The following is a 57,671-nucleotide window of genomic DNA, read 5'->3' as shown; positions in this document are numbered from 1 at the left end:
GGCGGTATTCAACCCGGCACTGGGGCGGGTGCTGGTGGAAATCAACGAAGCCAGCGAAGCCCAGGTCGATGCCGCCGTGCGCGCCGCCGACAGCGCCTTCGAATCCTGGTCGCAAGTGGCGCCCAAGGACCGTTCGCTGTTGCTGCTCAAGTTGGCCGATGCCATCGAAGCCAATGGCGAGGAGCTGGCGAAACTGGAGTCGGACAACTGCGGCAAACCCTTCAGCGCTGCGCTGAATGACGAAATCCCGGCAATTGCCGACGTGTTCCGCTTCTTTGCCGGCGCCAGTCGCTGCATGAGCGGCTCGGCGGGCGGCGAATACCTGCCAGGGCACACCTCGATGATTCGCCGGGATCCGGTCGGCGTCATCGCCTCCATCGCACCGTGGAACTACCCGTTGATGATGGTTGCCTGGAAAATCGCCCCGGCTTTGGCCGCGGGAAACACGGTAGTGCTCAAGCCGTCGGAACAGACACCGCTGACTGCGTTGCGCCTGGCGGAACTGGCGTCGGAGATTTTCCCCGCCGGCGTGCTCAACGTGATCTTCGGCCGTGGGCAGACCGTGGGCAACCCGCTGGTCACCCATCAGAAAGTGCGCATGGTTTCGCTGACAGGATCCATCGCTACCGGTTCGAACATCATTTCCAGCACCGCCGACAGCGTCAAGCGCATGCACATGGAATTGGGTGGCAAAGCCCCGGTGATCATCTTCGACGACGCCGACATTGACGCGGCGGTGGAAGGTATCCGCACCTTCGGTTTCTACAACGCCGGCCAGGATTGCACCGCTGCTTGCCGTATCTATGCCCAACAAGGCATCTACGACAAATTCGTCGAGAAACTCGGCGCCGCCGTCGCCAGCATCAAGTACGGTATGCAGAACGAGCCCGACACCGAAATGGGCCCGCTGATCACCGCCCAGCACCGCGACCGGGTGGCCGCGTTCGTCGAGCGGGCCATCGCCCAGTCGCATATCCGCCTGGTCACCGGGGGCAAGGCGGTAGAGGGCAACGGCTTTTTCTTCGAACCGACGGTGCTGGCCGATGCCCAGCAGGATGACGAAATCGTACGCCGCGAAGTCTTCGGCCCGGTGGTGTCCGTCACGCCGTTCCTGGATGAAGCCCAAGTGCTGGCCTGGGCCAACGATTCGGACTACGGACTTGCCTCATCGGTCTGGACCGCCGACATCGGCCGAGCCCATCGCCTCTCGGCGCGACTGCAATACGGCTGCACCTGGGTAAATACCCACTTCATGCTTGTCAGCGAAATGCCCCATGGCGGTCAGAAACGGTCGGGCTACGGCAAGGACATGTCCATGTATGGACTGGAGGATTACACGGTGGTGCGGCATGTGATGTTCAAGCACTGACGACAAGACAATGTCGGCAACGCATGCCCACGCCTACCACGGGCTCGTCCTGCCAAGGTTTTCGTCGATCGGTGCACGCTCGCCGGTTGACGGAAATCCTGGCAGCACCTAGGGCGTCTACAACGTATACACCGGAGATAATCATGGCCTCGCCCGTTTTGTCCTTTCGTATGGAGGAAGGTCTGGCCCAACAGCTGGACTTGCTGGCTGCCGCCACCGACCGTGACCGTCAACATCACCTCAAGCGTGCATTGGTTCGATATGTAGAGGCCTAATCGTGGCGTCTGCAAGCGATCAACGAAGGCATAGCGGATGCCGATGCGCAGCCCCTTACCGACTCGTGCAGGGGCAATTTCAGGTCCTGCGGATACTGCACCAACGCACCGAGCGTCCTCCGGACTGGTCAGAGCAGTGAGGCCCGCCGGCCTTTCCCGATCCAACCGTCCATCAGTGCCGTATTCAAAACCGCGAAACACTGCGCATTGCATCCACCAGGTAACGCATGGCGATCCGGTCGTTCTCCGACAGCTCCCGGTAGCGCTCGATCAATCTCAATTCTTCCAGGCTGAGCCGGCGCCTCCTGCGCGCGTTGATCAGGCCCGGGAAGACTCCCAGGATTTCGGCAATGCCCTGTATTTTCGTCATGACCTGTCCTTCGTTACGTCAAGTTGACCCAATAGCGCTTAGTGAACCGGTTACATCGTCTATTAACCACAAGAATAGGAAGGATCCACCGGGTGAAAAGAGAGTTTTAGAGTAATTAGTCAAAAAATTCCGAATTTTTCACAAAAAAAGAAATAACTGTAAGAAAATTTGACCAGCTCACGCTTTCCTATCTCTCCCAGCCTGCATTTCCCCTATGATTTTGCGCCTCGGTGAACCGATCCAGCTCTCAGGTATCTGTTCTAACGTTCGTCGCGTTTGGCCAAAGGCATGTCCGAACTCATTTGCCAATCTTTGTTGCCAGGATCGGCTCGGGATTGTTTCGAGAAAGGTTGTATTTATGCACCGCAGGAACCTGCTCAAGGCCTCCATGGCCTTCGCCGCCTACACCGGACTATCGGCCTCCGGGCTCATGGCCGCGCGCGCCTGGGCCGCCGATCAGACTGCCGATGGCGAAGCCCGTCCCTTCGATTTCGAAGGTTTGAAGGACCAGGCCCGGCGGCTGGCCGAGAGCCGTTATGTCGACACCAAGCAAGTCCTGCCACCGACACTGGCCCAGATGTCGCCATTGCAATTCAACGCCATCAAGTACGATACCAACCACTCACTGTGGAATGAGCTGGACGGGCAACTGGACGCACAATTCTTCCATGTCGGCATGGGGTTCAAGCAACCCGTACGCATGTATAGCGTCGATCCGAAGACGCGCATGGCCCGGGAAGTGCACTTCCGTCCGGAGCTGTTCAACTATGAAAAGACCACGGTCAACACCTCTCAATTGACGGGTGACCTGGGCTTCGCCGGTTTCCGGGTATTCAAGGCACCGGAGCTGGACCGACACGACATCGTTTCATTCCTTGGGGCCAGCTATTTCCGTGCTGTCGATGCCAGCGGCCAGTACGGGCTATCGGCCCGTGGCCTGGCCATCGACACCTACGCCAAAAAGCGCGAGGAGTTTCCTGACTTCACCAAGTTCTGGTTCGAAACCCCGGACAAGAACAGCACCCGTTTCGTGGTCTATGCGCTGCTCGACTCGCCTAGCGCCACCGGCGCCTATCGTTTTGACATCGATTGCCAGCCGACCCGGGTCGTCATGGAAATCGATGCGCACATCAATGCCCGTACCGCCATCGAGCAACTGGGCATTGCACCAATGACCAGCATGTTCAGCTGCGGCACGGTCGAGCGCCGCATGTGCGACACCATTCACCCGCAAATCCATGACTCCGACCGGCTGGCCATGTGGCGTGGCAACGGCGAGTGGGTCTGCCGTCCGCTGAACAACCCCGCCACCCTGCAATTCAACGCGTACGCCGACAAGAACCCGAAAGGCTTCGGGCTGGTGCAGACCGACCATGACTTCGAGAGCTACCAGGACACCGTGGACTGGTACAGCAAACGCCCAAGCCTGTGGGTCGAGCCTACGACCGCTTGGGGGGAAGGCTCAGTCGATCTGTTGGAAATTCCTACAACCGGCGAAACCCTGGACAACATCGTCGCGTTCTGGACCCCGAAGAAACCGGTTGCCGCCGGCGATTCGCTGAACTATGGCTACAAGCTTTACTGGAGCGCCTTGCCACCGGTGAGCACCGACCTGGCGCGAGTCGATGCCACCCGTTCCGGCATGGGCGGTTTCATCGAAGGTTGGGCACCCGGCGAGCATTATCCGACCGTCTGGGCGCGGCGCTTTGCCGTGGACTTCACCGGAGGCGGTCTCGACCAGTTGCCAGCGGGCACGGGTATCGAACCGGTGGTGACGTGCTCCCATGGCGAGGTCAAGGACTTCAACGTGTTGGTGCTCGATGCAATCAAGGGCTACCGGATTACCTTCGACTGGTACCCGACCGATGATCGCGTGGACCCGGTAGCGATGCGGCTGTTTCTGCGCTCCAAGGACCGTACCTTGAGCGAGACCTGGCTGTACCAGTATTTCCCGCCAGCACCGGATCGGCGCAAGTATCCCTGAGCAAACCCAGGACACCCGATAAACAAAAAGCCCCGGCCAAGACGACCGGGGCTTTTTGTTCTATCGCCGATTCAGTCCCGCAAATCCGACTCGTGGATCGGCTGGTCCCGATGCGTCGCCCGCTGGTACTGCGCCGGCCAGGTGGCCTTGCGCCCGCCCAGGTCATCATCGGCATGCAGGGCCCAGTACGGATCACGCAACAACTCCCGGGCGAGGAAGATAATGTCGGCCTGGCAGGTGCGCAGGATATGCTCGGCCTGGGCCGGTTCGGTAATCATGCCCACGGTGCCGGTGGCAATCTCCGACTCCTTGCGTACCCGTTCGGCGAATCGTGTCTGATAGCCCGGGCCGGTGGGAATTTCCGCATTGGCGGCGGTCCCGCCCGACGACACGTCAATCAAGTCCACCCCCAACATCCGGAATCGCCGCGCCAGCTCTACGGTTTCATCCGGATTCCACCCGTCTTCGACCCAGTCGGTGGCGGAGACGCGGACAAATACCGGAAGTTCGTCAGGCCACACCGCCCTCACCGCCTCGGTCACCTGCAACACCAGCCGGATGCGATTTTCGAACGACCCGCCATATTGATCGCGACGCTGATTGCTCAAGGGTGAAAGGAACTGGTGCAACAGATAGCCGTGGGCCGCATGGACCTCGACCACCTTGAAACCGGCGGTCAGGGAACGCTTGGCCGCGTCGACGAATGCCTGGATAACGTCGGCGATCTGCCCCTCATCCAACTGCGTCGGCTGGGTATGCTGCGGGTCGAAGGCGATCGGCGATGGACCGACCGGAACCCAGCCACCGTCCTCGGGCTTGACGCTGCCATGCTTGCCCAGCCAGGGCCGCCAGGTACTTGCCTTGCGACCAGCATGAGCCAGCTGGATGCCCGGCACGGCCCCTTGGGCAGAAATGAAACGGGTAATACGTTGCAGCGCAGGGATCTGGTCATCGTTCCATAAGCCGAGGTCCTGGGCAGTGATACGACCATCCGCCGTGACCGCGGTGGCTTCGGTGAATACCAGCCCCGCGCCACCCACGGCGCGGCTGCCAAGGTGCACGAGGTGCCAGTCGTTGGCCAGGCCATCGACGCTCGAATACTGGCACATCGGCGAAACCGCGATGCGATTGGGCAGGGTCAATTGGCGAAGGGTATAGGGTTCCAGCAGCAGACTCATGGGGCACCTCTCGAATCAGTGGGCAGGCTCCAGGGTTCTGTTTGAAAAGTCGACGAGTGACAAAAGGTACAACACCCGCCCCCGCGGGCAAAGAAACGACAAGACGTCACAAGGGCTATCAAGCAGTGCTTAGAGACTAGTCGACAACCCGAGGGGAAGCAGGGTTCAGAACTTAAAAACTGGCCTGACAGATTCCAAGTCCACGTCGTGGCAAGGGAAGTTTCCCTCCCCCAGGCTATCGCGGCTCGATATGGGCAATCATCAGTTGCACCGTTTCCTGGCCACGAAATTCGTTAAGGTCGAGTTTGTAGGCCAGCTCCACCCAGCGCACCGTCGGGTTCGGCCAGATCTCGCGGTCGATGCCAAAGGCGATGCCGTCGAGCTTCACCGAGCCGCACTCGCTCTTGAGAACGACCTTCAGGTGTCGCTCGCCCACCACTCGCTGCTCGACCAACTGGAACACACCGTGGAACACCGGTTCCGGGAAATGCTGGCCCCACGGCCCGGCGTGGCGCAATGCCCTGGCCAATTCCAGATGGAACTCCTCTACCGCCAGGGTGCCGTCCGAGAGGAGTCGTCCGGTCAGGTCCTCTTCACGCAGTTGCCTACGCACTTCGGCGTCGAATGCCTCGGCAAACAACGGAAAATTCGCCTCGGGCAGCGTCAGCCCTGCCGCCATGGCGTGGCCGCCGTATTTGCTGATCAGCGTAGGGTGCTGTGCCGCGACGACGCTCAGGGCATCGCGAATATGAAAGCCTGGCACCGAGCGCCCGGACCCCTTCAGGAGACCATCCCCGGCATCGGCAAAAGCGATCGTCGGACGGAAATAACGTTCCTTCATGCGCGACGCCAGGATACCGATCACGCCCTGGTGCCATTGGGGGTCGAACAAGCACAAGCCGAACGGCATCGACTCTACCGGCAGGTCCTTGAGTTGAGCCAGGGCTTCACGCTGCATGCCCTGTTCGATGGACTTGCGATCCTGGTTCATGCCGTCCAGTTGCGCAGCCATCTCACGGGCAAGCGCCGGGTCGGCGGTGAGTAGGCATTCGATGCCCAGGCTCATGTCGTCAAGGCGTCCCGCCGCGTTCAGTCGCGGGCCGAGGATGAAGCCAAGGTCGGTGGAGGTAATGCGCGACGGGTCGCGCTTGGCCACCTCCAGGATGGCCTTGATTCCCGGACGGGCGCGGCCGGCGCGAATACGTTCGAGGCCCTGATGCACCAGGATCCGGTTGTTGGCATCCAGGGGCACCACGTCGGCCACACTGCCCAACGCCACCAAGTCCAGCAGCTCGCCAATGTTCGGCTGGGGTTTGCTGGCATACCAGCCCAGGCTGCGCAGGCGCGCCCGCAATGCCATCAATACGTAGAAAATCACCCCGACGCCCGCCAGCGCCTTGCTCGGGAACTCGCAACCCGGCTGGTTCGGGTTGACGATGGCATCGGCCTCCGGCAATTCCAATCCAGGCAAATGGTGATCGGTGACCAACACCTTCAGGCCGGCGGCCTTGGCCGCCGCCACGCCTTCGACGCTGGAAATCCCGTTGTCCACGGTGATCAACAGCTGCGGCTCGCGTGTGAGGGCGACCTCGACGATTTCCGGCGTCAGGCCGTAGCCATATTCGAAACGATTGGGCACCAGGTAATCGACATGGGCCGCGCCCAGCAGGCGCAGGCCCAGCACGCCAACCGTACTGGCCGTCGCACCATCGGCATCGAAATCACCGACGATCAGAATGCGCTGACGTTGTTCCAGCGCCGTCACCAGCAGGTCCACCGCGGCGTCGATTCCCTTGAGCTGTTGATAGGGAATCAAGCGAGCCAGGCTTTTATCCAGCTCAACCGCCGATTGCACGCCTCGGGCGGCGTACAGGCGGGTCAACAGCGGCGGCAGGTCACCGAGGAACGGCAGGGTGTCGGGTAACTGGCGGGGTTCTATGCGCATGGGGGAAGACGAAAACTTCTCTTAGAGTGGAAATCCTTGAGGCGAGGGAGCCTGCTCCCTCGCCACGGTGAATCTATGCAACATGGCCTATCAGCCACGCTCGCCGAGCAACCACTGCAACTGGACTTCATGTTGGCCACGGTCGTCGGTCACGAAGAGGGTCCCCTCGCTGATCATCACGTCCCACTTGATGACGCGGGGCATATCCTGGGCCAGGGTTTCGAGAACCTCCTGAGGCACGGCGGCAATATTCACGTTCTTCAGATTCTTCACAGCGGGAATCACCTTGCCTTCCCAGACTCGCAAGCTGCCATACGCCAGCAGGCTGGTGCGCTCGGTGCGGCGCGAACACCACGTCAGGCGCTCGGCATCCGGTTGACCCACTTCGATCCAGTGCAAGACGCGGTCGTCCAGGCTCTTTTCCCACAGGGCGGGTTCATCGACGTCTGACAGACCACGACCGAACGACAGCAGCTCGTTGTACCAGAACGCGTAGGCCAGCAGGCGCACCGTCATGCGCTCCTCGGTTTCCGAAGGATGGCGGGCGATGGTCTGCTTCACGTTCTCATACACATTGCGGTCGAGGTCGGTGAGGTTCAGTTCAAATTTGTAGGTCGTGGACGGCTGGGCCATGGACGGGCTTCTTGATACGAGGAAAGGCGGCAAGTCTAACCGATGAGACGGCCAATCCACGAATTGCCGACCATCAACCTGCGGCGAACGGCGTTGGCCTATGATAAAACGCTCTATTGGTTCTGCCTTTGTCCTACAGGATTCGTCATGTCGCTCACTGCCAAACCCCTTGCCGGCGTCAAGGTCATTGAACTCGGCACCCTGATCGCCGGCCCTTTCGCTTCGAGGATCTGCGGTGAATTCGGAGCCGAGGTGATCAAGGTCGAATCGCCCGACGGCGGCGATCCGCTGCGCAAATGGCGCAAACTCTATGAAGGTACATCCTTGTGGTGGTTCGTCCAGGCACGCAACAAAAAGTCCGTGACCCTGAACCTCAAGCACCCTGAAGGCTTGGCAATCCTCAAGCAGTTGATCGGCGAAGCGGACATCCTGATCGAGAATTTTCGTCCTGGCGTGCTGGAGAAGCTCGGGCTGGGATGGGACGTGTTGCACGCACTGAATCCGAAACTGGTCATGGTGCGGCTTTCCGGGTTCGGCCAGACCGGGCCGATGAAGGATCAGCCCGGATTTGGCGCCGTCGGCGAATCCATGGGCGGCCTGCGCTACATCACGGGTTTCGAGGACCGCCCGCCGGTGCGCACGGGAATTTCCATCGGCGACTCCATTGCCGCGCTCTGGGGTGTCATCGGCGCGCTGATGGCCTTGCGTCATCGCGAGGTGAACGGCGGGACTGGACAAGTGGTGGACGTGGCGCTGTATGAAGCGATATTCGCCATGATGGAGAGCATGGTGCCGGAATTCGATGTGTTCGGCTTCATCCGCGAGCGCACCGGCAACATCATGCCCGGCATCACGCCGTCGTCCATCCATACCAGCGCCGACGGCAAGCACGTGCAGATCGGCGCCAATGGCGACGCAATCTTCAAGCGCTTCATGCAAATCATCGGGCGCGACGACCTGGCCAACGACCCGCAGCTGGCCAGCAATGATGGGCGCGACAATCGCCGCGACGAGCTCTACGGCGTGATCGATCGCTGGGTCAATTCACTGCCACTGGACGCTGTCATCGAACAGCTGAACCAGGCCGGAGTGCCGGCCAGCCGGATCTTCAGCGCCGAAGACATGTTCAGCGACCCGCAGTTTCTCGCCCGGGAAATGTTCTTGCAGGCCAAGCTGCCGGACGGCAAGGCGTTCAAGATGCCTGGCATCGTGCCGAAACTGTCGGACACGCCGGGCACAGCCGAATGGGTCGGGCCGACGCTGGGTGAACACACGGATCAGGTACTCGGCGAGCTTGGCTATGATCCACAGCAAATTTCCAGGCTGCGCACCGATGGCGCCATTTGATACGTCCCGCGCAATGCCCGGGACCACAAATCCCAGGCAAAAAGAAACCCCGAGAAGTGGGGAGACAACTCGGGGTTAAACGTGACCATTCAAGGTCCGTGCAACAAGCGACAAGCACCGGAGCACAATGCTTGCTCTTGTTGGTAAAAGTTCTGACTCACTAGGATGTAGGAAGGTTCCCTCAGAACGCCGCTCAATTCGGGGCAGCCATGACCTTGTCACGTGCCAGATTACGCAAAGCCGCGATCACACAAGGCTCCAGGCGCCCCTCGGCGATCAGTACATCGCGGTGCAGCCCATCGACCACGTCGGTCAGCTGGCGCTTGTCGGCCAGTTGGGCCTGGTTGAACACCCGTTCAACCATGATGGCCCCCGCGGGATTCTTCAGTGTCACCAGGCATTCGCCCTTGGCACCGGAGGGAGTGAGCGTGACCTGATACGGGCTCAAGGCTTCATTCAGCAACAGGCTGATACTTTCCATTCGATCACCCTTCAATAGTCCGAAAAAACAACTGCACAATAAGTGACCGTGGGCCCTGGCTGAAAGTTCTGCCAGCGCAACGAACCGACACCTTCGCGGCCTGTTCAACCGAGCATGCGCGCCGAATATGACAGGCAGGCAACAGTCCCTGACGCGGTTGATCAAGCCAGCAACCGATTGCGATTCCATCGGCGCCTGACATCGATCCAGCCCCCCAGCAGACCGCGCAGCTGGCCATCGGCACCATAAAACGGCACTGACCAGTGATAGATATCCCGTAATCCACCGCTGAACATCAGTTGGCGGTCGACGAAACGTGGTTGACGGGTTTGCAACTGCTCCATCAATTCCCCATGCAACAATTCGGCGGTTGCCGCCGGAAACCCTGCAGAGTCAGTCAGGCGCGTGCCCCGCAGCTTCTCGAAGCGAGTCTCGAAATGATCCTCGTAGCTTTTGTTGCACATGATCAGGCGTCCCTCGAGGTCGCGAATGAAGATCGGATCGGGAATCGCATCCATCAAGGCCCGCTGGAACTTCAGTTGATCGTTGAGGACTGCCTCGACCCTGAGGCGCTGGTCGATCTGGACCTGCATGCGGCGGTGCCACAGCAGGGATATCAGGCAGAACAGCCCGAACACGACCACGCACCAATGCCCCCATTGGGGTACGTGCAGCCAGGAAGACGAGGCCTGATGAGGGGCAATGCCTGTCAGCCATTTGGAGCGCAGCGCACGCATGTCCTCGACGGGAAACGCTTCCAGGGCCTTGTTCAGAATACTCACCAATGGCCGCAGCTCTTGGCGCACAGCCAGATAGTCGGGTTCCCACTTGCCCTCGAGGTTGCTTCCTACCTGCAATTGCCCCGCAGGGTACAGGTGCGCACCGGTTTCATTTTCAATGGTGGCGTGGGCTTCGCGACTTTCCACCAGCGCCCTCGCCTCACCGTACGTCTTGACCGTGCGCAACTCGATGGCCGGATAGTTGCGCCGGATCTCCGTCTCCAGCGCATGCCGCGCCGGCAACACCAAGACCTTGCCTTCGAGTTGCTTCAGGGAACGAAGCACGGGCTCTGAACCACGTCCGACGAAAACCCAGCCAGAACCGCCGAATGCATGGCTGAAGTTCAAGAACTCCCTGCGCTCGTCGTTCATTGCCAGCGTGGTCGTCATGTCCGCCTCGCCATTTTCCAACATGGCGATCAACTGATCCGGAGAGAACGATTCCCGGTGAACGAATTCAAGTCCGGTCATGCGGCCGATACGCCGGAGAATATCGTCGTTCAGCCCGCTCCACTGCCCGTGTTCATTTTTGAACAGGTACAGCGGGAATTGCATCGAGGCAACGACGACACGAGGGTTCTCCCTGATCCATTCAAGTTCCTGGGCATCGAGCGCAAGCTGTCCGCCAGTTTCGAACGGTGGCTTGCCAGAAGCCGCCAACTGGGCCGCGCCGCCCCACTGCACCCAACACAACAGCATCAGGCCCATCATCCAGCTCATCGCTGGCTTGCATCGGATAAAGAACAACATCTGCATTTCCTTCGAGACTACCCGCCCGTCCCTCCAAGGGCGGAAACCCGGCCAGTTTGGCATGCAGAAACAAGAAAGCCCGTCAGGAGACGGGCTTCAAAATGTGACAACTGCGGGGCGTCAGAGAGGCTTGCCGCGGTTGCCATGCTGACTGACAAAGGCCTGCACGGCTTTCAAGTCGTTGGGCAACACTGTGCAACGCTCGTTTCGCTCAAACAAATCCGAAAGATGTGTAGGCAGCTCAAGCGCTTTTCCTACGCCAGCTTTCTCCACGGCTTCCGGAAACTTGACCGGATGAGCGGTGCCCAGGATGACCATCGGGATATCCAGGCTACGGCGGCACTCGCGCGCGGCCTTCACACCGATGGCAGTGTGCGGGTCGAGCAACTCACCGCTCTGTTCGAACACCTCGGCGATGGTTTCGCAGGTCTGCGCGTCATCCACCGCCAGGGAATCGAACAGTTTACGGGCTTCTGTCCAGCGCTCGGCTTCGACGCTGAAACCACCGCCCTGGCGGAAGCTGTCCATCAGGCCCGCAATCGCCGCGCCGTTGCGACCGTGCAGGTCGAACAGCAGGCGCTCGAAGTTCGACGACACCATGATATCCATCGACGGCGACAGCGTGGCGTGCAGGGTCTCCTTGACGTACTGGTTGCCACTCATGAAGCGGTGCAGGATGTCATTGCGGTTGGTGGCGACGATCAATTGATTGATCGGCAGCCCCATGTTGCGAGCCAGGTAACCGGCGAAGATATCGCCGAAGTTGCCGGTCGGCACCGAGAACGCCACCGAACGGGCCGGCCCACCCAACTGCAGGGCCGCGTGGAAGTAGTAGACGATCTGGGCCATGATCCGTGCCCAGTTGATCGAATTCACGGCCACCAGTCGCGTGCCCTTGAGGAAGCTCTGGTCGGCGAAGCTGGCCTTGACCATTTCCTGGCAATCATCGAAGTTGCCTTCGATGGCGATGTTATGGATGTTATCGCCGAAAATCGTCGTCATCTGCCGACGCTGCACTTCCGAGACACGGTTGTGCGGGTGCAGGATGAAAATGTCGACGTTCTCGCAATGCTTGCAGCCTTCGATGGCGGCCGAACCGGTGTCACCGGACGTTGCACCGACGATCACCACGCGCTCGCCACGCTTTTGCAACACGTAGTCCAGCAGGCGGCCGAGCAGTTGCAGGGCGAAGTCCTTGAACGCCAGGGTCGGGCCGTGGAACAGCTCCATGACCCATTCGTTACCGTTGAGCTGACGCAGCGGTGCGATGGCATTGTGGGAAAAGACGCCATAGGTCTCTTCCAGGATCTTCTTGAAATCAGCGTCCGGGATGCTGCCGGTGACGAATGGGCGCATCACTCGGAATGCCAGCTCGTGGTACGGCAGGCCTGCCCAGGAGGCGATTTCTTCCTGGGTGAAGCGCGGCAGGTTTTCCGGCACGTAGAGGCCGCCATCCGTGGCCAGGCCGGCCAGCAGGACATCTTCGAAATTCAGGGCCGGTGCCTGGCCGCGGGTACTGATATAGCGCATAGGGACAAACCTTCGGTTTGAGCTGTAGGCGGTAAGCTACGAGCTGCAAGTAAAAGCGGATCTGCCTTTACTTGGAGCTTGCAGCTTGCCGCTCACAACTGCTTCAGTTCAAGTGTTCGACGCGGATACGGACCACTGGGCCAACAACCCCCTGGAGCGCTTCCAACGCGGCGATCGCATCGTTGATGCGCTGCTCGACCACGCGGTGGGTCAGCAGGATCATCGGCACCAGGCCATCGTGTTCCTCGACTTCCTTCTGCATGATCGACTCGATGTTGATGCCACGCTCCGAAAGAATGCTCGCCACCTGGGCCAGCACACCGGGATGGTCCTTGGCCTGGATACGCAGGTAATAGGCACTTTCGCACGCGTCGATCGGAAGAATCGGATGGGCCGACAACGAATCCGGCTGGAAGGCCAGGTGTGGCACTCGGTTTTCCGGGTCGGAGGTCATGGCGCGAACCACGTCCACCAAGTCGGCGATGACCGACGATGCGGTCGGCTCCATGCCAGCGCCGGCGCCGTAGAACAGCGTCGAGCCCGAGGCGTCGCCATTGACCATGACCGCGTTCATCACACCGTTGACGTTGGCGATCAGGCGGTCGGCCGGGATCAGCGTCGGGTGCACGCGCAATTCGATGCCGCTGGCGGTGCTGCGCGCCACGCCCAGGTGCTTGATGCGATAGCCCAGGGCTTCGGCGTAGTTCACGTCCGCGGTGGTCAGCTTGGTGATGCCTTCGGTGTAGGCCTTGTCGAACTGCAATGGAATGCCGAACGCAATGGACGCCAGGATCGTCAGTTTGTGCGCCGCATCGATGCCCTCCACGTCGAAGGTCGGATCGGCCTCGGCATAACCCAGGGCCTGGGCTTCGGTGAGTACATCCTCGAAGGTGCGCCCTTTTTCGCGCATCTCGGTGAGGATGAAGTTACCGGTGCCGTTGATGATTCCCGCAACCCAGTTGATACGGTTGGCCGACAGGCCTTCGCGAATCGCCTTGATCACTGGGATGCCACCCGCCACGGCGGCTTCGAACGCCACGATCACGCCCTTCTCGCGCGCCTTGGCGAAAATCTCATTACCGTGAACGGCAATAAGCGCCTTGTTCGCGGTGACCACATGCTTGCCATTCTCGATGGCCTTGAGTACCAGCTCTCGGGCAACGGTATAGCCGCCCATCAGCTCTATCACGATGTCGATCTCAGGGTTCGTGGCCACTTCGAAGACATCGTTGGTAATCGCAATACCGGTCGTCTGGAACTGAGGCTTTGGCGTGCGCATGGCAATTTGTGCCACTTCGATCCCACGCCCGGCACGACGAGCAATTTCCTCGGCGTTGCGCTGAAGTACGTTGAAGGTGCCGCCACCGACGGTACCTAACCCACAGATGCCTACTTTGACCGGATTCACTCTTGACTCCCCATGAAACGGCCGACGCAAGGTCGGCCGTGAAATACAGCCGCGCAGCAACGCGACTTTGTGTTTAACGGCCCGGCGAACGCTTTCGCCGAGCCGTGATCTTCAAAAGCGGATCGACGCAGGTCATTTTGCGTCCAGGGCCAGTTTGGCGACTTGCGGCGCCGGCTGATAGCCCGGAATCACCTGGCCGTCGGCCAAAACGATGGCCGGCGTGCCGTTGACGCCGATGGACTGGCCGAGGGCGAACTGCTTGGAAACCGGGTTCTCGCACTTGGCGGCCTTGATTTCCTTGCCATCGACCATCTTGTCCATGGCCGCTTTCTTGTCCTTGGAGCACCACACCGCCTGCAACTGTTCATCGCCCGGCGAGCCCAGGCCCTGGCGCGGGAACGCCACATAACGCACTTCGATGCCGCGCTTGTTCAGCTCCGGCACTTCCGCGTGCAGCTTGTGGCAGTAAGGACAGGTGGTGTCGGTGAACACAGTGATGTGCGACTTGGTTTCGCCGATCGCCGGGTAAACCACGGTTTCAGCGACCGGGATGCCGTTGATCAATTTGGAGATGCCCTGGCGCTCGGTGATCTCGGTGAGGTTGACCGGCTTGCCATCCTTGAGTGCGAACAGGTTGCCCTGGACGATGTACTGACCGTCAGCGCTGGCATACAGCACGCGGCTGCCCTTGAGCTTGACTTCATAGAGCCCGGACATGGGGCTGGCAGAAATGGTTTCGATCGGCACTTCAAGCTCGAGGTTGGCCAGGCTCTTGCGGATAGCCTGGTCAGCCGCGTCGTCGGCGATGGCAAAGGTACTGGCCAACGCAATGGCGGCGGCGGTGAACATCTGGATCAAACGCATGGGGACTCCTGAGGCGAACAAATAGGCGGGGAACACCGACGCATGGATTCGGGTTCAAGCCGCCCACTGTGCAAACCGTAGAAGCCTACCACATAAGGCCCGCGTGGCCGAATGCCGGTGATACAAGGCATTGGTAGATGCTCTTCTGAATGTGGAGCCCTGCAGCACGCTGTAGGTCGATTCCTCTTATAACGTAGGAATTATCTAATTGAGTATTCCTTGAAGATTCCTGCTGTCGAGCTGGCATAGCATCCCTTCGATACCGGATAGATAAGGAGACTCTGTTATTGGTCGCGGCATTCCATTTGTCGCAGCCGGCCTGGCTGTCTTCGACTTGGTCAGTATCGGCCTGTGCGCCTATGAGGCAAAAAATGGAAAGTAACCGGGCAGCCCTTACCGAGAAAGTTATTCAGCTATTCGTCGAAATAGTCGGCTTTATCGACCCTGACCAGGTGACGGAGCAAACCGATTTCATTCATGACTTCGAGATTATCGATGATGATCTAGCTTGCTTCGTCATGCAGGTGGAATGGCAATTGAACTGGGCTCCTCACAAAAAGATTGGGACTCCATTACAACAATAAGGCAGATTGTTGACCTCATCCTTCGTCAATCCAGGTAGCCCGATAATCACCCTGTAATTTCAGCCCCGCGGGTGATGCTTGGCATGTAAGTCTTGCAACCGTGCCCGAGCCACATGGGTGTAGATCTGAGTGGTGGACAGGTCGCTATGACCCAGCAGCATCTGCACCACCCGCAAGTCGGCGCCGTGATTGAGCAAGTGCGTGGCGAAGGCATGCCGCAAGGTGTGCGGGGACAGGGATTTATTGATCCCGGCCACCTTGGCCTGGTGCTTGATACGGTGCCAGAAAGTCTGGCGGGTCATTTGCTCGCCGCGCAGGCTCGGAAACAGTACATCACTGGGACGCCCGCCCAGCAGGTCATGGCGGGCATCACGCATGTAGCGCTCGACCCAGACGATCGCTTCCTCACCCATCGGCACCAATCGCTCCTTGCTGCCCTTGCCCATCACCCGCAGCACGCCCTGGCGCAGGTTCACTTGCTCCAGCGTCAAACTGATCAGTTCAGTTACCCGCAAACCACAGGCGTACAACACTTCGAGCATGGCCCGGTCGCGCTGGCCGATGGGATCGCTGAGGTCGGGGGCCGCCAGCAGCGCCTCCACATCCGCTTCCGACAAGGATTTTGGCAGCGGACGGCCCAGCTGCGGCATTTCCACGCGCAAGGTCGGGTCTACCGCGATTACCTTTTCCCGCAGTAAATAGCGATAGAACCCACGCAGACCGGAAAGAAATCGTGCGGTGGAGCGCGGTTTGTAGTTCTGTTCCAGGCGCCACGCCAGATGATCGAGGATCAGCTCCCGGCCGGCATTGGCCAACTCCAGGTTCTGTTCCTGTAACCAGCCGTTGAACAGGGCCAAATCGCTGCGATAGGCGCCACGGGTATTATCGGAGAGCCCCTTCTCCAGCCACAGGGCGTCGAGGAACTGGTCTATCAGCGGATGATCGATGGCTGGCATAAAGACTCATGAGCTAGCGAAGGCTGCATTGCTTGAAAATGACGAGAGAAGAGTGCTCAAAGCACAAATCGCAGGCAACAAAAAAGCAGCCCGCAGGCTGCTTTTTTTTGCATCGGAAGCTGGACTTAAGCCAGTTTTTCCTTGATGCGAGCTGCTTTACCCGACAGGTCACGCAGGTAGTACAGCTTGGCTTTACGCACGTCACCGCGACGCTTGACAGCCATGCTGTCGATTTGCGGGCTGTAGGTCTGGAAAGTACGCTCTACGCCAACGCCGTTGGAGATTTTACGAACGGTGAATGCACTGTTTACGCCGCGGTTACGCTTGGCGATAACAACGCCTTCGAACGCTTGCAGACGCGAACGGTCGCCTTCCTTCACTTTCACCTGGACGACAATGGTGTCGCCTGGGGCAAAGGTAGGGATCTCTTTGGTCATCTGCTCTGCTTCGAGTGCAAGGATGATTTTGTTAGTCATGCTGTGCTCCTAAGGCAAGTCAACGGACTTACCATCGATACGTTGTTAACTATCGTCCCGCTCGCGGATGTATTCCTCGAGCAGCTTCTTCTCTTCTCCAGAAAGCGAGCGGCTTTCCAGAAGATCGGCGCGTCGTTCATAGGTCCGACCAAGGGACTGCTGTAAACGCCAACGCCGGATGTGCGCGTGGTTGCCACTTAGCAACACGTCGGGAACACGCTGATCCGCATACACCTCCGGTCGGGTGTAGTGCGGGCAATCCAGCAGACCATCCGTAAAGGAATCTTCCTCGGCGGAATCCGCATGCCCTAAAGCTCCAGGCAGCAGTCGTGTAACCGCGTCGATCAGGACCATCGCCGGCAGCTCGCCGCCAGACAGTACATAGTCGCCAATCGACCACTCTTCATCGACATGAGCTTCAATGAAACGCTCGTCAATGCCTTCATAACGGCCGGCAATCAGGATCAATGCATCCGAATTCGCCAGCTCGCGTACCGCCGACTGAGTCAGCTGGCGGCCTTGGGGCGACAGGTAGATCACCTTCGCACCCTCCCCGGCTGCCGCCCTGGCCTGAACCAGTGCATCTTCCAGGGGCTTGATCTTCATCACCATGCCCGGACCACCGCCAAACGGGCGATCGTCCACAGTGTGATGCCGATCCGTGGTGTAGTCCCGCGGATTCCAACAGGTGAGCTGCAACAGCTCCTGTTTCACCGCGCGGCTGGTTATGCCGTATTCGCTGATGGCGGAAAACATCTCGGGAAACAGCGTGATCACTTCAACGCGCAAGTTAGCCACGTTTAGAAATCCGCATCCCATTCCACCTTCATCTCGCCAGCTTCAAGGTCGACGGCCAACACGCATTGCTCGGTATAGGGCAACAGGCGTTCGCGATCATCCAGGCTGCCGACGCAAGGCTTGACCACCATGACATCGTTCGAACCGGTCTCGAGCAGGTGATCGATTTTCCCGAGCAATTGCCCGAGGTGGTCGATGACCTTCAGACCCACCAGCTGGTACCAGTAGTACTCGCCGTCGGTCAGTTCAGGGAACAGGTTGCGCGGCACGCAGATCTCATAACCGGCCAGAAGACGCGCTTCTTCACGATCATCGAGACCCTTGAGCTTCGCGACCAGGAACTTATCGTTCCCGCGTCCGCTGACCAGCTCCACCTGTTTCACGCTACCTTCGCGCTTGAGCGTCCAGGTTTTGTAGTCCAACAGGTTCTTGATCGGATCAGTAAAGGAATACACCTTCACTTCGCCGCGAACGCCATGTACAGAATAGATCTTGCCGACAACGATCAAATCACCGGCATCATTTGGCGTCGCGTTCATACTGCTCAGGCCGCGGCCTTAGCCGATTCCTTCAACAACTGAGCAACGCGCTCAGAAGGTTGTGCACCAACGCTCAGCCAGTAGGCTACGCGCTCTTGGTTCACGGACAGACGAACTTCCTGACCACGGGCAACAGGGTTGAAGAAACCAACCTGTTCCTTGTGGGAACCGTCGCGCGGGTTGCGGCTGTCGGTTACGGTCAGGTGGTAAAACGGGCGCTTTTTGGAGCCGCCAAGGGCAAGACGGATTGTTAGCATGTGAACATCGTTCCTGTAGTCGGTGCTGCAAATCTAAATGCACAGCGGGCATAGGTGCCCGAAAGGCCGCATATTCTAAGGAATATCCGGACTTTTGCAAATGACTTTTTCCGGCGCCTGGCGCCGTGCGATCAAGATCTGCCATAGAGCCGTCATGAAAAACGGCAGGTCAGCTCCCGCGCAGTGCGGGTTTGCTGGAGATCCCCGCTTCCGTGCGGGGCAACGCCGACATGACAGCCGGCGCAGATTCTTTACATTTTCGGCATGCCGCCGCCGGGCAACATACCGCCCATGCCGCGCATCATCTTGGCCATCCCGCCCTTGGCGGAGAATTTCTTCATCATCTTCTGCATCTGCTTGTGCTGCTTGATCAAGCGACCGATGTCCTGCACCTGGGTGCCGGAACCCATGGCGATACGGCGCTTGCGCGAACCGCTTATCAGCTCAGGGTCGCGGCGCTCGGCCGGGGTCATGGAGTTGATGATGGCTTCCATCTGCTTGAACTGCTTTTCAGCCGCGCCCTGGGCGTTGCCCATTTGCGCCAGGTTCACGCCGCCGATGTTCGGCAGTTTGTCCATGAGGCCGCCGAGGCCGCCCATGTTCTTCATTTGTTGCAGCTGGTCGCGGAAGTCTTCAAGGTCGAAGCCCTTGCCCTTCTTCAGCTTCTTGGCCAGTTTGTCGGCCTTGTCCTTGTCTAGGGTCTGCTCGGCCTGCTCGATCAGGCTGAGCACGTCGCCCATGCCAAGGATACGCGAGGCGATACGCTCGGGGTGGAACGGCTCGAGCGCTTCGCTCTTCTCGCCCATGCCGATGAACTTGATCGGCTTGCCAGTGATGGCGCGGACCGACAACGCGGCACCGCCACGGGCGTCGCCGTCGACCTTGGTCAGGATCACGCCGGTCAGCGGCAGCGCATCACCAAACGCCTTGGCGGTGTTGGCCGCGTCCTGGCCGGTCATGGCATCGACGACGAAAAGGGTTTCCACCGGGTTGATCGCGGCATGCAACGCCTTGATCTCACCCATCATCTCTTCATCGATGTGCAGGCGACCGGCGGTATCGACGATGACCACGTCGATGAATTTCAGCTTTGCTTCTTTAATAGCCGCCTGGGCGATGTCCACCGGCTTCTGGCTCAGGTCGGACGGGAAAAACGTCACGCCGATGTCGTTGGCCAGGGTTTCCAACTGCTTGATCGCCGCCGGACGGTAGATGTCCGCCGACACCACCATCACCGACTTCTTCTTGCGCTCTTTAAGGAAGCGCGCCAGCTTGCCGGCTGTCGTGGTCTTGCCCGCGCCCTGCAGGCCGGCCATCAGCACTACCGCTGGCGGTACGGCGCTGAGATTGAGGTCTTCGTTAGCGGCGCCCATCAGGCTTTCGAGCTCGGCCTGGACGATCTTCACGAACGCCTGGCCCGGCGTCAGGCTGCGCGACACTTCGGTGCCGACGGCGCGTTCCTTCACCGAATTGACGAAGTCCTTGACCACCGGCAGGGCGACGTCGGCTTCGAGCAACGCCATGCGCACTTCGCGCAAGGTGTCTTTGATGTTGTCCTCGGTCAGTTTCGCCTTGCCGGTGACATGGCGCAGCGTCTGTGAGAGACGGTCGGTTAGGTTTTCAAACATGCGCGATCCTTTCAGGCCCAGATGAGACCGGGATAATGGCGGCCCAGACCGTGAAATATGTGCTCGGCGAGCCTGCGGCGTGGGCAGGTCGCGGATTATAGCGAAGAAGCGTGCGACGTACACCTCGCTGTCAGTTGCGGCGGTCTTTCGTGCGGTAGGGGTTCTATGCCAAACTCAGCGCCTTTCGGGCCTGCCTAACAGGATTTATGCTCCCCTTGTCACCCAGCTTGCTTGCTACCCTCGCCGCCGCTTGTCTTTATGCCGCTGCGACCTTCTATCAGGGCACCCGCCTGGCCTCCGGCGCCAAGGCGAACAAGCGCCTGCTGGTCACGCTCGGCGTGCTGGCGGTGCTCGGCCATGCGGTCAGCCTGTTCACCCACTTGATGACGCCGATCGGCCTGGGCCTGGATTTCTTCAACGCCGCCAGCCTGATCGCCGTGGCCGTGATCGCCCTGACGCTGCTGGCCTGCTCGCGCATCCCGGTGGAAAACCTGCTGGTGCTGCTGTTCCCGCTGGGGCTGGCCACAGTGTTGCTGGCGCAGTTCGCGCCCTCGGGCACCGTGCAGATCATCGACGAGGAGCCGGGCATCCTTGCTCATATCCTGCTGTCGATCCTCGCCTACGGCCTGTTCACCATCGCGGTGTTCCAGGCGCTGCTCCTGCTGGTGCAGGATCACCAGCTCAAGCACAAGCACCCGTCCGGGCTGATCCGCAACTTCCCGCCCCTGCAGACCATGGAAAGCCTGCTGTTCGGTTTCCTCTGGGCGGGCTGGACCCTGCTGTCACTGTCGCTGATCTCCGGCTGGCTGTTCGTCGAGAACCTGTTCGCCCAGCACCTTGTGCACAAGACCCTGCTGGCGTGCCTGGCATGGGTCGTGTTCAGCGTGCTGCTGTGGGGCCGCAACCGCCTCGGCTGGCGTGGCCACAAAGCCATCCGCTGGACCCTGGCAGGCTTCTGCCTGCTGATGCTGGCCTACTTCGGCAGCAAGCTGGTCCGCGAATACATCCTGCATGTCTAACGGACGACGCTGATGGATAGGCTGCCCCTGGGGCCATTGTTTGCGGTGATGGTCGTGCTGATCCTCTGGTCAGCCCTGTTCACGGCCATCGAAGCCGCCCAGCAACATCTGCTCGCCCAACGCAGGGCCTCGCGCGCCGGCGACAAGCCATTGGCGAAGCTGAATTTCCCGTTGGCCAGCCTGATCCTCTGCAACACCCTCTGTCGCGCCCTCGCCGTGGTCATCGGCACATGGCTGGCAATTTTCACCTGGCTGGAAAACGGCCCCTGGCTGGCTTGGCTTGGCACCAGTGCAGCCCTGCTGGTGTTCGCCGACTACCTGCCGCGCACCCTTGCCACCCGTTATCCCGATGCAGTGCTGGGCCTGGGCAACAGTTTGCTTGGCGTGCCATTGAAAATCCTTTATCCGGCGGCCTGGCTGCTCGATGGCCTTAGCCAATTGCTGCTGCGCCCCTTTGCCCACAAGCCCGGCGCGGTCCAGCAAAGCGACGATGAAATGCCCGCGGCGCCGCGCACCGAGCATGAGCAGGAACAGGGCAGCGGTCGGGTCCATCCGGTCTCCGGCATCCATGCGCTGGACAACATCACCGTCAACGACATCCTCGTGCCTCGCAGCGAGGTGGATGGAATCAACCTCGACGACCCCATCGGCGACATCATCGACCAGTTGCGCCTGAATCGGCGTACCCGCCTACCGGTGTTCCACAGCGATATCAACCAGGTCGAAGCGGTGCTCAATACCCGTCAGGTTCGTCATCTGCTGGCAGATGCGAGCCTGACCAAGGAAGCACTGCTGGCTGCCTGCCACGAACCTTACTTCGTCCCCGAAAGCACCCCGCTGCAGTTGCAGTTGCTCAACTTTCACAAGCAACAGCGGCGCCTGGGCATGGTGGTAGATGAATATGGTGAAGTGTTGGGTATCGTGACCCTGGAGGACATCCTCGAGGAAATCGTCGGCGAGTTCGAAAGCGAGCACAGCCTCGACAACCCCCACGTCCATCCCCAGCCCGACGGGCGCTTGATGATCGATGGCGCGGCATCGATCCGCGAGCTGAACAAGACACTCGGCTGGCATTTGCCTTGCGACGGGCCCAAGACCCTCAATGGCCTGGTGACCGAAGCACTGGAAACCATCCCGGAAAGCCCGGTGTGCCTGAAGATTGGCCGCTACCGGCTGGAAATCATCGAAACCGTTGATAACCGCGTCAGCCAGGTGTTGGTGTGGCATAACAGTACGGTGCCGACTTTTTCCTGAATCCCAGCAGCTCAAGGTAAATCCCCTCGCCACAAAAAGCTCATCGTCAGCCCTGATATTGTGTGCGGGCTCACTTGTTGATTCGTTAGCCTCCTTTTTATACTCAATTCGCTTACCCAGCCTTGCCCGAACCCGGTGCCTACCCTGCACCAAGACGGTTCCGGGCCGTTCACCGGCCATATCCGCTTCAGCCCTGCGACTGTTCCTACCCGAAACAGCGACAGCGCCCACCCCACATCCCTGGGGGTTCGACCATAATAATTCGCTCCAACGGAGCACATGACTGTCAGGGATAACCGCATGACAACCACTACCTGCAACGACGCCGTGCCTGTCGAGCCAACCAACTCCGCCACCCGAGTGGCGACCGCGAGCTTCATCGGCACCGCCATCGAATTCTATGACTTCTACGTCTACGCCACCGCCGCCGCGCTGGTGATCGGCCCGGTATTCTTCCCGCAGACCTCCGGCACGGCACAGATGCTGTCGTCCTTCCTGACCTTCGGCATCGCGTTTCTCGCCCGCCCACTGGGCTCGGCGCTGTTCGGCCATTTCGGCGACCGGATCGGGCGCAAGTCGACACTCGTGGCCTCGCTGCTGTTGATGGGCGTGTGCACCACGCTCATCGGTGTGCTGCCCGGCTACGCCAGCATTGGCGCCTGGGCTCCCATCCTGCTGTGCCTGCTGCGTTTCGGCCAAGGCCTGGGGCTCGGCGGAGAATGGGGTGGCGCCGCCTTGCTGGCCACCGAAAACGCGCCCAAAGGCAAGCGCGCCTGGTTCGGCATGTTTCCCCAACTGGGTCCTTCCATCGGCTTCCTGGCGGCGAACGGGTTGTTCCTGACCTTGGCCATGACCCTGGATGATGAGCAGTTCCGCTCCTGGGGCTGGCGAATTCCGTTCCTGCTCAGCGCCGTGTTGGTGATCGTCGGCCTCTACGTACGCCTCAAGCTCCACGAGACGCCGGTTTTCGCCAGCGCCATGGCCCGCCAGGAACGGGTGAAAATCCCTTTGGTCGAGCTGTTCAGCCAGTACTGGGCGCCGACACTGCTTGGCGCAGCCGCGATGGTGGTGTGCTACGCCCTGTTCTATATCTCCACGGTGTTTTCCCTGAGCTATGGCGTCGCGAGCCTGGGCTACAGCCGCGAGACCTTCCTCGGCCTGCTGTGCTTCGCGGTGCTGTTCATGGCCGCCGCCACGCCGCTGTCGGCCTGGGCGAGCGACCGGTTTGGCCGCAAGCCGGTGCTCATCGGTGGCGGCCTGCTGGCGGTGGCCTCGGGTTTTCTCATGGACCCCCTGCTGACCCAAGGGTCGACGGGAAGCGTGGCGCTGTTCCTGTGCATCGAGCTGTTTCTGATGGGCGTGACCTTTGCCCCCATGGGCGCGCTGCTGCCGGAGCTGTTCCCTACGCATGTGCGCTACACCGGTGCCTCGGCGGCGTACAACCTGGGCGGCATCGTCGGCGCCTCCGCAGCGCCGTTCTTCGCTCAGAAGTTGGTGGCGATGGGCGGCCTGAGCTACGTCGGCGGCTACGTCTCCGCTGCCGCAGTGCTGAGCGTAATCGCGGTGCTATGCCTGAAGGAAACGCGTCATAACGACTTGAACCGGATTTCCTGAAGTCTCCGTGGCGAGGGACCTAGCTCCCTCGCCACGCCAACCTGTCGCCGACCTGAACGGGAGGCAGTGAAATAACAGCTGACAATTCCCCCCATTGAAACCACCCCCCACCTGCCCCATCTAAGATCCATACTCCATTGCGCAGGTGCCCCATGAGCGACCAGCACTCTACTGAAGCGACGAACGAATACGCTGAATCCGAGCATATCGAACATACTTCCTCCGGCACCGGCCTGGCCCTGCCTGGCCAGAGCCTGCCGGACAAGGTCTATATCATTCCAATCCACAACCGTCCGTTCTTCCCGGCCCAGGTGCTGCCGGTCATCGTCAACGAAGAACCGTGGGCCGAAACCCTGGAATTGGTGGCCAAGTCCGAACATCATTCCCTGGCGCTGTTCTTCATGGACTCGCCCCAGGAAGACCCACGTCATTTCGACACCTCGAAGCTGCCGCTCTACGGCACGCTGGTGAAGGTGCACCACGCCAGCCGGGAAGCCGGCAAATTGCAGTTCGTCGCCCAGGGCCTCACCCGCGTACGCATCCGCACCTGGCTCAAGCACCATCGCCCGCCGTACCTGGTGGAAGTCGAGTATCCGCACCAGCCAAGCGAGCCGACCGACGAGGTCAAGGCCTATGGCATGGCGTTGATCAATGCGATCAAGGAACTGCTGCCGCTCAATCCGCTGTACAGCGAAGAGCTGAAGAACTACCTCAACCGCTTCAGCCCCAATGACCCATCGCCGCTGACCGATTTTGCCGCCGCCCTCACCTCCGCCACCGGCAGCGAGCTGCAGGAAGTGCTCGATTGCGTGCCGATGCTCAAGCGCATGGAGAAAGTCCTGCCGATGCTGCGCAAGGAAGTCGAGGTTGCGCGGTTGCAGAAGGAGATTTCCGCCGAGGTCAACAGCAAGATCGGCGAACATCAGCGCCAGTTCTTCCTCAAGGAACAACTCAAGGTCATCCAGCAGGAGCTGGGGCTGACGAAGGACGACCGCAGCGCCGACCTGGAGCAGTTCGAGCAACGCCTGGAGGGCAAGGTGCTGCCGGCCCAGGCCCAGAAGCGCATCGAAGAGGAGATGAACAAGCTCTCGATCCTGGAAACCGGCTCACCGGAATATGCCGTCACGCGCAATTACCTGGATTGGGCAACGTCAGTGCCGTGGGGCGTTTACGGCCAGGACAAGCTCGACCTCAAGCATGCACGCAAGATTCTCGACCAGCACCACGCTGGCCTGGACGACATCAAGGACCGCATCCTGGAATTCCTCGCCGTGGGCGCCTACAAGGGCGAGATCAGCGGCTCGATCGTCTTGCTGGTGGGCCCACCCGGCGTGGGCAAGACCAGCGTCGGCAAGTCCATCGCCGAATCCCTTGGACGGCCGTTCTACCGTTTCAGCGTCGGCGGCATGCGCGACGAAGCCGAGATCAAGGGGCATCGGCGCACCTACATCGGCGCCCAGCCGGGCAAGCTGGTGCAGGCGCTCAAGGACGTCGAAGTGATGAACCCGGTGATCATGCTCGACGAAATCGACAAGATGGGCCAGAGCTACCAGGGCGACCCGGCCTCCGCACTGCTGGAAACCCTCGACCCTGAGCAGAACGTCGAATTCCTCGACCATTACCTGGACATGCGCCTGGACCTGTCGAAAGTGCTCTTCGTGTGCACCGCCAACACCCTCGACTCGATCCCCGGCCCGCTGCTGGACCGTATGGAAGTGATTCGCCTGTCGGGCTACATCACCGAAGAAAAAGTCGCCATTGCCAAGCGCCATTTGTGGCCCAAGCAACTGGCCAAGGCCGGCGTCTCCAAGGGCAGCCTGAGCATCAACGACAACGCCCTCAAGGCCCTGATCGACGGCTATGCCCGTGAAGCCGGGGTGCGCCAGTTGGAAAAACAACTGGGCAAACTGGTGCGCAAGGCAGTAATGAAACTGATCGAGGAGCCAAAAGCGGTGATCAAGCTTGGGCCCAAAGATCTCGAGGCCTCCCTGGGCAAACCTGTGTTCCGCAACGAACAGGTCCTGTCCGGCGTCGGGGTGATTACCGGCCTGGCCTGGACCAGCATGGGCGGCGCGACCCTGCCGATCGAAGCGACGCGGATCCACACGCTCAATCGGGGCTTCAAAGTCACCGGGCAACTGGGCGAGGTGATGAAGGAGTCGGCGGAAATCGCCCACAGCTACGTCAGTTCACACCTGAAGCAATTCGGCGGCGATCCGAAGTTCTTCGACGAAGCCTTTGTCCACCTGCACGTACCGGAAGGCGCCACGCCCAAGGATGGCCCGAGCGCCGGCGTGACCATGGCCAGTGCCCTGCTGTCCCTTGCACGCAACCAGCCACCGAAGAAAGGCGTGGCCATGACGGGCGAACTGACCTTGACCGGGCATGTACTGCCGATTGGCGGTGTACGCGAGAAAGTCATCGCCGCGCGCCGGCAGAAGATCAATGAACTGATCCTGCCGGAAGCCAACCGGGGCAACTTCGAGGAATTGCCGGACTATCTGAAGGAAGGCGTCACGGTGCACTTTGCCAAGCGCTTTGCGGATGTGGCGAAGGTGTTGTTCTGAGCATGATCTAAAGACTGTATAGGCGCCATTCGCGAGCTTGCTCGCGGTGGGGCCCTTACAAACAACCTGTTCCTCCTGACACACCCAGTAGCATCTTCGGTTATGCTCGCCGTTCGTCGTAAACGCCGGAGCCGTTGCCCTTATGTCCCTCACTCGCCTGCTTGTCCCCGTCAGCCTCGCCCTGCTGAGCGCCTGCGCCACACAGCCGAAACACATCGTGACGGTGGAAAAACAGAGCCAATGCCCAGTGCAGCTCAAAAGCGGCCAGAATCTGATCCTGAGCCTGCCGAGCAACCCCACCACGGGCTATCGCTGGAGTATCCAGGACTCGGCCGGTGGCGTCCTCAAAGGCCTTGGCCCCGAGGTCTATCGCAACCCCGAGGACGCTGGCGTGGTCGGGGCCGCCGGGGTCTCGACCTGGCGCTTCCAGGCCTTTGCAGGCGGTACCGGGCGCTTGCGCCTGACGTATCAACAGCCTTGGGCACCGGAAGTGCCACCCGTGGAAACGTTTGACTGCGCCATTTCGGTGAATTGACTGTGGGCTGGCTGGTCCTCGCACTGATGGGTGCGGCCACCTTTATGTACGGCCTGAGCGTGCATGCCACGTTGCTGTGCCTACTGGTCAAGCCGATGCCGGTACTGGCCCTGCTCGGCTGGCTGCACGACGCGCCGCCAGGCGAATATCGACGCTGGATCAGTCTCGGGCTGATTTTTTCGTTAGGGGGCGATGTGTTGCTGGCTTGGCCGGGCGACTTGTTTGTGTTCGGGCTTGGCGCGTTTTTACTGGCGCACTTGGCCTACCTGAAAGCTTATCTCAGTGACTGCCGCCGCCCGGCGCTGGTGCCGTTGGCCGCTGCCTTGTTCATCGGCGCCTTGCTACTGGGAATACTGGTCTCGAATGGCCTCGGACCGTTGCTGGTGCCAGTGATCGTCTATGGCCTGGTAATCAGCGCAATGCTCTGGAGAGCCCTGGCGCGCTTGGGGACCGAGGTGCCGAAACGCTCGGCCCTGCTCGCGGCAGCCGGAGCGCTGGGGTTTGTCTTTTCCGACAGCCTGATCGGCATCAACCGGTTCGTGGCGCCGTTCCATGCCGCGCCTTATCTGATCATCATCAGTTACTGGCTGGGCCAGTGGGGAATCACCGCGTCAGCGTTTCCCCAAAAGCCGCACTAAAACAGCGTTTTTCTGGTTAAAATGCCGGCCTTTTAACCGCCCCAGCCGCTGGAACCGCCGTGAGCAAAGAGCCCGATCGCCTATTCGCCCAACCCTTGGCCCAGGTGCCCGACTTCGCCTTCAATGAAGACGTGGTGCGAGTGTTCCCGGACATGATCAAGCGTTCGGTGCCAGGCTACCCGACCATCGTCGAGAACCTCGGTGTGCTCGCGGCGCAATTCGCCCAGCCCAACAGCGTTCTCTATGACCTGGGCTCATCCCTCGGAGCCGTCACCCAGGCATTGCGCCGTCACGTACGCACCGACGGCTGCCGGGTGATTGCGGTGGATAATTCCTCGGCCATGGTCGAGCGCTGCCGCGAATACCTCAATGGCCAGGACTCGATGTTCCAGGAGCTGCTGCCCGTGGAGGTGATCGAGGGCGACATCCTGGCCCTGGCGTTCCAGCCGGCTTCGGTGGTGGCGTTGAATTTCACCCTGCAATTCATCGCGCCAGACCAGCGCACCGCCCTGCTGAGTCGCATCCATCAGGCGTTGCTGCCCGGCGGCGCGCTGATCCTTTCCGAAAAGCTGCGCTTCAACGATGCCGAAGAGCACGCACTGCTGACCGACCTGCACGTGGCGTTCAAGCGCGCCAACGGCTACAGCGAACTGGAAATCGCCCAGAAACGCAGCGCCATCGAAAACGTCATGAAGCCCGACAGCCTCGAAGAACACCGCGAACGCCTGCTGCAAGCCGGGTTCTCGAAAGTCGTGCCGTGGTTCCAGTGCCTTAACTTCGCCTCGTTGATTGCCCTGCCATGATTGATCTGTCTCCCCTCGCCCGCCATCTGGCCGGCACGCCCCTGGCCGATTGGGCCACGACGCTGCAAACGCAGCTCGACATCAAGATGGAAAAGGGCCACGGCGACCTGGAGCGTTGGCAAAGCGCCCTCGATGCGCTACCGGTCTTGCAGCCCACCACCGTAGACCTGCTGAACGGGCTGACGCTGGATGCCGATTGTTCCGCCGAAACCCGCGTCCAGATGCGTTCCGCGCTGATGGGTCTTTCGCCTTGGCGCAAAGGACCGTTCGATCTGTTTGGTGTGCACGTCGACACCGAATGGCGCTCGGACTGGAAGTGGTCGCGCGTGGCGCCGCACCTCGACCTCCAGGGCAAGCGCATCCTCGATGTGGGCTGCGGCAATGGCTACTACATGTGGCGCATGCTCGGTGCCGGGGCGGACACGGTGATCGGTGTCGATCCCAACTGGCTGTTTTTCTGTCAGTTCCAGGCGGTGCAGCGCTATCTGTCGCAGCCCAACGCCTGGCACCTGCCGTTCCCGTTCGAAGCCCTGCCGCCGGAGCTGGAAGGCTTCGACACGGTATTTTCCATGGGTGTGTTCTACCACCGCCGCTCGCCGATCGAGCATTTGCTCGCCTTGAAGGATTGCCTGGTCAAGGGCGGCGAACTGGTACTGGAAACCTTGGTGATCGAGGGCGATGAGCATCAGGTGCTGGTGCCCGAGGATCGCTACGCGCAGATGCGCAACGTCTGGTTCCTGCCGTCGGTCCCGGCCCTGGAGCGCTGGCTGCGCCGCGCCGGGTTCAGCGATGTGCGTTGCGTGGACGTGAGCCTGACGACCGTCGAGGAACAGCGCAGCACTGAATGGATGAAGTACCAATCACTGAGCGACTTCCTTGATCCTGCAGACCACAGCAAGACCATCGAAGGACTGCCGGCACCGATGCGGGCGGTGATTGTGGCGCGTAAGTAAATCGCCCAAGCCCCCCCATCCGAGGCCACAGGGTATGCGTTCAGCCTGAAGGCTTGGCTCGCCTGGCCTTGAAAAACTCACTGAGTACCGTACTGCACTCTTCAGCCAGCACCCCACCCTCGAATATCACCCGATGGTTCAGGAAGCCCTGGCTGAAAAACTGCCCCTGGCTCTGCACAATCCCAGCCTTGGGCTCCAGGGCGCCATAGACGACCCGGGCGATACGTGAATGAACGATCAGGCCCGCGCACATGCTGCACGGTTCCAACGTGACGTAGAGCGTGCTGCCCGGCAGGCGGTAGTTGCTCAGCGCCTGGGCGGCGGCACGGATCGCGACCATTTCCGCGTGGGCGCTGGGGTCGTGGCCGCTGATCGGGCAATTGAAGCCGCGGCCAATGATTTCGCCGTCCTGCACCAGCACCGCGCCCACCGGCACTTCGCCCAGGGCCGCACCCTGTTCGGCGAGGGCCAGGGCTTCGCGCATGAAGTCCTGGTCACGGCTGCGGTCGATGATCCTGGCAGGGCGAATCTGGCGCATCACGCGACCTCGATGGCGGCCATCAGGCCGGTTTCCATGTGGTCGATCACATGGCAGTGGAACATCCACACGCCTGGATTATCCGCCACCAGCGCCACCTGCGCCCGCTCGTTCTTGCCCAGCAAGTAGGTGTCGGTGAAGTACGGCACGACTTTGTGCCGGTTCGAGGCGATGACCTTGAAACTCATGCCGTGCAGATGGATCGGGTGCTGGTACTGGGTCATGTTCTTCAATTCGAAAATGTAGCTCTGGCCTTTTTTCAGCGTGGCGATCGGCCGGTCGGCGCAGGTCTTGTCGGTGATGTCCCAGGCCTTGCCGTTGATCTGCCACAGGCTCGGCGGCTTGCCATTGTCGACATTGACCGACACCGAGCCGACCCATTCGAAATTGAAGTTGAGTTTCTCGGCATTGGCCAGGTCCGGCTCGGCCACAGGGTTGGGCGGCAGCGCTGGCGGCCATGGGGTCGGCGCGTCATTGTTAGGCACCGAACGCAGCGTCCCCAGGCGCACCGGGCCGTTGCGCAGTGACAACTCTTCACCGGCCGGCGGTGCCTTGATCGCCAGGCAAATGCGCATGCCCGGGCCAAGCCAGTATTCCTTGCCCAGCGGGCGCGGTTCGATGGGATTGCCATCCAGCGCATAGATCTGCGCTTCAACGCCGGGGATGTTGATACGGTAAGTCAGGGTGTTATCGAGGTTAAGCAAGCGCACCCGAGTGATCTGCCCGGCCGGCAGGTCAATCACCGCTTGCGGCACACCGTTGATGGTCGACAGCCGTCCGGCCGTTCCACCACGCGCCGCCTCACGGGGAATGCTGAACGCGACAAACTCGCCCTGCTCATCGACGTGCCAGCTCTTGAGGCTCAGGGTCTGTTCGTACTTGAAACCCGTGGGCTCACGTTCTTCGATGATCAGTGGCCCCACCAGCCCACGCCCGAGCTCTTCACTGCTGTTGACATGGGGGTGATACCAATAGCTGCCGGCGTCCGGCACGCGGAATTTGTAATCGAAATACTCACCCGGCAATACCGGCAGTTGCGAGACGTACGGCACCCCGTCCATTTCCAGCGGCAAGCGGATGCCATGCCAGTGAATGGTGGTCGCGACCGGCAGGTGGTTGATGAAGCGTACCCGCAGCCATTCGCCCTGGCGCACCCGTAGTTCGGTACCCGGCGCCGAAGGGCCAAACGCCCAGGCTTGGGTCTTGTGCCCGGCCACCAACTCGACATCCAGAGGTGCTGCCATCAATTCGTAGTCGTGACCGGCCTCGGCGTCGGCCATCTTGCCCAACCAATACCGCGACGCGCCGCCTGCGCCCACACCAACGACAACAAGACCGGCCAGGCCACCGAGTATTTGGCGACGGGTAAAGGACATGAACGCGACTACCTCTGGATCTGCGACGGACCGGTAGGCCCGCAAAAGGCGAATACGATACACCCGCAGATGAGAAACGGTAAGGAAACCAAGATGAAAAAAAACGTGTGGTGGTTATTTCCCGACAGAAGAATGAATCGAGCGGTCAGCGCTTCGCGCCCAGCGGGAGCGGTGAGGCGAACCTTCCAAACTTCATTACCGCAAAACACCGAACGCCCCCCCAAGCCGAACCGCTCTTGTAGCGAAGGAGCTTGCTCCCCCCGCCGGGTTGCGCAGCAGCCCCCGACAATCAGCCCGGCAGGCCTGTAATCAGATGCACCACGCCGTTGTCCAGCGTCATCACTCCCGTCACACCGGCGCCGCTCAACCCGGCCCGATCAATCCGTGCCACATCCAGCAGCTCCACCCGCAGCCGCGTCAACGCCACGGGCTGATGGGACTTGAGATTGTCCGCGCCGCCCAACGCGGCAACGATGGCCGGCGCCAACCCTTCAACCGCCGCCGGCCGCTTGGGTTCTTCCGGTACCAGGTCCGGGGTCAAGGCTTTCCAGAACGCCCGTTGCAGTTTGTCGAACATGTTCAATGCTCCATGGCCAGGTTGGCCGGGTTGGCGGTGGATGAGTAAGTACGCAGGAGGTCACGCACCTGCTCCGCGCTGTCCTGGCCCAAGGCCTGTTGAGCGAGCGTGCGGCATTCCGTCAGATCCCAATCACGCACGCAGGCCTTAATCGCCGGAATCAGCGGCACACTGACCGATAACTCATCCACGCCCAACCCCAGCAACAGCGGCACCGCCAAGGGTTCCGAGGCCAGCGCGCCACATACTCCGACCCATTTACCATGGGCGCGAGCGGCCTCGGCTGTACGGGCGATCAGGCGCAACACCGAGGGGTGCAGGCTGTCGGCCTGGCTGGCCAGGCGCGGGTGGTCACGGTCCATGGCCAGGGTGTATTGGGTCAGGTCGTTGGTGCCGATGGAGAAGAAATCCACCTCTGGGGCAAACAAGTCGGCCATCAGCGCTGCCGCGGGCACTTCGATCATGACGCCCAGCTTTGGCGCCTGCTTGAGTCCCAGATGGCGAACCTCTTCGTCCAGCATCTGCCGCGCCAGGCGCAGCTCCGCCAGTTGCGTGACCATGGGCAGCATGATGTGCAGCCGCGCCAACCCCGAACAGGCCAGAATCGCCCGGAACTGTTCGCGCAACAACTGCGGTCGCTCCAAGCACAAGCGAATGCCGCGCATGCCGAGGAATGGGTTGGCTTCATGAGCCATTGGCACATAGGCCAGAGGCTTGTCCCCGCCCACATCCAGGGTGCGAACCACCAGGTTGCGCTCAGGCCCGAGAACCCGGGCAACGGCGCTGTACAGGGCCGCTTGCTCGTCGTGAGCCGGTGGGTCCGCGCGATCCAGGTAAAGCAGTTCGGAGCGCAACAGCCCCACACCTTCCCCTCCCAGGGTCATGGCTTGCTCCACGTCCCGCAGCGACCCGACATTGGCACTGACTTCGATTCGATGGCCGTCAAGGGTACGAGCCGCCAGGGCCGACTGTTCGAGGTCACGCTGGTGTCGCTGGCGCTGTTGCTCACCCGAGGCCTGGCGCTGCTCGATCAGGGCCTGATCCGGGTTCACGTGCAGTTCACCAGTGTCAGCGTCCAGCAACACCCGGGTGCCATTCTCCAAGGCCAGCACCGCTTGTGCCACGCCACACAACGAGGGCAGGCCCAGCGCACGGGCCAGGATCGCGACATGGCTGGTGGCGCCGCCGCCCACCGTAACAAAACCGGCGATGCGTGAGGTGTCGAGGCTGGCGGTCTGGGAGGGTGTCAGTTGCTCGGCCACCAGAATCGCCTGTTCGGGCAGGTTCCACGCGTTGTCCTGCACGCCCAGGATCAACTTGAGCACCCGTTGCCCGACATCGGCCAGGTCCGTTGCGCGCTCGGCCAGCAAAGCGCTGCCCAATTGCTGGAACAGCGCAGCGCTCGCCTCGGTGGCGGTTTTCCAGGCGAACGCCGCGCTCTTGCCCGCGGCGATCAAGGCTTGGGCCTGCTCCAGCAAGGTGGGGTCTTCCAGCAACTCTTGATGGGCACGAAAAATCTGTGCCTGGACACCGCCTGCCGCCTCGTCCTGTAATGCCTTCAAGGCTTGCGTCGCCAGCTCCAGCGCTTGATCCAGGGCCGCCTGCTCAGCCTCGATGCCGACGCCCGCCGCCTCGATGTCCAAGACCTGGGAAGCGATCTGGACCACTTCGCCAAACGCCGAGCCAGGCGATGCGCAGACACCCCGCAACCGGCCGGGCGTCGACGCTTCGATGGCGGTGATCGGCTCCAGAGTTAGCGGCGCCCGCACTGTTTCGCCGCACCCTGACAGCAGCAATTGTTCCAGCGCTTCGATGGCCTGCCCAGCCTGGGCACCGGCGGCGCTGATCTGCAGACTGTCACCCTTGGTCGTCTGCAACGCCATGATCGCCACCACGGATTTGGCGTTGGCGCTGGCTTGCTGCTTATGCAGTTGGATATGGGCATCGAAGCCCTTGGCGGCCTGGGCAAACACCGCGGCAGGACGGGCATGCAGGCCACTTTCATTGGGCACGACCAGCGGCCTGGAAAACAGCACGGAGCCCTGCTGCGCCTCATCGACCGCTCCCCCACCTGAGCGCACCTGCAACAATGGCACGCCGCTCTCGATGCAAGTGGCCTCGTCCACGAGCAGGCTGAAGGGTTCGCCACTGACCACCAGCATCAGCGTCAGCAGACTGCGCGCGTGCAAGGCGATGTAGTCGGCATCGAAATCGATCAGCGGCTGGCCGGCCTCGACCCGTTGCCCCATGGTCACCCGCGAGGTGAACCCCTTGCCCGCCAGGTTGACCGTGTCCAGGCCGATATGCATCAGCACCTGGACACCATTGTCAGCGGTGATACTGACCGCATGGGCGCTGTCCTGGAGCGTGCCGATGACACCGGACAGCGGCGCGCAAAGGGTTTGCGAGGTCGGATCGATACAAATGCCATCCCCCACCACACGGCTGGAGAAAACCGGATCCGGCACGCTGTCCAAAGGCATCAAGACCCCGGACAGCGGGGCGAGCAATTGCAAGGATTGCGTTGTTTTCATGACTTCACCTGCTGCTGTCTGTTCTTTTTCGCATCGCGGGCACGCCGATCAGCGACCCGCGCCTGCACGGGTCACTTCCACCAATATTCGACCTGCAGGCCCACATTGGAGCCATGTCGCGCCCCGCCAAACGCCCCGGTGTCGGACAGCGCCGAACCGGCCGCCAGCTCATTGGCTGCTCGCTGGGCCGCCGCGTTCCAACTGGCGTAGGTGTAATAGAGCCGTATTTCCGGGCGCGCCCAGAATTCCGGGCCCTTGGGCGACCAGGTGGGGGCAACGGTGAATTTGCTCAGCTTGCGTGTTCCATCGTTGGCCTGCACCTGGTCGTGGCCCAGTTCAGCCACCAATTTGAACTGGTCGGTGATGGCGTAGGCCGGGCGAACCCCCAACGACAGCCAGTCCTGGTCAGTGCCGTCGGGGCGGATGTCCTTCTGGTACACCGTCTGCACCTGCCCGCCGAAACGCGGCGTGACCTGCCAATCGAAAAACTCCACCAGACGATAGCTTTTGTTGCTGTCGTCCAGCCCGGTGTCGCCGGTATAACCCAGCCCAGTGCCGGGGCCCTCGCCGTATTGCAAGGCCAATTTGTTCTTGCCACCCAGGAAGTCCTGCTGCACATGCTGGGCGGTCAGGGCCCAACCACGATGGGCATCACGACGGTTCGCCCGGTCGATGAAACTCAGGCCCAACTCCAGCTCGCCGCCAGGGTTGGTCCTGAAACCGGCGACGTTGAAGTCATGCCGGTTGACCGGGTCTTTCTGGTAGAGGTTGTCCTTGCGCGAGAAGGCGTAGCTGTATTTCAGCCCACCGATCAGCACGTCCTCGATCCCGCCACCCGTGGCGCTCTGGTTCCAGTAGTAGAAATCCGAAATATGGATGTCGTTGCGTTTGTAATACCGCCGACCGGCCCACAACGACCCGCCGTTCAGGCTGGGCATGTTCGACCATTGGGCATACATCTGCGGCATGCGCGCCGCGCCGTTTTCACCCTGAAAGGTCGGCGTGCGGTCGTAGCGGTTGTACAGCGACGCCATGCCATCCACGCTCAACACCGAGCCATCGTCGAGGGTGAACAGATCCTGGCGCAGCTCCAACTCCCCGTACTGCTCGCACTCGTTGCCCAACCGATATTTAGTCTGCGCCCCAGGCAACTGGAAACAGGATTGGGAACGGCCATTGATCGCGCTGCCGACGCCACTGCGCAGATAACCGGAAAACTCCAGCGCCTGAACCGGAAACGGCAGCGCCAGGCAGATACAGGACGCGGCCAGGCCACGGTTTATTATTGTTTTCATACGCCTCTCCATTGTTTCTTATTGTTGTTTGCTCCATGACTCCCCCCTTGTTTGCCGTTTGGCTGACGACAAGGGACCCACGATGCGTGCGGCGCAACGTGTTCGCTGTCAGGCATTGCCTGGGCGGGGGAAGTTTTTTATTCAGTCGCTCAGGTGCAGCACGAACGACTCGTAGGGCCGCAGGCGCAGCCGTCGGTATCGGTGTTCGCCCGCTTCGTAGTTGCCAATCACCCAGCGTTGCTTCGTGTCATGGGTGAGGATCCCTTCGGGCAGTTCCACCTCGCAGTCGCCCCCATAAAAATGGCTGACCACCAGCAGGCGCTCGCCCTGCCCTTCGCGCAGGTACGCCCATACGTGCGGATGTTCGGGCAATAGCAAGCGATAGACGCCATCCTGGATCAAGGCTTCGCTGCGGCGCAGGGCGATCAGCTCGCGGTAGTAGTGCAGCACCGAGGTCGGGTCTTTTTGTTGTTGCTCGACATTGATGAAAGCGGCGTTGGCAGGCACGCCAATCCAGGGTTCGACCCGACTGAAACCCGCGTTCGGCCCTGCACTCCATTGCATCGGCGTGCGCCCGTTGTCACGGGACTTCTGCATGATTGGCGCCATGGCCTCGGCTTCAGGGACTCCGGCGTTGCGCTTGAGGCGATAGATGTTCAGGGTTTCCACATCGCGGTATTGCTCGATGTGATCGAAACCCGGATTGGTCATGCCCAGTTCTTCGCCCTGGTAAACGAACGGCGTGCCCTGGAGAAAGTGCAACGCCGTGGCGAGCATCTTCGCCGACGGTACGCGGTACTCACCGTCATCGCCGAACCGCGACACCACCCGCGGCTGGTCATGGTTACACCAGAACAGCGCATTCCAACCGTCACCGGCCTGCATGCCGACTTGCCAGTCGGACAGGATGCGTTTGAGCTCAAGAAAATCGAAGTCGGCCCGCACCCATTTTTGCAGGTTCGGATAATCCACCTTCAGATGGTGGAAATTGAAGGTCATCGACAGTTCGCGGGAGGCCGGGCACGAATAACGAACACAGTGCTCCAGGCTGGTGGACGACATCTCGCCAACGTTGATCAGGTCGAAACCCTCGAAGACTTCCCGATGCATTTCCTGCAGGTAGCGGTGCACGTTGGGACCGTCAGTATAGAAACGCCGACCGTCGGTGTGGTCGTCAGGGAAGTCCGCCGGCTTGGAGATCAGGTTGATCACATCGAGACGGAAGCCGCCAACGCCCTTGTCCCGCCAGAAACGCATCATCTTGAACACTTCGGCACGGACCCGGGGGTTGTCCCAGTTCAGGTCGGCCTGGGTATGGTCGAACAGATGCAGGTAATACTGGCCAGTCTGCGCTTCGTACTCCCAGGCCGAACCGCCGAACTTGGACTCCCAGGTGTTCGGCTGGTCCCGCCAGATATAGAAATCGCGGTATGGGTTGTCGAGGCTGCTGCGGGCGGCCTGGAACCAGGGATGCTCGATGGAGGTATGGTTAACCACGATGTCCAGCATAAGCTTGATGCCGCGTTTTTGCGCTTCGGCGATCAACACTTCGCAATCGGCCATCGTGCCGTAGCTGGGGTCGATGGCGTAGTAGTCGCTGATGTCGTAGCCATTGTCCCTTTGCGGTGAACGCAGGAACGGCGTGAGCCACAAATAATCGACACCCAGCCAGTGCAGGTAGTCGAGCTTGTCCACCACCCCCAGCAAGTCGCCGGTGGGTTGTCCGCCATGGCTGTAGAAACTCTTGGGATAGATCTGGTAGATCACCGAGCGTTGCCAGTCTTGCATGTGCGTTTCCTTCAATCTGTTTGGTTCGGCCTTGCGGGCCTCATCGTGCAAACACCCGGCGTCAGGCCACCCGATACCCCGGCCGGACGATCTTCATGCTCAGCGCGCAGGTCAGGGCAAAGGGCACGCTCATGGCGATGACCATGCCGACCACGAACATCGGTATGTAGTCCGGCACGATGGAAATGAAACCCGGCAGCCCGCCCACCCCAATCGCCGAGGCCTTGATCTTGTTCAGCGACAGGAAAATGCAACCCAGGGCCGAACCGGCCAGGGCGCAATAAAAGGGGAATTTGTAGCGCAGGTTGACCCCGAACATTGCCGGTTCGGTGATGCCGAAATAAGCGGAAATCGCCGAAGTGGAGGCCATGCTCTTATCCCGCGCATTGCGCGTCATGTAGAACACCGCCAGCGCCGCGCTGCCTTGGGCCAGATTGGACATGACGATCATTGGCCAGATGAAGGTGCCGCCCTGGGTCGAGATCAACTGCAGGTCTACCGCGAGGAACATATGGTGCATGCCGGTCACCACCAGCGGCGCATAGAGCAGGCCGAAAATCGCCCCGCCGATCACTGGCGCCAGGTCGAACAGCGCCACCATGCCTTCGGTGATCAGGATGCCCAGGTGGCGGGTGACCGGACCGATGATGGCGAGGGCCAGCACCCCGGTGATCACGATGGTGGTGATGGGGATCACCAGCAGTTGGATCGCGTTGGGCACCCTGGCCCGCAACCAGCGCTCGATCACGCTCATGACATAGGCCGCCAGCAGGATCGGCAGGATCTGACCCTGGTAGCCGACTTTCTCGATCTGGAACCAACCGAAGATGTCGAAATACGGCAGGCTCTGGCCATCCAACCCCGCCACCGCCTTGCCGTAGTTCCAGGCGTTGAGCAGATCCGGGTGGACGAGCATCAGGCCCAGCACGATGCCCAGAATCTCACTGCCGCCGAAACGCTTGGCCGCCGACCAACCCACCAGCGCCGGAAGAAAAACGAAGGAGGTATTGGCCATCAGGTTGATCAGGCTCCAGACGCCGTCCAGGTTCGGATAGGCATCGAGCAATGTCTGTCCGGCAATGAACATGCCCTTGGCGCCCAGCAGGTTGTTGACGCCCATCAGCAGGCCAGCAATCACCAGCGCGGGCAGGATAGGCATGAACACATCGGAGAGCACCCGCACCAGGCGCTGCATGCCGTTGCCCTTCTGCGCGCCCTGGCGCTTGACGTCAGCGATGGTGGCGGCGGCCAGGCCCGTCAGCTCGCGCAGGGCGGCATAGACCTTTTCCACCTCGCCGGGGCCAATGACCACCTGGAACAGGCCACCGGTGAAAAACGAGCCCTTGACCAGGTCGATCTGGTTCAGCGTGGCACTGTCCACCCGGGCCGCATCCTTGAGGGACAGGCGCAGGCGCGTCACGCAATGGGCTGCCTGCTCGATATTGTCGACGCCACCCAAGCTTTGCAGCAGCTCGCTGGCGATTCTGGAGTAATCGTGGCTCATGCTTTTTTCTTCCGCGTCATTCTTGTTATCGAGAGTCGACAGCACGTGGAAGAGAAAGTACTCGTCTGTACGAGTTAAAGCAACAACTGGTACAGACGAGTTATGTTTTGTTTATGATGAGCCCCGAATACCCTGGAAACGTCCTACGCTACTGTCGGCAAAAAATGACAGGCGATTGGACAAATCCCCCACTTGGCCCGTAAGGTTCCGCCCCGGTGAACAGCGCGGTACAGAGCCCTCTCCATGAGTAAATACAACCAGATCTACAACGATCTGCTGACCAGCATTACCACCGAACGCCTGGAGCGCGGCGCTCGCCTGCCGTCCGAAACCGAACTGATGGACAGCTACCAGGCCAGCCGTGGCACGGTGCGCAAGGCCATCGAACAACTCCAGGAGCGTGGGTTCGCGCAGAAGATCCATGGCAAGGGCACCTTCGTGCTGTCGACCCAACCCATCGAATTCCAGCTCGGCGGCATCGTCAGCTTCCAGGAGACCTACCCGCGCCTGGGCAACGATGTCAGCACCGAAGTGGTCGAGTTCAGCCAGTTGCCGTTGGAAGGAGCGCTACTCGAGCACATCAAGGCCCCCGCCGGCAGCCCGATTACCCGCATCAAGCGGGTCCGGCGAATCGACGGCAAGCGCGTGATCCTGGACATCAACCACTTCGTCAGCGACGTGATCCCGGGCCTGACCCGCGACATCGCCGTGCAGTCGATCTACGCCTTCATCGAACAGACCCTGCACCTGCAAATCGCCTACGCCCAGCGCACCATCGAAGCGGTCCGCTGCGCCAAGGACGACCAGCAGCACCTCGACCTCGAAGGCCAGAGCCATGTGATCGTGGTCAGCAACCAGACCTTTCTCCAGGACGGCCGGCAGTTCGAGTACACCGAATCGCGGCATACCCTGGATAAGTTTTATTTTTCGGATGTGGCGCGGCGGTGAACACAACAAACCATGTGGATACGGGCTCACGCGTTGTATTGTGCGGAAGTCATTAGAAAGATATTGCCAGTCGAGAATCGAGTACGTTTCAAGCTATGTGTTTGCCTGACAAGCAGGACCCACCTTCCGTAGAATGCCTGCGTGGCTATGGAACACCTTCCTTCTCACCCTCATGACCTAGGGGTTCCGCTCTCCACACCGCGCCTGCTTCTTGCAGGCGTTTTTACATCGACTGCAGATGCGACGTAGCTGCCCACTCACAACGGCGGCCAAAGGGAGAAATCAAGCATGAATCAGGAGCTGTTCCTGCGTCGCCGCACCAAGGTTCACGTCCCTACGGGCACCGGCGGAGCCACGCGCGCCCAGGTAGCGTCGGCAGTCCAGGAAATCGCGGCGTTCCGATGCGTGCTATCGGAGTCGCTGATCAAGCGAATCGGCATGCTCTCGGCGGCAGAACTCACGCACTGGCTGCGCGATGTTATCGGAGTGCTACGGCGGCAGACCGGCGCCCATGTGCACCACCAGCCGTTTTATCCTGACTTTCCAGAGCAAGTTCTAAAAGCCTCAGAGGCGGAGTTGTACCTGACCGCCGTCATTCATTACCTCACGCTTCGGCGTTTGCCACCGAGCGAACACGCTCGGCCTGTGATGCTTGAAGGAAACCTCATATCCCGGGTTATCGAACTGGGCAGCGTCTCTGAGTTCGAGTCATTGCTCGAGCCGCTGGTTTCATCGCGCACTTCGCTCTCCGAAGAGGAAACAGCCGATGTCGTCTGGTTTATCCGAGCGTACAAAAGCGATGTGTTTCGTCTGCTGCCTCAGGCCGTCCCGTTCCGGGAGATTCGCGCACTGGTTGGCGGCACACTGCTCCTGCATGTGGCCGGCGATGCACGGGTAGACGCATTCCTGGAGCAAAACGTCGAAACGGCGACAGACGTATTACGACTGGCGGTGGCGCTGAGTGGAGGCGACGTGTCACTGACGACAGCTTCGACACGTTTCACAGCGATGAAGCGCGCGACGCGCCGTCTGCTGCTGCGCCTGCTCGATCGCGCACCCAACGCCGGGGAGGATGTGATGCGTCATGCCGAACGCTGGAAACGCTTGGCCGAAGTACTGCATCCGGGGGAGCACGCCGATAAGTACCCACGAGCACTCGCCGCGATCACGGCAGCGCGCCGCAACGACCCGCCGGCCTCGTTTGGATCACGTGTCGAAACAATGCTAGCCCAGCGTCAGATCGCCGCGCTTACGCCCTTATTGCAGGAACGTCCCGGTGAATTCGCACGACGGCTGGATGTGACCTTGCGCCGCGCGAGCGAAGCGGACGCTGTACTCGACGCGTTCGAGGCCGTCGCGACACAAGTGTCCACACCTATCCTGCTGCAGGTACTAGCCCAAGTACGGGCCCCGCGCCCGTTGCCCTTGCGGGCTTTCACGCCGAAAGGGGCGTTGGCCAAGGTCTATGGCATCGAGGATCGGCGCGAACCTCTCACGCCTCAGGTGTTGGCGCGTGCAGCCCAAATTTGCCGGGACGCTCTCATAAAGCGTTTTGCATCACTGCCGCCGCTTGGCCGCTGTTTCATCGATCCCGTACTGCGCGAATACAGGGTGCCGCTGGCACAACGTGCCGCATCGAAGTCGCTGCGTACGCTGGTGCGAGGCAGCCGGTTGCCTATGCCTGACACGCGTTTCATTCGCCTGTTCCTGTGGTGGAAGAACGGCCGTGAACGCACGGACATCGACTTGTCCGCCGCATTTTTCGACGCCAATTTCGTGTTCACGCAAACTGTCGCGTACTACAACCTGAAGGGGTTCGGCGGCTATCACAGCGGCGATATCGTCGATGCACCCCACGGGGCTTCGGAGTTCATCGACCTCGATCTTGATGTCCTCGTCGAGAAGGGTATCCGCTACGTCGTAACATCGATCAATTCATTCACCGAACAGCCGTACTGCGATCTTCCCGAGTGCTTCGCTGGCTGGATGGCCCGTGCCGACGTGGCATCGGGTGAAGTGTTCGAACCGCGATCCGTCGTCGACCGTCTCGATATCGCATCCGACACCGGGATCTGCCTGCCATTCGTGATGGACTTGCAAGAGCGGCGCGTGATTTGGGTCGATCTCGGACTTACGTCATCGCCACGGTGGAACAACGTTCAGAACAACCTGAGTGGGATATCGTTGATGCTGCGAGCCCTGGTGCACACACCGCGTCCGGATTTGGAGACTCTGTTCGATTTACATGCACGTGCACGAGGAGAACGGGTGGCTTCGCCGCAAAAGGCACAGGCAGTATTTGCGCCAGATCAAGGGATGACGCCGTTCGATACGGATTTGATTCGATCACAGTTTCTCTGATGCCCAATCCTGAAGGACTTCAGTGGTCACTGGGCTTTCCAAGACGATATCGATGACAGTAGGCCCCGCTCCACCGCCCACCTCAAACGCCCGCGAGACGGCATCAACGATTTCGGCTCACATTCCGATCTATCGCAGCACGGGCATTCCAGAAATGATGTCGTGCACCTGATCTTGTAGCTAACGGTTAAGGTTGTAGAAAAACGATTAGATAACAAGAGCCGTGCACAAAAACGATTACTCTTGCCAACCGGCTCGTCAGACTGAAGAAGGGCTGGACATGACTGTCACCCAACCAAAGCGTCCAACTCTTCGGAAGCCATAGCCAGACAACCGTAGGCCTTCTTTCGCAACGTTGACCTGCAGCGCCACCTGGGCCACATCCAACACGTCCTTGGTAAGCGAATAGCTGCCCCTGGCCTGCAGCCAGGTCAGCACGTCCGCCAAATGCCAGATAGAAGCACTTCCCTCGTGCACCGGCGTCGGGAAGCTGCCTGGATGAGCCAACATCAGCTTGCGCATATTCTGCCGAGACACACCTATGATCTCAGCAACGTCGGTCAGCCCAACCAAATCAGGCGCCACCTCGATCAGTTTGGCCGACGGCACGGCGCGATGAACATCGGACAGAGCGCTAAGCACCGCCGTGACCGCATCAGGAGCCTCGCGAGTGAACTCAAGCGCCAGCCGGCCCGGCTGCCCGATGCCGACCAGGGCGTCATCGCAGCCCGCTTCTCCCAGCCGCTCCACCAGTTCATCCATGGCACAGCCATCGTCAGCAAGCTGATATTTCAAGGTAAAAATATATTCCATTGTTCTATTCCTCAGCATCGTCATCAGCCTCGCGCCGATTGCGATGCGCAATGCAATTGTCCACGACGCGTCGCAATGCTCGCGCATGGTTGCCAGGGTTCTTCGGCGTGCTCCAATATCGAGGTGATGCAGAACTCGCCGCAGCGGCACGCCTCATCGTTGTATGGACAATAAGCCCGCCCCCAGGCGTGACTGCCACCAACGTCTACGCGCCACCCCCGCCCTTCGGCATACCTAAGCGTTTCTTCGATCTCTTTCTTCGGGTGCGTTGGACGAATCATCCGTGATCTCCAGTATTCGCACGAGCTGTCAGATTGTCAGATGACAACCTGACAGCTCGATTTCAAACCCCAGCATTTAGCGGCCCACATCTGCTCGGCAGCAGCCTTGGTACAGAGTGGTTCGCGGACATTGCGACAGCGCTCCGCGCCATGCCGGCGGAATACACGTGGGTGCTGCGGCAGAGGGTAAGCATTTTTCGGTACTTGTGGAGGCGAGGAATCGTAGCGAAAGGTGACGATGCTGGGATGCGCTGCAGCCCAAAGCCGTCATCGCAGTGCGTCAGGCCGATCCCAGTCAGCTTGGATTGGGGGCGCTTCGCACCCCAGCGGGAGCAAGCTCCCTCGCCACAATTTTGTGTTCAGCTGGCAATAACGCGGGCTTTTCAAGTCCTATCACTTGCACACACCAAACGGGTTACCACGGCTTACAGACTTCGACCTATCGAACGAGGCGTAGTAAGTCAGATTTGCATCAGCCGATCACGTGTTGGCGAGGACCGACTACAAGGAAGTGCCGCCGCGGGTGGACTACGCACTGACCCCGCTCGGTCGCAGCTTGGCCGAGGCGATCGTCCCGCTGGGCAGGTGGGGGAGCGAGAATGCGGAAGAAATGGCAAGCATCTTCGCCAAACGCGACGCTTTTGCCTAGAAATCGTCAGCGCCTAAACGCCAAAAGCCCGCAACTAAGCGGGCTTCAGGGTTTCTTGCTAGTGGCTACCGGTCAGCGCCGGACGCACCATCACTCCCACTCAATCGTCGCCGGCGGCTTGCTCGACACGTCATACGTCACGCGCGAGATACCTTCGATTTCATTGATGATCCGCCCGGAAACGGTTTCCAGCAGCTCGTACGGCAGGTGTGCCCAGCGAGCGGTCATGAAGTCGATGGTTTCCACGGCGCGCAGTGCGACGACCCAGGCGTAGCGACGGCCGTCGCCGACCACGCCCACCGATTTCACTGGCTGGAACACCACGAACGCCTGGCTGACCTTGTGGTACCAGTCGGCCTTGCGCAGTTCTTCGATGAAGATGTGGTCGGCGCGACGCAGCAGGTCGGCGTATTCCTTTTTCACTTCACCGAGGATCCGCACGCCCAGGCCCGGGCCCGGGAATGGGTGGCGGTAGACCATGTCGTACGGCAGGCCCAGTTCCAGGCCGAGGCGACGCACTTCGTCCTTGAACAGTTCGCGCAGCGGCTCGACCAGCTTGAGGTTCATCTCCTCCGGCAGGCCACCTACGTTGTGGTGGGACTTGATCACGTGGGCCTTGCCGCTCTTGGCGCCGGCCGACTCGATCACGTCGGGGTAGATGGTGCCTTGGGCCAGGTACTTGATGTTGTCCAGCTTGCAGGATTCGGCATCGAACACGTCGATGAAGGTACGGCCGATGATCTTGCGCTTCTTCTCCGGGTCGGACTCGCCGGCCAGGTTGTTCAAGAATTGCTCTTCGGCATTGGCGCGGATCACCTTGACGCCCATGTTCTCGGCGAACATGGCCATCACTTGCTCGCCTTCGTGCAGGCGCAGCAGGCCGTTGTCGACGAATACGCAAGTCAGCTGGTCGCCGATGGCCTTGTGCAGCAATGCGGCAACCACCGAGGAGTCAACGCCGCCGGACAGGCCCAGCAGCACATTGTCGGTGCCGACCTGGGCACGCACCTGGGCAATGGCGTCTTCAGCGATCTTCGACGGCGTCCAGAGGGCTTCGCACCCGCAGATGTCGAGGATGAAGCGCGACAGGATACGGCCGCCCTGCTTGGTGTGGGTCACTTCCGGGTGGAACTGCACGCCGTAGTAGCGACGGTCGTCGTTGAACATGCCGGCAATCGGGCAGCTCGGGGTGCTGGCCAGGATGTGGAAGTCTTCCGGCATCTTGGTGACCTTGTCACCGTGGCTCATCCACACGTCGAGGCCGAACAGGCCGTCGGCGTCGATATGATCCTCGATGCCGTCCAACAGGCGGCTCTTGCCGACCACGTCGACGCGGGCGTAACCGAACTCGCGCAAATCCGAACCTTCGACCTTGCCGCCCAGCTGTTCCGCCATGGTTTGCATGCCGTAGCAGATACCGAAGACCGGCACGTCCAGGTCGAACACGGCTTGGGGGCAGCGCGGGCTGTCGGCTTCGTGCACGGACTCCGGGCCGCCGGCGAGGATGACGCCTTTAGGCGCGAATTCGCGAATCGCTTCATCATCCATGTCGAACGGATGCAATTCACAGTACACGCCGATTTCACGCACGCGGCGGGCGATCAGCTGGGTGTACTGGGAACCGAAGTCGAGGATCAGGATGCGGTGAGCGTGAATGTCGAGGGCCATGACTCATTCTCATGTAGTGAATCAGAAACAACTCGGGGCTGAATGAACAGCCCCGGTGATTAACGTTTTGCTGAAGGCCTTAACCTACGCGGTAGTTCGGCGCTTCCTTGGTGATCTGCACGTCGTGGACATGGGACTCGGCCATGCCGGCGCCGGTGATGCGCACGAACTCCGGCTTGGTGCGCATCTCTTCGATGTCGGCGCTGCCGGTGTAGCCCATGGAAGAACGCAGGCCGCCCATCAGTTGATGGATGATGGCGCTCAAGGTGCCTTTGTACGGCACGCGACCTTCGATGCCTTCCGGTACCAGCTTCTCGGCACCCGCGGAGGAGTCCTGGAAGTAACGGTCGGAAGAGCCTTGGGCCTGGGACATGGCGCCCAGCGAACCCATGCCGCGATAGGCCTTGTAGCTACGGCCCTGGAACAGCTCGATCTCGCCTGGCGCTTCTTCGGTACCGGCGAACATCGAACCCATCATCACGCAGTAGGCACCGGCAACGATGGCCTTGGACAGGTCACCGGAGAAACGGATACCGCCGTCGGCGATCAACGGTACGCCAGTGCCTTCAAGGGCGGCGGCGACGTTGGCGATGGCGCTGATCTGCGGCACGCCGACACCGGCAACGATACGGGTGGTGCAGATCGAGCCAGGGCCGATACCGACCTTGACCGCGTCGGCGCCAGCTTCGGCCAGGGCCTTGGCGGCTGCGCCGGTGGCGATGTTGCCGCCGATCACCTGCACGTCAGGGAAGTTCTGCTTGACCCAGCGAACGCGGTCGATCACGCCTTTGGAGTGACCGTGGGCGGTGTCGACCACCACCACGTCAACGCCGGCATTGACCAGGGCGGCAACACGGTCACCGGTGTCCTTGCCAGTGCCGACGGCAGCGCCGACGCGCAGACGACCTTGGTCGTCCTTGCTGGCCAGCGGGTAGGCCTTGGCTTTTTCGATGTCGTTGACGGTCATCATGCCCTTGAGGGCAAACTTCTCGTCGACGATCAGCACGCGCTCGATGCGGTGCTTGTGCAACAGCTCGCGAACTTCGTCCTTGCTGGTGCCTTCCTTGACCGTGACCAGGCGCTCTTTAGGCGTCATCACTTGGCGGACGGAAGCATCCAGGCGGTTTTCGAAACGCACGTCGCGGGAAGTGACGATGCCGACCAGGTCGCCATCGTGCAGCACCGGAACGCCGGAGATGTTGTGCATGCGGGTCAGTTCGAACAGATCCCGGACCGTGGCGTCAGCCTCGATGGTGATCGGATCCTTGACCACGCCAGCCTCGAACCGCTTGACCTTGCGCACTTCGGCGGCCTGCTGTTCGATGGTCATGTTCTTGTGGATGATCCCGATACCGCCTTCCTGGGCCATGGCGATGGCCAGACGGGCTTCGGTCACGGTGTCCATGGCGGCGGAAACCAGGGGGATATTCAGTTCGATGCCACGGGTGAGACGGGTTTTGAGACTGACTTCGTTAGGCAGCACCTCGGAATAACCGGGCACTAGGAGAATGTCGTCGAAGGTCAGAGCTTCTTGGCTGATACGCAGCATCGCGGGGGCTCCCGAGCGGGAAAATGGAAGCGCGCCATTATACTCATGCAGCCCGTCTGGCTCAATGTAAAACTCTGTCTATTATTGGCGGGGTGATTGGTGGGGTGAAACCACCGCACGCCCATCCTGTGATGCATCTATCTACAACTCCACCTTCACCCAACTCACCGGCTGATCGAGCCAATCGGCGAATTCATCGACAAAGGCCTGCTTGAACCCCGCCTCCAGCCAATTATTGAAAATGAAACCCAGATTGGAGAACGCACAGGGTTGCAGGAATAGAAACCCATTGATGTCGTCTTCATGCCCGCATTCAGGACAGGTGAAGTTATCAGTGCGCCCAGGCATCCAATCTTCCAGGCTTTCAAACAGCGCTTCGCCGACTTCCTTGCGGCACTCGGCGCAACCGGCCTCTTCCAGGAACCCCTTGGCCGGCGTATAGATGCAACGCTTGGTGATGATTTCCAGGCCGTTGATCGATTCGCCGAACGGCAGCGCGTCGGGATGCAGGACCACGTCGCGGGCACCGGGAGCGATAGCGTGGGCCATGCGATTGCCGGTGCGGCCGCAGGTGGTCAGTTGCTCTTCGACGATATTCTTGCGCACCAGCCAGCGCACGATCGCCCGAGCCCGAGGCTCGTGGACCGGCAAGGTGGAAATTTTCGGGACGATAATACTTTGCGAATTCATGGCGAGGCCTGGAGGTTTCCCTGGCAGATCTACTAAAGGGCCGGCAGCTTAATCCCTGGCTGGGCCAGGTCAAGCATTCAGGTAGCGGCCGATCAACGCCAGGCCACTGGCGAGCACCAGCCAGGTGACCAGGCGCACGAATGCCTCGCGCGACATCTTCATGGTCAGGCGACGCCCTACCCACAACTCCAGCGCCATGGCCGGCAACAAACACAGCGCCAATACCAACAAGGGTAGCTCGGCATACACGCCCGCGATAACGAACAGACTCAAGCGCACCACGGTACTGCAGCTGATCAGCGCACTCTGGGTCGCCCGCGCCGCCTACAGATCCATCCGGCACTTCCTTGATATGGAGAGCGGGGACTTTAGCCAGATGTGTCATGGCATATCCAGCATTTGTGGTGACTGGCCCATCGCCTTCGCAGGTCTGGTCGCGAAACAAGCGACTCGGTCTAATTGCCTTGCACACATGGCGATTCAGACGCGAATCCCCTTATCATGCCGCCCATGATTAAAGATCCCTTTGCCCGACTGGGCCTGGACCGCGAGGTCCTGACTGTCAGCCAGCTCAACGGCCGTGCGCGGGTGTTGCTGGAGGACGTGTTCAGCAACATCTGGGTCGAGGGCGAGATTTCCAACCTCGCCCGCCCCGCCTCCGGCCACGTGTACTTCACCCTCAAGGACAGCGGCGCCCAGGTGCGTTGCGCACTGTTCCGGCAGAACGCCGCGCGGGTGCGCCAGGCCTTGAAGGACGGATTGGCGGTGAAGGTGCGTGGCAAGGTCTCGCTGTTCGAAGGCCGTGGCGATTATCAACTGATTCTCGACACCGTCGAGCCGGCCGGCGATGGCGCCCTGCGCCTGGCTTTCGATGCCCTGAAGGAAAAACTCAGCGCCGAGGGCCTGTTCAGCGCCGAGCGCAAGGTGCCATTGCCGGCCCATCCGCAACGCATCGGCATCATCAGTTCGCCCACCGGCGCGGTGATCCGCGACATCATCAGTGTGTTCCGCCGCCGCGCGCCGCAGATTTCCCTGACGTTGATTCCCACCGCCGTGCAAGGCCGCGAAGCCACCGGGCAAATCGTCCGCGCACTGAAACTGGCCGATGCCCGTGGCTTTGACGCGCTGATCCTGGCCCGGGGCGGCGGTTCGCTGGAAGACTTGTGGTGCTTCAACGAAGAAGCCGTGGCCCGGGCCGTGGACGCCTGCGTCACGCCGATCGTCAGCGCCGTCGGCCATGAGACCGACGTGTCCATCAGCGATTTCGTTGCCGACGTGCGCGCCCCTACACCTTCCGCCGCCGCTGAACTGCTGGCGCCGGATGCTGGCGACCTGGTGCGCCGGGTAGAAAGCCTGCACCGGCGATTGGTGATGCGCATGCGCGACCGCCTGATGCGCGATCAACTGCGCCTCGAAGGCCTCACCCGGCGCCTGCGCCATCCCGGCGAACGCCTGCGCCAACAGGCGCAACGCCTCGATGACCTGGACATGCGCATGCGCCGGGCCTTCGAACGCAGCCTCAATACCCGCCGCGAACGGCTGATCCGCCTGGAAACGCGCCTGGCTGGACAACATCCGGGCCGACAGTTGGCCATGTTGCGTCATCGCCTCGACAGCCTCGCCGAACGCCTGCCCCGAGCCATGCGCGAAGGCCTTAAAACGCGACGCGTACAGCTACAAAACCAGATGCAGACGCTGCACATCGTCAGCCCCCTGGCGACCCTCGGTCGTGGCTACAGCATCCTGCTCGACGAACGCGGCCATGCGATCCGCAACGCCGGACAAACCCGGACTGGCCAGCGCCTGACCGCCAAGCTCGGCGAAGGCGAACTGCTGGTGCGGGTCGAAGACAATCACCTGACGCCAGTCACCCTTTCTTTACTGGACTGATTCATGCCGCGATTCCTCGCCCCCCTGCTGTTGCTGTGCCTGACTTTCAACGCCCATGCCGACAGTTACATCACCCGCCTGTTGAACAAACCCGTGCCCGGCGGCGTGGCCGTGGTGGACCTGGGCAGCGCGGCCCAGGCACCCAAAGCCACCTATCAGGGCAAACCGGTATTAGTGGTCAAGGAACAGCAGAATTGGCTGGCGATTGTCGGCATTCCGCTGACGGTCCAGCCCGGCACGCAGCAGATCAGCAGCGGCGGCAGCACCCAACCCTTCGTGGTTGGCTACAAGAAGTATCCCGAGCAGCACATCACGCTGAAGAACAAGCGCCAGGTCAACCCGAACCCGGCGGACCTCAAGCGCATCGACGCCGAGCTGGCGGTGCAATTGAAGGCCTACCGCAGCTTCAGCCCGAACATCCCCAGCAACCTGTTGCTGGATAAACCGGTCAACGGCCCGCTGTCGAGCAAGTTCGGTGTGCGCCGCTTCTTTAACGGCGAAGAGCGCAACCCCCACGCTGGCTTGGACTTCGCCGTGCCCGCCGGCACGCCGATCAAGACTCCGGCCGCCGGCAAGGTGATCCTCACCGGCAATTATTTCTTCAATGGCAACACCGTGTTCGTCGACCATGGCCAGGGCTTCATCAGCATGTTCTGCCACATGTCGAAGATCGATGTGAAAGTCGGCCAGCAATTGGCCCGGGGCACCGTGGTCGGCAAGGTCGGCGCCACGGGCCGTGCGACTGGGCCACACATGCACTGGAACATCAGCCTGAACGATGCGCGGGTGGATCCGGCGATTTTTATCGGGGCTTTCCAACCTTGAGTAGTTTGCGGTGAGGCTACTGGCCTCTTCGCCACGGATTGCCGAGTGAAAAGCATCGACGCAATAAAACGACAAATACCTCATCGTCACGCGATTAAATCTCGTCAGACCGCCTAAAAGCAGAACTTCTCTCAATTTTTTTCGACTGCTTGCAACCCCCCGTCCACGCGGTTAGGGTTGAAAGCATGAAAACCTCTCATACCCTCATCCAGCTTCGCCAGCACCGCAGCCTGTGCCTCGTCAGCGCACGACTGCCGGGCTGAATCGCGGCACCTCGTCCCGGCTAATCAGCCACCCCATTAGAACCACCGGCAGGCCGCCTCTTTCCGGCCACGACAATAAGGATTCCGCCCATGAGCATGCTCAAAGACCCGTCTTCGAAATACCGCGCCTTCCCGACCATCAACCTGCCGGATCGCACCTGGCCATCGAAGACCATCACCGCCGCGCCGATCTGGTGCAGTTCCGACCTGCGTGATGGCAACCAGTCGCTGATCGAGCCGATGGACGCCGCCAAGAAGCTGCGCTTCTGGAAAACCCTGGTCGCGGTGGGCGTGAAGGAAATCGAAGCGTCGTTCCCGGCTGCCTCGCAGACCGACTTCGACTTCGTGCGCACCCTCATCGAGGAAGGCCACATCCCGGACGACACCACCATCCAGGTGCTGACCCAGGCCCGTGAAGACCTGATCGCCCGCACGTTCGAATCCCTGCGTGGCGCCAAGAAAGCCATCGTCCACCTCTATAACGCCACCTGCCCGTCGTTCCGCCGCATCGTGTTCAACCAGGACAAGGAAGGCGTGAAGGAGATCGCGGTGAACGCAGCCAAGCTGTTCGTCAAATACGCCGCGCAACAGCCGGAAACCCAGTGGCAGTTCGAGTATTCGCCAGAGACGTTCAGCGCCACCGAGCTGGAATTCGCCAAGGAAGTCTGCGACGCGGTGATCGAAGTGTGGAACCCGACCCCGGAGCGCAAGGTGATCCTCAACCTGCCAGCCACCGTGGAAGTCGCCACCCCGAACATCTACGCCGACCAGATCGAGTGGTTCCACCGCAACATCAGCCGTCGTGACAGCGTGCTCATCAGCCTGCACACCCACAACGACCGTGGCACCGGCGTGGCCGCCACCGAGCTGGGCCTGATGGCCGGCGCCGACCGTGTCGAAGGCTGCCTGTTCGGCAACGGCGAACGCACCGGCAACGTCGACCTGGTGACCGTGGCGCTGAACCTCTACACACAGGGCATCGACCCCGAGTTGGACTTCTCCGACATCGATGGCGTGCGCAAAGTGGTCGAAGAATGCAACCAGATCCCGGTGCACCCACGTCATCCGTACGTCGGCGACCTGGTTCACACCGCATTCTCGGGCTCGCACCAGGATGCGATCCGCAAGGGCTTCGCCCAGCAGAAACCGGACACCCTGTGGGAAGTGCCGTACCTGCCGATCGACCCGGCCGACATCGGCCGCAGCTATGAGGCGGTGATTCGGGTCAACAGCCAGTCGGGCAAGGGCGGTATCGCCTACCTGCTGGAACAGGAATACGGCATCAGCCTGCCGCGTCGCATGCAGATCGAGTTCAGCCAGGTGGTGCAGCGCGAAACCGATCGCCTGGGCCTGGAGATGACCGCCCAGCAGATCCATGCCCTGCTGCAGCGTGAATACCTGCAAGCCAACACCCCGTACGCGCTGGTCAGCCATCGCCTGCAGGAAGAAAACGGCAACAGCGCCGTGGAAGTGGAAGTGGCGAGCAAGGGCCAGGGCGAGACCAACCTGCACTGGCGCGGCAAAGGCAACGGCGCGCTGGAAGCGCTGGTGGCCGGCCTGCCGATTCCGGTGGAAATCATGGACTACAACGAACATGCGATCGGCGCCGGCACCAATGCCAAGGCGGCGGCGTACATCGAACTGCGGGTCAACGGCGAGCGTGCGGTGCATGGCGTGGGTATCGATGAGAACATCACCACCGCGAGCTTCAAGGCACTGTTCAGTGCGCTGAACCGCTCGCTGAGCCAGCCGGAAGCCAAGGCGGCTTGATCCATCGATGAAATGCAAAAAGGCCCTGGGGTGTGAACCTCAGGGCCTTTTTGTTTGGCTTGGATTTTGGGTTGGCTGTTCCGGCCCCTTAGTGAGCAAGCCGCTCCCACAATGGATCTGCGGTGGACACAAATTCTGTGCCTGGCAGAAATCTCCTGTGGGAGCGGGCTTGCTCGCGAAGGGGCCTAATAGACGGCCGGGATGTCAGGCATGGGTATCGATCGAAATAGTCATCGCCTGCAACAGCGCGGCCTGCAGGGTCTGCAACGTCGCTTGTGTCGCCATGATCTGAGTCTGGATCGCCATGGTTTCCTGGGCTTTCTGCTCCTCATCGGCGCGGCTTTTTTGCACTCGTGCTAGCTGGGCCTGCTGTTCGGCCAGCAACTTTTCGGTCTGTTCGATCTGCTTCTTCAGTTGTTCGATGACATCGCCGCTGCCGCTGCTGCCACCCGCACCGGCGATATTCGCGCCGCTGGTGTCGACTGCCAGTTTCTTGTCTTTGTCTTCGCTGCTGTCAGCCGATGCCACTGGACTGACCGCTTTTTCTTCTTCGGCCCCACGGATGGAGACTTTGGGGGCCGACAATGGATAAGGGTTTACGGTCGTTGCGCTGATGCTGGTCATAGGGACTCCTCCTTGGCTGACCGGTTATCGGCTCACAACACCGTTACTTGAGGGCTGAATCGTTTCAATTCGTGAACTCGAAGCGATCAGCGTCCAGGTTCGCCGGAAACCGAGAGCGATACGCCGCCAGGTCCGTCGCACTCAGCGAAACAGAAAACACCCCATCGGCTTCACCGGCGCTGAGCAGCGTCTCACCCTGGAAGTCCAGCACCTGACTGTCACCGGTGTAGGCAAAGCCCTTGCGGTCGGTGCCGACCCGGTTCACCGCCGCCACGTAGCACAGGTTCTCGATGGCCCGCGCCGGGAGCAAGCGGTTCCAATGCTGACGCCGGGCGCCTGGCCAGTTGGCGGTGTACAGCAATAAATCGGTGTCTTCGGCGTCGCGGCTCCACGCGGGAAAACGCAGGTCGTAGCAGATCAATGGTCGGATCCGCCAGCCCTTGAGCTCGAACAGCACCTGCCGCTCACCCGGTGTGTAATGGTTGTGCTCGCCGGCCATGCGGAACAGATGGCGCTTGTCGTAATGCAGCACCTCGCCATCGGGCCGTGCCCACAGCAAGCGATTACGATGCGTGCCGTCGCCGGCCTGGACGATCACGCTGCCGGTGATCACCGCATCCAGCTTCGCCGCCTGGTCCTTGAGCCAGCGGCTGGTGGGCCCGTGCTCCGGCTCGGCCAGGGTCTCGGACTCCATGGAAAAACCGGTGGTGAACATTTCCGGCAGGATGATCAGGTCCGCCCCACGCGCCTGATCGAGCAGCACCTCGAAATGTTCCAGGTTGGCCCGACGGTCATGCCAGGCCAGCGTGGTCTGGATCAAGGCAATGTTCAGGTTGGGCAACGCACTCAGATCACGCATAGTTTTTCCGCCGCTTCGCGCAGCGTCTCCTCGCGCTTGGCAAAGCACAGGCGCACCAGGCGCTGGCCCTTTGGCGGGTTCTGGTAGAAGACCGAGATCGGAATGGTCGCCACGCCATGTTCGCGCGTCATCCATACCGCCATGTCGACGTCATTGAGGTCCGGGCGGATTTGCGAGTAATCCACCAGCTGGAAATAGGTGCCGGCGACGCGCTTGTAGCTGAACCGCGACGGCGCCAGCAGATCGCAGAACAGGTCGCGCTTGGCCTGGTAGAAGTCCGGCAGCTCGTCGACGTGCTCCGGATGCTCGGCCATGTAATCGGCCAACGCAAACTGCAACGGGGTCACGCCGCAGAAGCTGACGTACTGATGCACCTTGCGCAGCTCCGCCGTCAGGGCCGGTGGCGCCACGACGTAACCGGTCTTCCAGCCGGTGACGTGGTAGGTCTTGCCGAACGAACTGACCACGAAGGCGCGGCGATACAGCTCCTCATGGGCTAGCACGCTGACATGGGGCACGCCGTCAAACACCAGGTGCTCATAGACTTCGTCGCTGATCAGGTAGATGTCGCGGTCGCGGATCAAGGCCGCCAACTGGTCCAGCTCGGCGCGGCTGATCAGGGCTCCGCTGGGGTTGTGCGGCGTGTTGAGGATGATCATTCGCGTGCGCGGGCTCAGGGCTTCGCCGAGTTTCTCAAAGTCGATGGCGAAGTCGTCCAGGCCCAGTTGAACATGCACGCAACGTCCGCCGGCCAGTTGCACGGCAGGTTCGTAGCTGTCGTAGGCCGGGTCGAAGACGATGACTTCGTCGCCGCTGTTAACCACCGCCGCGATGGCGCAGAAAATCGCCTGGGTCGCGCCAGGGGTCACGGTGACTTCCTGATCGGCATCGACGCTGGCGCCATAGCTGCGGGCGATCTTCGCCGCAATCTGCTGCCGCAGCACCGGCAGGCCGGTCATGGGGGAATATTGGTTGTGGCCTTGGGCTATGTGCCGGCCGACCGCATCGCGCAGCGCTTGCGGGCCATCGAAATCGGGAAAACCCTGGGACAGGTTCAGCGCACCGGTCTGCGCGGCGAGCTGCGACATCTGGGTGAAAATCGTGATGCCGACGTTCGGCAACTTGCTGGTGATCATCGAGGTTTCCCTGGGTCTGCACCCGGCTCTGGTGCGGCGCGGGAGAGGTCGAGGATAGCCCAATCGCCGGGCATGAAAAAGGGTGCCCGTGGGCACCCTCTCCAACTGTCGCCACAAAAGCGATCCGGACAAATCCCGGCTCAGCGCTTGTCGCGGCGCTTCTTGTCGGCCTTCTTGTGGTGCGACATCAAGCGACGCTTCTTGTTGACCTGACGGTCGGTGAGCGTGTTCTTGTTGCCTTCATACGGGTTCTCGCCGCCCTTGAACTCGATGCGAATCGGCGTACCGACCAGCTTCAGGACGCGACGGTAGGTGTTCTCCAGGTAGCGAACGTACGACTTGGGCACCTTCTCGATCTGGTTACCGTGGATCACGATGATCGGCGGGTTGGCACCACCCAAGTGGGCGTAGCGCAGCTTGATCCGACGGTTGTTGACCATCGGTGGCGCGTGCTCGCCGACGGCGTCCTCGAGGATCTGGGTCAGGCGGTTGGTCGGCCAGCGGGTCACTGCGGACTTGAACGAGTTCTGCACCGAAGCGTAGAGATTGCCCACGCCCGTGCCGTGCAAGGCCGAGATGAAGTGGATGTCGGCGAAGTCGACGAAGAACAGCCGGCGCTGCAATTCGACCTTCACGAAGTCCCGCTCGCTCGGCGTCATGCCGTCCCACTTGTTGATCGCGATGACCAATGCACGACCGGCTTCCAGGGCAAAGCCCAGCAGGTTCAGGTCGTGATCGACCACACCCTCGCGGGCGTCCATCACGAAGATCACCACGTTGGCGTCCTTGATCGCCTGCAGCGTCTTGACCACGGAGAACTTTTCGACTTCTTCGTGGATCTTGCCGCGCTTGCGCACACCGGCGGTGTCGATCAGCGTGTACTTCTCTTCGTTACGCTCGAAGGGAATGTAGATGCTGTCGCGGGTGGTGCCGGGCTGATCGTAGACGATGACCCGGTCTTCGCCGAGCATGCGGTTGACCAAGGTCGACTTGCCGACGTTCGGGCGGCCGATGATTGCGATCTTGATGCCGTCTTTTTCGCTCGGGCCCGGAATGCGCTTGGCTTCCTCGCCTTCGGCAACGACTTCTTCCTCGCCCTCTTCCGGCTCTTCGGCGTCGTCCTTGGGGAAACTCTCCAGGGCGATTTCCAGCATCTGGGTGATGCCACGGCCGTGGGCGCCGGCAATCGGGATCGCCTGGCCCATGCCCAACGGTGCGAACTCGGCGCGGGCCATGTCCGGGTCGATGTTGTCGACCTTGTTGGCGACCACGTAGGAACGCTTGTTACGCTTGCGCAGATGCTCGGCGATCATCTGGTCGGCGGCGGTAAAACCGGCCTTGGCGTCTACCAGGAACAGCACCACATCGGCTTCTTCGATGGCGAGCAGCGACTGCTCGGCCATTTTTTCGTCCATGCCGTGTTCATCACCGGAGATGCCGCCGGTGTCGACCAGAATATAGGTACGCCCTTGCCACTTGGCCTCACCGTATTGGCGATCACGGGTCAGACCGGACAAGTCGCCGACGATGGCGTCGCGAGTCCTGGTCAGGCGGTTGAACAAGGTGGACTTGCCGACGTTCGGTCGGCCCACCAGGGCGATTACGGGAACCATGCGGCTCTCCACTTCGTTATTTCAGAAAATACAAAAGCCGCTGCGAGGCAGCGGCTGGTGCTCGGGGCAGCCTGTACTAGCACTGCAAGCCTCGTGAACAAGGCCGCTTGGGGGATTAGCCCCAAGCATAGTCTTACTTGATGGTCAGGGCTTCCAGTTTGCCGCTGTTGCCATACACATAAATCATGCTGCCCACCACCAGCGGACGGGCACGCAGGCCGTCGCTGTCGATGCGCTCACGGCCGACGAAGCGACCGTCCACCTGGCTGAGCAGGTGCAGGTAACCTTCCAGGTCACCGACTGCAACGTAGCTGGAGAACACTTCCGGGGCCGACAGTTGACGGCGGGCCAGGGAGTCGTTGCTCCACAATGCGGTGGTGGAACGCTCGTCAACGCCTTCGACGGTGCCCGAGGACAGGCTTACGTAGACGCTGCCAAAGCCTTGGGCGACACCGGCGTAGCTGGACGCATCGCGCTGCCACAACGGACGACCGGTTTCCAGGTCAAGCGCCGCGACGCGGCCCTGGTAGCTGGCGACGTACAGCGTACCGCCGGACAGCAACAAGCCGCCGTCGATATCGACCAC

Annotated in this window: 46 protein-coding genes and 6 pseudogenes (2 of these 52 running past the window's edge); 19 read left to right on the top strand and 33 right to left on the bottom strand. The window is 61.0% G+C overall.

Annotated elements, in window-relative coordinates; all coding sequences use genetic code 11:
• A protein-coding gene (locus tag JZ00_RS16915) for a gamma-aminobutyraldehyde dehydrogenase (RefSeq protein WP_039592045.1) crosses the window boundary here: on the top strand, window positions 1-1,369 show its 3' portion. 56 nt of this gene lie to the left of the window's left edge; only the last 1,369 of its 1,425 coding nucleotides appear in the window; its start codon lies beyond the left edge, outside the window; the stop codon is at window positions 1,367-1,369.
• Window positions 1,370-1,512: 143 nt separating this feature from the next.
• Window positions 1,513-1,707, top strand: a pseudogene (locus tag JZ00_RS16910) (CopG family ribbon-helix-helix protein); the annotation flags it as partial.
• A gap of 121 nt (window positions 1,708-1,828) precedes the next feature.
• On the opposite strand, the gene JZ00_RS16905 reads toward JZ00_RS16910, so the two are convergent.
• Window positions 1,829-2,014 carry a hypothetical protein gene (locus tag JZ00_RS16905; protein WP_039592046.1) on the bottom strand — a complete coding sequence of 62 codons (186 nt, stop codon included), beginning with the start codon at window positions 2,012-2,014 and terminating at the stop codon, window positions 1,829-1,831.
• Window positions 2,015-2,372: 358 nt separating this feature from the next.
• Between JZ00_RS16905 and JZ00_RS16900 the strand changes: the two genes are divergently transcribed.
• A complete protein-coding gene (locus tag JZ00_RS16900) occupies window positions 2,373-3,998 on the top strand; it encodes a glucan biosynthesis protein D (protein WP_039592047.1) in 1,626 nt (541 codons plus the stop codon).
• A gap of 71 nt (window positions 3,999-4,069) precedes the next feature.
• On the opposite strand, the gene JZ00_RS16895 is transcribed toward JZ00_RS16900, so the two are convergent.
• From JZ00_RS16895 to JZ00_RS16885, 3 genes are all read right to left on the bottom strand, one after another.
• Window positions 4,070-5,176 carry an NADH:flavin oxidoreductase/NADH oxidase gene (locus JZ00_RS16895; protein WP_039592048.1) on the bottom strand — a complete coding sequence of 369 codons (1,107 nt, stop codon included), beginning with the start codon at window positions 5,174-5,176 and terminating at the stop codon, window positions 4,070-4,072.
• A gap of 235 nt (window positions 5,177-5,411) precedes the next feature.
• Window positions 5,412-7,121 (bottom strand): single-stranded-DNA-specific exonuclease RecJ, encoded by a 1,710-nt coding sequence (recJ, locus tag JZ00_RS16890; protein WP_039592049.1) that lies wholly within the window; start codon window positions 7,119-7,121, stop codon window positions 5,412-5,414.
• A gap of 90 nt (window positions 7,122-7,211) precedes the next feature.
• The gene (locus JZ00_RS16885; protein WP_039592050.1) at window positions 7,212-7,754 is read right to left on the bottom strand and encodes a YaeQ family protein; all 543 of its coding nucleotides are present in this window, start codon (window positions 7,752-7,754) and stop codon (window positions 7,212-7,214) included.
• Window positions 7,755-7,901: 147 nt separating this feature from the next.
• Between JZ00_RS16885 and JZ00_RS16880 the strand changes: the two genes are divergently transcribed.
• Window positions 7,902-9,101: a CaiB/BaiF CoA transferase family protein gene (locus tag JZ00_RS16880; protein ID WP_039592052.1), complete on the top strand. Its 1,200-nt coding sequence runs from the start codon at window positions 7,902-7,904 to the stop codon at window positions 9,099-9,101.
• Between the two features lie 193 nt (window positions 9,102-9,294).
• Here the strand turns inward: JZ00_RS16880 and JZ00_RS16875 are convergent, their stop codons facing one another.
• From JZ00_RS16875 to JZ00_RS16855, 5 genes are all read right to left on the bottom strand, one after another.
• A complete protein-coding gene (locus tag JZ00_RS16875) occupies window positions 9,295-9,582 on the bottom strand; it encodes a DUF3509 domain-containing protein (RefSeq protein WP_039592053.1) in 288 nt (95 codons plus the stop codon).
• Between the two features lie 161 nt (window positions 9,583-9,743).
• Window positions 9,744-11,111, bottom strand: coding sequence for a transporter substrate-binding domain-containing protein (locus tag JZ00_RS16870; RefSeq protein ID WP_039592054.1), 1,368 nt, complete (start codon window positions 11,109-11,111; stop codon window positions 9,744-9,746).
• 120 nt (window positions 11,112-11,231) lie between these two features.
• A complete protein-coding gene (gene thrC / locus JZ00_RS16865) occupies window positions 11,232-12,641 on the bottom strand; it encodes a threonine synthase (RefSeq protein ID WP_039592055.1) in 1,410 nt (469 codons plus the stop codon).
• Between the two features lie 103 nt (window positions 12,642-12,744).
• Entirely contained in the window at window positions 12,745-14,049 is a 1,305-nt protein-coding gene (locus tag JZ00_RS16860) for a homoserine dehydrogenase (protein ID WP_030139555.1), read from the bottom strand.
• A gap of 132 nt (window positions 14,050-14,181) precedes the next feature.
• Complete coding sequence (locus JZ00_RS16855) at window positions 14,182-14,913, bottom strand: DsbC family protein (RefSeq protein WP_039592056.1); 732 nt, start codon at window positions 14,911-14,913, stop codon at window positions 14,182-14,184.
• Between the two features lie 359 nt (window positions 14,914-15,272).
• Between JZ00_RS16855 and JZ00_RS16850 the strand changes: the two are divergent.
• Window positions 15,273-15,535 (top strand): annotated as a pseudogene (locus JZ00_RS16850) (acyl carrier protein).
• A 21-nt stretch (window positions 15,536-15,556) separates the two neighbouring features.
• On the opposite strand, the gene xerD reads toward JZ00_RS16850, so the two are convergent.
• The 6 genes from xerD to ffh form a co-directional block, all read right to left on the bottom strand.
• Window positions 15,557-16,453 carry a site-specific tyrosine recombinase XerD gene (xerD, locus tag JZ00_RS16845; RefSeq protein ID WP_039592057.1) on the bottom strand — a complete coding sequence of 299 codons (897 nt, stop codon included), beginning with the start codon at window positions 16,451-16,453 and terminating at the stop codon, window positions 15,557-15,559.
• A 125-nt stretch (window positions 16,454-16,578) separates the two neighbouring features.
• Window positions 16,579-16,929 (bottom strand): 50S ribosomal protein L19, encoded by a 351-nt coding sequence (gene rplS / locus JZ00_RS16840; protein WP_003175895.1) that lies wholly within the window; start codon window positions 16,927-16,929, stop codon window positions 16,579-16,581.
• Between the two features lie 45 nt (window positions 16,930-16,974).
• Window positions 16,975-17,748 (bottom strand): tRNA (guanosine(37)-N1)-methyltransferase TrmD, encoded by a 774-nt coding sequence (gene trmD / locus JZ00_RS16835; protein ID WP_181289115.1) that lies wholly within the window; start codon window positions 17,746-17,748, stop codon window positions 16,975-16,977.
• The gene (gene rimM / locus JZ00_RS16830; protein WP_039592064.1) at window positions 17,730-18,266 is read right to left on the bottom strand and encodes a ribosome maturation factor RimM; all 537 of its coding nucleotides are present in this window, start codon (window positions 18,264-18,266) and stop codon (window positions 17,730-17,732) included. Before rimM ends, trmD begins: the two co-directional genes overlap by 19 nt.
• A 5-nt stretch (window positions 18,267-18,271) precedes the next feature.
• Window positions 18,272-18,523: a 30S ribosomal protein S16 gene (gene rpsP / locus JZ00_RS16825; protein ID WP_003198088.1), complete on the bottom strand. Its 252-nt coding sequence runs from the start codon at window positions 18,521-18,523 to the stop codon at window positions 18,272-18,274.
• 251 nt (window positions 18,524-18,774) lie between these two features.
• Window positions 18,775-20,151, bottom strand: a complete 1,377-nt coding sequence (ffh, locus tag JZ00_RS16820) for a signal recognition particle protein (RefSeq protein ID WP_003198085.1) — start codon at window positions 20,149-20,151, stop codon at window positions 18,775-18,777.
• A 206-nt stretch (window positions 20,152-20,357) separates the two neighbouring features.
• Between ffh and JZ00_RS16815 the strand changes: the two genes are divergently transcribed.
• From JZ00_RS16815 to cmoB, 8 genes are all read left to right on the top strand, one after another.
• Complete coding sequence (locus tag JZ00_RS16815; protein WP_039592067.1) at window positions 20,358-21,170, top strand: cytochrome C assembly family protein; 813 nt, start codon at window positions 20,358-20,360, stop codon at window positions 21,168-21,170.
• A 12-nt stretch (window positions 21,171-21,182) separates the two neighbouring features.
• The gene (locus JZ00_RS16810; protein ID WP_039592069.1) at window positions 21,183-22,424 is read left to right on the top strand and encodes a CNNM domain-containing protein; all 1,242 of its coding nucleotides are present in this window, start codon (window positions 21,183-21,185) and stop codon (window positions 22,422-22,424) included.
• A gap of 300 nt (window positions 22,425-22,724) precedes the next feature.
• On the top strand, window positions 22,725-24,038 hold the full coding sequence (locus tag JZ00_RS16805; protein WP_039592071.1) for an MFS transporter: 1,314 nt from the start codon (window positions 22,725-22,727) through the stop codon (window positions 24,036-24,038).
• Window positions 24,039-24,190: 152 nt separating this feature from the next.
• Window positions 24,191-26,605, top strand: a complete 2,415-nt coding sequence (gene lon, locus JZ00_RS16800; protein WP_039592074.1) for an endopeptidase La — start codon at window positions 24,191-24,193, stop codon at window positions 26,603-26,605.
• A gap of 142 nt (window positions 26,606-26,747) precedes the next feature.
• A complete protein-coding gene (locus JZ00_RS16795; RefSeq protein WP_039592077.1) occupies window positions 26,748-27,140 on the top strand; it encodes a protease inhibitor I42 family protein in 393 nt (130 codons plus the stop codon).
• A gap of 2 nt (window positions 27,141-27,142) precedes the next feature.
• A complete protein-coding gene (locus JZ00_RS16790; RefSeq protein ID WP_039592078.1) occupies window positions 27,143-27,778 on the top strand; it encodes a lysoplasmalogenase in 636 nt (211 codons plus the stop codon).
• 59 nt (window positions 27,779-27,837) lie between these two features.
• Window positions 27,838-28,581: a carboxy-S-adenosyl-L-methionine synthase CmoA gene (gene cmoA, locus JZ00_RS16785; RefSeq protein ID WP_039592080.1), complete on the top strand. Its 744-nt coding sequence runs from the start codon at window positions 27,838-27,840 to the stop codon at window positions 28,579-28,581.
• Complete coding sequence (gene cmoB / locus JZ00_RS16780; protein ID WP_039592081.1) at window positions 28,578-29,534, top strand: tRNA 5-methoxyuridine(34)/uridine 5-oxyacetic acid(34) synthase CmoB; 957 nt, start codon at window positions 28,578-28,580, stop codon at window positions 29,532-29,534. The genes cmoA and cmoB overlap by 4 nt, the downstream gene beginning before the upstream one ends.
• A 40-nt stretch (window positions 29,535-29,574) precedes the next feature.
• On the opposite strand, the gene tadA is transcribed toward cmoB, so the two are convergent.
• From tadA to treP, 7 genes are all read right to left on the bottom strand, one after another.
• Window positions 29,575-30,072: a tRNA adenosine(34) deaminase TadA gene (tadA, locus tag JZ00_RS16775; RefSeq protein WP_039592082.1), complete on the bottom strand. Its 498-nt coding sequence runs from the start codon at window positions 30,070-30,072 to the stop codon at window positions 29,575-29,577.
• Window positions 30,072-31,448, bottom strand: coding sequence for a multicopper oxidase family protein (locus JZ00_RS16770; protein WP_039592084.1), 1,377 nt, complete (start codon window positions 31,446-31,448; stop codon window positions 30,072-30,074). Before JZ00_RS16770 ends, tadA begins: the two co-directional genes overlap by 1 nt.
• 289 nt (window positions 31,449-31,737) lie before the next feature.
• Window positions 31,738-32,025 (bottom strand): PTS transporter subunit EIIB, encoded by a 288-nt coding sequence (locus JZ00_RS16765; protein ID WP_039592085.1) that lies wholly within the window; start codon window positions 32,023-32,025, stop codon window positions 31,738-31,740.
• Between the two features lie 2 nt (window positions 32,026-32,027).
• Window positions 32,028-34,559 (bottom strand): phosphoenolpyruvate--protein phosphotransferase, encoded by a 2,532-nt coding sequence (ptsP, locus tag JZ00_RS16760; protein ID WP_039592086.1) that lies wholly within the window; start codon window positions 34,557-34,559, stop codon window positions 32,028-32,030.
• A gap of 71 nt (window positions 34,560-34,630) precedes the next feature.
• A complete protein-coding gene (locus JZ00_RS16755) occupies window positions 34,631-35,854 on the bottom strand; it encodes a maltoporin (protein ID WP_039592088.1) in 1,224 nt (407 codons plus the stop codon).
• A 141-nt stretch (window positions 35,855-35,995) separates the two neighbouring features.
• Window positions 35,996-37,642 carry an alpha,alpha-phosphotrehalase gene (treC, locus tag JZ00_RS16750; RefSeq protein ID WP_039592090.1) on the bottom strand — a complete coding sequence of 549 codons (1,647 nt, stop codon included), beginning with the start codon at window positions 37,640-37,642 and terminating at the stop codon, window positions 35,996-35,998.
• 61 nt (window positions 37,643-37,703) lie between these two features.
• Complete coding sequence (gene treP, locus JZ00_RS16745; RefSeq protein ID WP_039592091.1) at window positions 37,704-39,146, bottom strand: PTS system trehalose-specific EIIBC component; 1,443 nt, start codon at window positions 39,144-39,146, stop codon at window positions 37,704-37,706.
• Window positions 39,147-39,389: 243 nt separating this feature from the next.
• On the opposite strand from treP, the gene treR reads away from it, so the two are divergent.
• Window positions 39,390-40,094, top strand: a complete 705-nt coding sequence (gene treR / locus JZ00_RS16740) for a trehalose operon repressor (protein WP_039592093.1) — start codon at window positions 39,390-39,392, stop codon at window positions 40,092-40,094.
• A 288-nt stretch (window positions 40,095-40,382) separates the two neighbouring features.
• The gene (locus JZ00_RS16735; RefSeq protein WP_039592094.1) at window positions 40,383-42,455 is read left to right on the top strand and encodes a TerD family protein; all 2,073 of its coding nucleotides are present in this window, start codon (window positions 40,383-40,385) and stop codon (window positions 42,453-42,455) included.
• A 287-nt stretch (window positions 42,456-42,742) separates the two neighbouring features.
• Here the strand turns inward: JZ00_RS16735 and JZ00_RS16730 are convergent.
• Both JZ00_RS16730 and JZ00_RS31520 read right to left on the bottom strand, forming a co-directional pair.
• A pseudogene (locus JZ00_RS16730) lies at window positions 42,743-43,268 on the bottom strand (helix-turn-helix transcriptional regulator).
• 4 nt (window positions 43,269-43,272) lie between these two features.
• A pseudogene (locus JZ00_RS31520) lies at window positions 43,273-43,549 on the bottom strand (hypothetical protein).
• Between the two features lie 475 nt (window positions 43,550-44,024).
• On the opposite strand from JZ00_RS31520, the pseudogene JZ00_RS16725 reads away from it, so the two are divergent.
• A pseudogene (locus JZ00_RS16725) lies at window positions 44,025-44,198 on the top strand (winged helix-turn-helix transcriptional regulator); the annotation flags it as partial.
• A gap of 90 nt (window positions 44,199-44,288) precedes the next feature.
• On the opposite strand, the gene guaA reads toward JZ00_RS16725, so the two are convergent.
• The 4 genes and pseudogenes from guaA to JZ00_RS16705 all read right to left on the bottom strand — a co-directional run.
• Entirely contained in the window at window positions 44,289-45,866 is a 1,578-nt protein-coding gene (gene guaA / locus JZ00_RS16720; protein WP_039592095.1) for a glutamine-hydrolyzing GMP synthase, read from the bottom strand.
• A 79-nt stretch (window positions 45,867-45,945) separates the two neighbouring features.
• On the bottom strand, window positions 45,946-47,415 hold the full coding sequence (guaB, locus tag JZ00_RS16715; RefSeq protein ID WP_039592097.1) for an IMP dehydrogenase: 1,470 nt from the start codon (window positions 47,413-47,415) through the stop codon (window positions 45,946-45,948).
• A gap of 141 nt (window positions 47,416-47,556) precedes the next feature.
• On the bottom strand, window positions 47,557-48,105 hold the full coding sequence (locus tag JZ00_RS16710) for a hypothetical protein (RefSeq protein ID WP_039592100.1): 549 nt from the start codon (window positions 48,103-48,105) through the stop codon (window positions 47,557-47,559).
• 69 nt (window positions 48,106-48,174) lie between these two features.
• A pseudogene (locus JZ00_RS16705) lies at window positions 48,175-48,429 on the bottom strand (sulfite exporter TauE/SafE family protein); the annotation flags it as partial.
• Window positions 48,430-48,615: 186 nt separating this feature from the next.
• Between JZ00_RS16705 and xseA the strand changes: the two are divergent.
• From xseA to leuA, 3 genes are all read left to right on the top strand, one after another.
• Window positions 48,616-49,995, top strand: coding sequence for an exodeoxyribonuclease VII large subunit (xseA, locus tag JZ00_RS16700; RefSeq protein ID WP_039592102.1), 1,380 nt, complete (start codon window positions 48,616-48,618; stop codon window positions 49,993-49,995).
• Window positions 49,996-49,998: 3 nt separating this feature from the next.
• On the top strand, window positions 49,999-50,820 hold the full coding sequence (locus JZ00_RS16695; protein ID WP_039592103.1) for a peptidoglycan DD-metalloendopeptidase family protein: 822 nt from the start codon (window positions 49,999-50,001) through the stop codon (window positions 50,818-50,820).
• A gap of 353 nt (window positions 50,821-51,173) precedes the next feature.
• Window positions 51,174-52,853: a 2-isopropylmalate synthase gene (gene leuA, locus JZ00_RS16690; protein ID WP_039592105.1), complete on the top strand. Its 1,680-nt coding sequence runs from the start codon at window positions 51,174-51,176 to the stop codon at window positions 52,851-52,853.
• Between the two features lie 204 nt (window positions 52,854-53,057).
• On the opposite strand, the gene JZ00_RS16685 is transcribed toward leuA, so the two are convergent.
• The 5 genes from JZ00_RS16685 to bamB all read right to left on the bottom strand — a co-directional run.
• Window positions 53,058-53,477 carry a hypothetical protein gene (locus JZ00_RS16685; protein WP_039592106.1) on the bottom strand — a complete coding sequence of 140 codons (420 nt, stop codon included), beginning with the start codon at window positions 53,475-53,477 and terminating at the stop codon, window positions 53,058-53,060.
• A gap of 64 nt (window positions 53,478-53,541) precedes the next feature.
• Entirely contained in the window at window positions 53,542-54,336 is a 795-nt protein-coding gene (locus tag JZ00_RS16680) for an amidohydrolase (RefSeq protein ID WP_039592108.1), read from the bottom strand.
• Window positions 54,324-55,472 carry a pyridoxal phosphate-dependent aminotransferase gene (locus tag JZ00_RS16675; RefSeq protein ID WP_039592109.1) on the bottom strand — a complete coding sequence of 383 codons (1,149 nt, stop codon included), beginning with the start codon at window positions 55,470-55,472 and terminating at the stop codon, window positions 54,324-54,326. The genes JZ00_RS16680 and JZ00_RS16675 overlap by 13 nt, the downstream gene beginning before the upstream one ends.
• A 140-nt stretch (window positions 55,473-55,612) precedes the next feature.
• Window positions 55,613-57,085 carry a ribosome biogenesis GTPase Der gene (gene der / locus JZ00_RS16670; protein WP_039592110.1) on the bottom strand — a complete coding sequence of 491 codons (1,473 nt, stop codon included), beginning with the start codon at window positions 57,083-57,085 and terminating at the stop codon, window positions 55,613-55,615.
• A 133-nt stretch (window positions 57,086-57,218) separates the two neighbouring features.
• Window positions 57,219-57,671: the final stretch of an outer membrane protein assembly factor BamB gene (gene bamB, locus JZ00_RS16665; protein ID WP_039592111.1), read on the bottom strand. Its footprint extends 699 nt past the window's final position; only the last 453 of its 1,152 coding nucleotides appear in the window; the start codon falls outside the window, past its right edge; the stop codon is at window positions 57,219-57,221.

This window comes from Pseudomonas frederiksbergensis, from assembly GCF_000802155.2.
Taxonomy (GTDB): Bacteria; Pseudomonadota; Gammaproteobacteria; order Pseudomonadales; family Pseudomonadaceae; genus Aquipseudomonas; species Aquipseudomonas frederiksbergensis_A.
Note: the sequence above shows the minus strand (reverse complement) of the source record. Positions and strands in the feature narration are given on the sequence as shown.

Bases quoted from the DNA above. Each gene is read 5' to 3' on its own strand.
- treP (WP_039592091.1), bottom strand. From the start codon at position 39,146: ATGAGCCACGATTACTCCAGAATCGCCAGCGAGCTGCTGCAAAGCTTG.
- treR (WP_039592093.1), top strand. From the start codon at position 39,390: ATGAGTAAATACAACCAGATCTACAACGATCTGCTGACCAGCATTACC.
- cmoB (WP_039592081.1), top strand. From the start codon at position 28,578: ATGATTGATCTGTCTCCCCTCGCCCGCCATCTGGCCGGCACGCCCCTG.
- JZ00_RS16675 (WP_039592109.1), bottom strand. From the start codon at position 55,472: ATGATCACCAGCAAGTTGCCGAACGTCGGCATCACGATTTTCACCCAG.
- guaB (WP_039592097.1), bottom strand. From the start codon at position 47,415: ATGCTGCGTATCAGCCAAGAAGCTCTGACCTTCGACGACATTCTCCTA.
- JZ00_RS16870 (WP_039592054.1), bottom strand. From the start codon at position 11,111: ATGTTGTTCTTTATCCGATGCAAGCCAGCGATGAGCTGGATGATGGGC.
- JZ00_RS16685 (WP_039592106.1), bottom strand. From the start codon at position 53,477: ATGACCAGCATCAGCGCAACGACCGTAAACCCTTATCCATTGTCGGCC.
- JZ00_RS16695 (WP_039592103.1), top strand. From the start codon at position 49,999: ATGCCGCGATTCCTCGCCCCCCTGCTGTTGCTGTGCCTGACTTTCAAC.
- lon (WP_039592074.1), top strand. From the start codon at position 24,191: ATGAGCGACCAGCACTCTACTGAAGCGACGAACGAATACGCTGAATCC.
- JZ00_RS16710 (WP_039592100.1), bottom strand. From the start codon at position 48,105: ATGAATTCGCAAAGTATTATCGTCCCGAAAATTTCCACCTTGCCGGTC.
- thrC (WP_039592055.1), bottom strand. From the start codon at position 12,641: ATGCGCTATATCAGTACCCGCGGCCAGGCACCGGCCCTGAATTTCGAA.
- JZ00_RS16765 (WP_039592085.1), bottom strand. From the start codon at position 32,025: ATGTTCGACAAACTGCAACGGGCGTTCTGGAAAGCCTTGACCCCGGAC.
- JZ00_RS16855 (WP_039592056.1), bottom strand. From the start codon at position 14,913: ATGCGTTTGATCCAGATGTTCACCGCCGCCGCCATTGCGTTGGCCAGT.
- xseA (WP_039592102.1), top strand. From the start codon at position 48,616: ATGATTAAAGATCCCTTTGCCCGACTGGGCCTGGACCGCGAGGTCCTG.
- JZ00_RS16875 (WP_039592053.1), bottom strand. From the start codon at position 9,582: ATGGAAAGTATCAGCCTGTTGCTGAATGAAGCCTTGAGCCCGTATCAG.
- leuA (WP_039592105.1), top strand. From the start codon at position 51,174: ATGAGCATGCTCAAAGACCCGTCTTCGAAATACCGCGCCTTCCCGACC.
- JZ00_RS16880 (WP_039592052.1), top strand. From the start codon at position 7,902: ATGTCGCTCACTGCCAAACCCCTTGCCGGCGTCAAGGTCATTGAACTC.
- guaA (WP_039592095.1), bottom strand. From the start codon at position 45,866: ATGGCCCTCGACATTCACGCTCACCGCATCCTGATCCTCGACTTCGGT.
- JZ00_RS16735 (WP_039592094.1), top strand. From the start codon at position 40,383: ATGAATCAGGAGCTGTTCCTGCGTCGCCGCACCAAGGTTCACGTCCCT.
- rimM (WP_039592064.1), bottom strand. From the start codon at position 18,266: ATGAACGCGACGCCAAATGATGCCGGTGATTTGATCGTTGTCGGCAAG.
- recJ (WP_039592049.1), bottom strand. From the start codon at position 7,121: ATGCGCATAGAACCCCGCCAGTTACCCGACACCCTGCCGTTCCTCGGT.
- JZ00_RS16810 (WP_039592069.1), top strand. From the start codon at position 21,183: ATGGATAGGCTGCCCCTGGGGCCATTGTTTGCGGTGATGGTCGTGCTG.
- der (WP_039592110.1), bottom strand. From the start codon at position 57,085: ATGGTTCCCGTAATCGCCCTGGTGGGCCGACCGAACGTCGGCAAGTCC.
- ptsP (WP_039592086.1), bottom strand. From the start codon at position 34,559: ATGAAAACAACGCAATCCTTGCAATTGCTCGCCCCGCTGTCCGGGGTC.
- JZ00_RS16885 (WP_039592050.1), bottom strand. From the start codon at position 7,754: ATGGCCCAGCCGTCCACGACCTACAAATTTGAACTGAACCTCACCGAC.
- JZ00_RS16680 (WP_039592108.1), bottom strand. From the start codon at position 54,336: ATGCGTGATCTGAGTGCGTTGCCCAACCTGAACATTGCCTTGATCCAG.
- JZ00_RS16895 (WP_039592048.1), bottom strand. From the start codon at position 5,176: ATGAGTCTGCTGCTGGAACCCTATACCCTTCGCCAATTGACCCTGCCC.
- JZ00_RS16815 (WP_039592067.1), top strand. From the start codon at position 20,358: ATGCTCCCCTTGTCACCCAGCTTGCTTGCTACCCTCGCCGCCGCTTGT.
- rpsP (WP_003198088.1), bottom strand. From the start codon at position 18,523: ATGCTAACAATCCGTCTTGCCCTTGGCGGCTCCAAAAAGCGCCCGTTT.
- ffh (WP_003198085.1), bottom strand. From the start codon at position 20,151: ATGTTTGAAAACCTAACCGACCGTCTCTCACAGACGCTGCGCCATGTC.
- JZ00_RS16755 (WP_039592088.1), bottom strand. From the start codon at position 35,854: ATGAAAACAATAATAAACCGTGGCCTGGCCGCGTCCTGTATCTGCCTG.
- JZ00_RS16770 (WP_039592084.1), bottom strand. From the start codon at position 31,448: ATGTCCTTTACCCGTCGCCAAATACTCGGTGGCCTGGCCGGTCTTGTT.
- rplS (WP_003175895.1), bottom strand. From the start codon at position 16,929: ATGACTAACAAAATCATCCTTGCACTCGAAGCAGAGCAGATGACCAAA.
- trmD (WP_181289115.1), bottom strand. From the start codon at position 17,748: ATGGGATGCGGATTTCTAAACGTGGCTAACTTGCGCGTTGAAGTGATC.
- treC (WP_039592090.1), bottom strand. From the start codon at position 37,642: ATGCAAGACTGGCAACGCTCGGTGATCTACCAGATCTATCCCAAGAGT.
- JZ00_RS16795 (WP_039592077.1), top strand. From the start codon at position 26,748: ATGTCCCTCACTCGCCTGCTTGTCCCCGTCAGCCTCGCCCTGCTGAGC.
- JZ00_RS16900 (WP_039592047.1), top strand. From the start codon at position 2,373: ATGCACCGCAGGAACCTGCTCAAGGCCTCCATGGCCTTCGCCGCCTAC.
- xerD (WP_039592057.1), bottom strand. From the start codon at position 16,453: ATGCCAGCCATCGATCATCCGCTGATAGACCAGTTCCTCGACGCCCTG.
- JZ00_RS16905 (WP_039592046.1), bottom strand. From the start codon at position 2,014: ATGACGAAAATACAGGGCATTGCCGAAATCCTGGGAGTCTTCCCGGGC.
- tadA (WP_039592082.1), bottom strand. From the start codon at position 30,072: ATGCGCCAGATTCGCCCTGCCAGGATCATCGACCGCAGCCGTGACCAG.
- JZ00_RS16805 (WP_039592071.1), top strand. From the start codon at position 22,725: ATGACAACCACTACCTGCAACGACGCCGTGCCTGTCGAGCCAACCAAC.